This is a genomic window from uncultured Kordia sp., from assembly GCF_947489565.1.
GTDB lineage: Bacteria > Bacteroidota > Bacteroidia > Flavobacteriales > Flavobacteriaceae > Kordia.
Genome location: NZ_CANLEA010000013.1, coordinates 57,672 through 115,342, shown reverse-complemented (window position 1 = coordinate 115,342; position 57,671 = coordinate 57,672). Strand labels below are relative to the sequence as shown.

Sequence of the window (57,671 nt, the reverse complement as noted above, 5' to 3'; positions counted from 1 at the left end):
ATAATCGGTGCTGGCGGAACTACAGGGAATGCACGCGGAAGTCATTTGCATTTAGAAGTATTGTATCAAGGAATTCCAATTCATCCAGAATATGTGTTCGATTTTTCAAATGAAGACAATTTGATACGAAGCAATGAAATTTGGGTAACGCGTCGTTGGACAAGTGCGTATAGACATAATTCGAAACGAAAATCAAAAATTGAATTGTGCACTACCGAAGAAGAAGCCATTGCTAGCAAAGCGGAAGAAACGAAGGTATATACCGTACGTCGCGGCGATACTTTATCGAGAATTTCAAACAAATACAATGTTTCTATTGCCCGATTGTGTAAAGACAATTCTATTCGTAGAACATCTACCTTGCGTGTGGGACAAAAGTTAATTGTAAAGCAATAAAGTTGATCTTCTTACGATAACTTAGTACATTACATCACTAAGCAAACCGTTAACATTAAAATCATGAGAAATTTATTGTATTTAATGCTCTTTTTAGCATTGACATCTTGTGCTGTTGGAGGACCATCTTATGGACAAGGATATCCTGCTCCTGTAAATTATCAGGCAGATTCATCAATTACACAATCATTATTCAACGACAGAGCGTCTACTATTTCAGAAGAGAATATTAAAAAAATTCTTGACGGAAACTATTCGCTACCCAATAACTTAAGGGTTTCGTTGGTAAAATTGGAAAGCACGCAAAGTCAACAAGGATATTACCGAAACAATGAGCAATATTTAAAATCGCAACAAGAATACTTAGATTTATTTACAGCAAAATTCAAAGCTTCAAATCGTGTAACAAAGATTTCTAAGATTCCAGAGTTACTCATTTCTCACAACCCGACGTTTACAAACATACGAGAAGCTGCCGTACGAACACAATCGGATATTGTTGTGATTTATTCTATCAATAGTGATTTGTATGCGCGTTATAAATTGTTTTCTAAATCAGACATCAAAGCCTTTGCAACCACACAATTGATCATTTTGGACGTTCGAACTGGATTAATTCCATTCTCCACAATTGTGACTAAAGAATTTCAATCTAAAAGAGAGAAAAATGAATTGAACGAAGCCGAAGCAGCCAATCGTATTAAAAACAAAGCAATTTTGTTAACGATTGAAGAAATTGGACAGCGCATCAATGCATTTCTTGCTAAAAAATAATACATGAAGAAACTCACTTTTCTTCTCTTCTTTTGTTCACTTATTGCAATTGGACAAAAGAAGAATCAAGCAGTATCTAAATTAGAGTCGCAACTAGTTTGGACACAGCTTACAGATCGCGTCATAGAAGATTCTAAAAGTAAACATTTTGATTTTACGCATATTAGTCATAGAATCACAGAAGGTTCCATGACACTCATCGATTCAATTAATGGAGCGCAAGTTAAAATAGGTTCAGGAGCATTTACAATAGATACGTATAAAGATAAAAACACAAATCAAATCATAAAATCAAGTCACAGTGATGTCGTAGATTATAATGAAAATGCAAAAAGTGATTTTAAAGGAAAAACTAAAAGATCAAAAATTGATATCTATTACAGCGATGAAAAGCCTGTATTTGCTACTTATCTCGAACTCATTAAGAGCAATAAAAAAATAGTGAATCGCGAATTTTATTATGTTCAATTAGATGTAGATGATCCTTCTCAAAAAGATGTCAGAACGTATATTTTAAGACTTGGCGAATATGAAATTGCTCATAAAAAGTAGTCGTAGTTTCTAAATTCCAATTAAATTAGCGCTTCAATTTTTTAAGCTTGATTACACGAATTTCAACATACATTCGCGAACCGTATCCATACATCTACAATAACAAAAAACAGTTGTTGCTTATTTTGGGAATCATAACATTGCTAAGCTTTGTGTTTTCGTATGTGTTTGAACCGTTTGAAATCAATACTACAGAGCATAAAATGGATCAGATTTGGATTAATTGTGTGCATGCATTTTTACCACTTCCAATTGTATTTCTGTATTTCACGATCGTAAATTGGTTTGTAAAAGACGATTCTCATTGGACTATTGGCAAGGAAATGCTGCATTTGAGCATTGTATTAATTTTGATTGGAATTGGAAGTTTTTTAATTCGCGATCTTATTTACAACAATCCCAACAATTGGTCATTTCGTTATTTTTATGAAGAAATTCGGAATTCCTTTTTTGTCGGTGTATTATTGTTGGCCATTGTGTTGCCTTTAAATTTGCAGCGACTCATTCAAAAGCATTCAAAAAGTGTAGAAAAATTAACTTTTTCTCCATCATTAGAAACCGCGAAATCACAAACCATACACATTGCTTTAGGAAATGAAAACATTCAATTTGACATACAGCAATTTTTGTTTGCCAAAGTAGAAAGTAATTATACTGAGATTTACGTTCTTGACAACGATATTGTGCATAAAACCTTGGTTCGAATCACGTTGAAAGAACTTGAAATACGCTTGCAGGAATTTTCAAATATTTATAAAACGCATCGCTCCTACTTGGTTAATTTAGATAAAATAACTTCCTCTACGGGAAATGCACAAGGATACCAATTGTCGTTGCAAAACTATACAGATACGGTTCCTGTTTCACGTTCAAAACTGAAAGCGTTTGACATGTATTTTTCAAATCTTAAAAAAGAGTAAACGTCACTTCGAGCTCTAAGACAAATAAATAATAACAATTTAGTCGTATATCATTACTAACAAATACGCTTTAAAACATTCGTGCATTCGTGGTTAAACATTAAATACTCAAAAGCCTTTTCATTACGCTTCTCTTGTCACGAATTCACAAATAAATAATATGTAATTACTTATTTATAAATATATCCACGAACAATCTTTTGTATACAATTAAATCTTCGTTTTAATCGTCACTTCGGGTTCTAAGACAAAAAAATGATCAAAGTTTAATCCTATAAAACATCCAAACAAATACACTTTAAAATATTCGTGCATTCGTGGTTAAAAATTCAATACTCAAAAGCCTTTTTATTGTGCTTCTTTTGTCACGAATTCACAAATAAATAATATGTAATTACATATTTATAAATATATCCGCGAACAATCTTTTGTATACAATTAAATCTTCGTTTTAATCGTCACTTCGGGTTCTAAGACAAAAAAATGATCAAAGTTTAATCCTATAAAACATCCAAACAAATACACTTTAAAATATTCGTGCATTCGTGGTTAAAAATTCAATACTCAAAAGCCTTTTTATTGTGCTTCTTTTGTCACGAATTCACAAATAAATAATGTTCATACTAAACTGAATCATCTGTTCATTCTGAGCGGAGCCGAAGCGTGTATTTCGTCACAATTGCTTGTAAATAGTCACATTTGAAAGCATTGCATTCTTTTCTACTGTACGTTTGTCATATCAAAAAAACCAATGATTATGACCACAAAAACACGTAGATATGATTTGGATTGGCTTCGCGTAATTGCCATTCTAGCAGTATATTTTCATCATGTTGGAATGCCGTTTAACGGAGATGATTTTCATATTATGAATACAGAATCGAGCAAACTTTTAGACGATATTATGGTCTTTTTTGAACAGTTTCGCTTGCCATTATTATTCTTAATCTCAGGTACAGGAACTGTTTTTGCTTTTTCGAAACGCACATGGATTCAATTTGCAAAAGAACGTTCTATGCGTTTATTAATTCCGCTATTTTTTGGAGTCTTGCTAATTGTGCCACCGCAGACTTTCTTTGATCATCAAACAGCCTATACTTCCTATTGGGAAATTTATACAAATGCTGATTTTGGCGTGAATCATTTATGGTTTATCGACAACCTTTTTTGGATGTCTCTAGGCATCATTCCGTTTATTTTATTCTTAAAATCGTCGAAATCGGATGCTTTTTTAAAACTTTTTGAACGTTTTACTGCAAAACGCTTCGGATTGTTCGCATTGGTACTTCCATTAAGCGTAGGATTCATCATCCTTAAACAATACTATCCGAGTTATGATAAGGACCTATTCAACTTCTCTTCTACCTTTTTTTATAGCTTTTTCTTTGTATTGGGTATGTTGTTTGCTTCCGCAGAAACGACTTGGATGCATTTAAAGCAGTATCGCAAACAAAACGGAATTTTATTCTTATTCAGTTCCCTCATTTTTTATGCATACTATTTTGTTCCTGGAGAATGGATAGCGCCTTATTTAACCAATACACAAGGTTGGATACTGTGGTATTTGGTGTGTTGTTTGGTTGGCTGGAGCTTTGTCATTGCACTATTAGGATACGGACAAATCTGGTTTCAGAAAAAAAGTTCGCTGGTTCAAAAACTCAATGAAGCTATTTATCCGTTTTATATCCTGCATCAAACCGTTATTGTGGTCTTTGCGTATTACATCGTGCAGTTGGACATTGCTATTCCTTGGAAACTACTTTTATTGTTAATTACCACATTTCCTGTGATTGTCTTGATTTACATATATTTAATTTATCCGTTTCGAGCGATGCGTTTTGTGTTTGGGATGAAATTATTACACGTTGCATAGTTATCATACACCTGAGATGTATGATAACTAATCTTCTGAATCCGACTCTGAATCTGAATGTGTTTCAACATGTAATTGATCTTGTATTTCTTGATGTACAGATTTCGTTTTCTTACTATGCCAATGCTTATTTGGTGCTTTTGATTTTTTGCTATGGTCTTTTTTATGCTTTTTACGTTCTTTTTGAATTTCTTTCAAACGTGCACCATGCAATTTCCTAAACTCTTCAGGATCCCATTCTTTGGCACTTTCAGGCACCATTTCATGATTTAGTAATTCCATATAATGTTGTGGCAATCCAAACTGATTTGGTGTTTCTCTATCTACATTAATTGGTCTATTTGGAAATTTCTTTTTATCTCTTTCATGAACAGTATCTCTTAAAATCTTTTCATGTACTTCGCGTGGTACTTGGAATGATTTGATAGAGAATGTATTTCCAAGTGCTCTTTCATTTGGATTGTTACTTTTTTGATTGTAAAATTCAAGTGCTCTTTCAGGTTCTCCGAAATTAATCCAACCCATAGTTCCCGTGGGTTGATCGTCCCTGCCTTTAATGAATTTATCAATGTGTTTTCTCTTATCATGACTTTTTGGAGGCGTCTTTTTTCCTTTCCCTACATATTCAGCTTTACTAGATTTTGGTGTGTAATTGAATCCTGTAGGAGTATTATTTTTTCCTGTTTTATGCACACTCATATGCGTAAATTTTTCATTGAATTTATTTACTTCAACACGGTACGCAGTTACTAAATCACCTGGTGTTTTTTTAATATTTAATTCATTATCATCTCTTTCAACTGGTTTTACTTTTGAAGCTTGCTTTTTTCTGTAAGCTTCTTTGCGTCGTTTTGCTTTTTTTTGATGCCAATCATGTACTTCTTGTTGTGTGTCATGAGTTACATCTTGACTTAAATCTCCAACAAAATCACCACTTTGTTTCATGCGTCCGCGTCTTCTGCGTTCATTTTTAAAATCTTGGCGACGTGGACGTTTTCCAGAACCTTTATTGCCGCCTCTGACCAATTGATGTATTTCTGAATTTGTACTATTTTTAATCGTCTCTTCAAGTGGTGTTTGCGATCTATTGTCTTCTAACTGAAAGGTAGCTCTTTCAGGAATTTGCAGCTGTTGTATCGCATTCGCTGCTGATTGTTTGGTATTGGTCTCTGTTTTCGTAAGATGCGTCTTCATAAGTATGCATTACAGGTTATTATCTTAAATATAAAAGATTACATGTTAGTAAGCATACTAAAAAGGCAACTAAAAGACTGACTGTCTACGAATTGTATACGTTTGCATCATTTTTTGAAGAAAGCCACTTAACCAATTCATTTACAGCAAGAAAAGGCACTTTGAATCAAGTGCCTTCTCGATATAAATTAGGAACTACTTTTCAATTCTTGAATCTCTTTTCCCAGTTTTTTATTCCAAGGATTCAATTCAAACGATTTTTCCATTAATGGTAATATTTCATTTTCTCTTCCCAATTTACGTAGGCTTTCTATATAATAATCATACACACGATGCGTATAATAGCCCTCGGGATAGATTTCTAAGTTTAATTCATAAAATTGAATGGCTTCCTTATGTTTCCCTTTTTCAGCCAATAATGCTCCGTATTCGTTGATTAAACGTTCGGAAATTGCATAATCAGAATCTTTGGTATATTCAGTTTTAATAAACTCAATAATTTCATGCGTCGATTTCTCTTTTGCTAATAATTCAATCGGTTTTCGATGTAGCATCAATTTTCGTAAAATCCACCAATAACGCCATTCGGGAGTTGAAGTTCTATCTGAAAAATTTAAAAGTGTATAAATATCAACGGTTGTTTTATGTACCACAACAACATTTCGTTTTGGAATTACTGTAATGTATTGCCCAAATGCGCCCCATGCAGTATATGCGCCTTCAAAATCTGGATTGTCATAAAAACGATCAAACAACCACCACATATATCCGTACGAAAACTGTGCAGGACTTGACACATCTTTGTTGTAACGCTTGTTTACGGTATCTTTTGGCGTCACTGTTGTTACAATCTTACGAATCCAATCTTTAGAAATTAGCTGTTTTCCATTCCACTTTCCTTCTTGCAACATCAATTGTCCAATTTTGGCCATATCACGTGTAGAAAGATGCATATTATATGCGGAATAACGAGATTTCGCTGTATTGACAGTTTTATCTTGATTTAGAAGGTTCCAATCTTGAAAACCTAACGGAATTGCTAACTGTTCCTCTAATTCTTTATAGACCGTTTTTCCAATTTTATCTTCCAGAATAAATCCTGCTAAGTTAAAATCCCAATTGTTATATAAAAAATACGTTCCAGGTTGTACACTGCCTCTTTTTTTAAGGTTATTTGTATCATATCCATCATTTGAAGGTAGATGAAATACGCCAGATCGTGCTGTTACAATATGATCAATTTTTGCCTGTTTTTCTATTGCTAACAAACCATCATCTTCGTCAATTCCCATATCTCCAATAGTTTGATTCAAGTCAATAGTTCCATTTTCAACATATTTTCCATACAACATGGCTAATATGCTTTTTCGCACCGAAGCATTGTAACTAATTTCAGAAACATCGCCATATTCGTATACGATTTTTCCGTTTTCAAGCACAATCATACTTGTCGTTTCTGATTCTTCTTTGAGATACGTGTCAATTTCCTGTAATTTCTCTTCTGTAAATACTGAATTTGCTAAGGAACTTGTTTTTTCAAACGCTTCACCTTCAAACGCTGCACTTTTGTACAACCAGGTTTGCGGACTCATATAGGAAACCATTACGATAGTTCCCACAATAATAAATAATCCTATCAACACCTTTTTAATTCTATATTTCTCATAGATAGAAACAAGCAATTCTTTTTTATGAATCCACAAGTAGGCAATTCCAATATTTGGCAACCAACTAGCCCAAACCGAGATGCTATATGCAAAGGCAAAATCTCCCGTAATTTGAATTAACGGATATAAGATAAAACGCAGCATTACAGCCGCAAAACTTCCTACATAACTGTAAATCATGTATTCTCTGTGTTTTGCTACGTTTCCGTTTCGTATGGCTTTATATGCCAAATAGGTAATTACAAACCAAATAAAAGCGCCAAAGGTAAATCCGATTTGTGTGACGAGTCCGCCACTAGCAAAGAATCCTATATAAAAACCTACGGGAGCACTAATAAAGACTGAAAACACATAGATTTTTCCGATGATTCGATGGACTTTTCTGAATTTGTCTCGAAACTTTTTAATGAATTGAAACCAACCTACTAACAACGCAATTCCCCCAAAAGTAATATGAATATAAAATACGGTCATATACACCATACTACTCAATACTTCATCGGGTTTGTTTGCTAGTAAATCAATCGGTACATCTGCTAAGAAATATTTGAGTGGACGAAAACTTATGTAGATGCACAAATAGGCCAATACAAGCCAAGCTAATTTTTTCATTTTTTGATATTTTTTTGATTGATGAATTCAAAAATAACATCAAAAACAGCGCTTTGAAATAGGCAAAACCTACGAAGGTATAAAGTCAGGAATTTTGGTTGAAAATGTGGTGTTTAGGTACAAAATATATCGTTTTAGGTATAAAATTACAGCGCTAAAACTTGCTCTTTATAATTTTTTGATACCGGAAGTTCCATTTGCGTCAATAAAATGGTAGAAGAATCTTTCCACGACTTAAAATGTGTCGGATTTAGTAAGTGTGATCGATGCGTTTGTAATAGAAAATCAAAGTCAGCTTGAAGCTTTTTCAACGAACTACGAATCAATTTTGATTTCAATTTTCCTTGTTCCAAATAGAAAATTTCTACATAATTTTGCGAATTGGAAATACAGATTAAATCCGATTGTTTGATTTTTAAAATATCGAGCTTATTCTCTCCTTTAATCGTAATGCTATCATCTTTAACAGGAATCAATTTAATAGCATAAGTTCGCACCAAAATTAAAATTGGCGTTAAAATTAATATCGAATTCAGAATGATTTCTCTCAGAAATGTAGAAAAATCATAAATGCCTTTTACAAGTGAACTCCTGTAAAAAATATACGTCACAATCGTATAGATAATAAAGAAGAGTATTAATGTAAGTATCTCAAATTCAATACTCCATTTTGTTTTTTGTTGGTAGACTACTTTTTGGAAAATGCTGATAATTCCATAGCATATAAAGGCAAGTATACTAAAACCTAAACTAACGGTCATCCAAACCTTAAAATCCATTCTTCCATGCTCAAAAGGACGAATAAAAAAGGCAAACAAAAATATCCAAATACTGAGAAGCGCACCAATGAGTACGTGTAGTTTAATAGATGGATTGAGTTGTTTCATATGACAAAAATAAGAATGTTCTAAAAATAGACATGATTTTTCACATATTGTTACACCACATTTTGGCATTTCTTCAAAAAGAAAGAGATTACACAAAAAAATATTGCATAATCTCTTAAGTAGCGAATCTCTATTTTTTATAAAGCGGCTAAAATCTCTTGCGGATCTGCGCGTAACTTATAATCTTCTTCTAAAAAGTGGTATGAAATGGTTCCATCTTGCTCAACAATATAAGTTGCTGCAATTGGTAATTCCTGATTTTCATTTCCTTGACTCGTATCTAAGTCAATTCCGAATTTCTTATATAATTCTTGTAAATCTGTAGGCAATTTGTACACTAAATTCAGACTGCGCGCTACGTTCATATCAATATCTGACAAAACTTCAAACGTCAATTCATTTTTTTCTTTTGTTGTCAATGAATTATCGGGCGTTTCTGGACCAATCAAAACCAACTTTGCTCCTTTGGCTTCAAACGCTGGAATAGCTTGTTGCAAAGCTCTTAATTGAATATTGCAATAAGGACACCAATTGCCACGATAAAAAGCAATAATTACTTTGTGTTCTTTTAATATATCTTGAATTCTAATTTGTGCTCCTACGGCATTTCCTAAGGTAATTTCTGGAAGTGTGTCGCCCGTTTTATAAGCTTTCTTAATCATGTCTGAAGCGATCAATTCATCAATCGCTTTTTTCATAATCACTTGTGCTTCTCCGGGATGACGTTGCGCACTTGCGTCCGCATATTTCTGTAACTCAATCGTTAAACTCATTTTGATCTTTTTTTAGCTTTAGACAGAAAAATGGAGCAAAAATTACAAGATTCGCAAAATATTTCACAAATAACTAAATATCAACAAAATGTAATTGAAATTTTAAATCAACTTTAATTATTTATTGTTAAAAAGTAGGGTCTTTTATGAATTGGCTGTTTTACTTCAAAAAATTGTTAACCAACGCTAAACTAAACTATTCCCTATGAAAAGGAAACTCTACCTTGCCTTGGCAGGACTCACCATTTTTGGTTTTTCTGCCGAAACTCAGGCTCAAAATTATCGAGCCGCTGTATTAGATGACGACAGCAACTTTTTTGAAATTGTTGAACAAGAAAATCAAGTTTTAGCGCCAATTCGAAGTAACGAAGACAGAAGAAGCAAAAAGCAAATCAAACAATTTGAACGTTGGAAAGCTTTCTGGAAAGATCGTGTATTGCCAAATGGACGTTTTATGTCTGCTGCACATACCGCAAATCTTTGGAATTCAGAACAAGCACGTCATGCAGATGCTATTGCCAATGGAGAAAGCGTTGCTTCTGTAAACTGGAGTTTATTAGGACCTACTACGTTTCCGGTATCTAATATTGGATTTTATCCTGGTATGGGACGATTAAATGCAGTTGCTTTCGCGGGAAATGACACAAATACTATGTATGTTGGTGCGCCTGGCGGTGGTGTTTGGAAAACAACAGATGCAGGAGCTACTTGGACACCACAAGGTGATGCATTTCCTAATATGGGAATTTCTGATATTGTAATCAATCCTACAAATACAAATACTGTATATGCCGCTACAGGTGATGCAGATGGTGTTCAAAACAGATCTGTTGGTGTATTAAAAACTACAGATGGTGGTGCAAACTGGAACACGACTGGATTAACTTTTACATTAGGAGAAAATGATATTATCGCAAAATTATTAATCGATCCAAACAATCCTGATACCGTTTTTGCAACTACACGAAATGATATCAAAAGAACTACTGATGGTGGAATTACTTGGACAGATGTATTTACACAAGCAGGCGCTGGCTTTAATGATATTGAATACAAATCTGGAAGCAATAGTACTTTATTCGCTACTTCAAGAACGGGTCGTTTTTACAGATCAACCGATAATGGCGTAAACTGGGCACAAGTATCAAGTCCTACATTCAACAGACTAGATATCGCAATTACAGATGCAAATCCTGATTTAATTTTAACCTTAGATTCTGGCGGAAGATTGCGTAGATCTATAGATGATGGTGCTACATGGACTCAAATTTCTAGTATTCCAGGATTCAGTTCTCAAGGTGGATACAATATTACCTTGGCTATTTCGCCGCTAAATGAAAACTTAATTTTAGCTGGTGGTGTTGATGGATGGCGTTCTGCAGATGGCGGACAAAACTGGGAAAAATACTTAGATGGGTATTGGACAGCTGGAAATCCGTATTTCTATGTGCATTCTGATCATCATGATATGAAATTTGTTCCAGGAACTAATATGGCAATTTCAGTAAATGATGGTGGAATTTTTATGGGAAATGCACAATTTGACAATCCTTGGGCAGATTTATCTTCTGGAATCGCTATCACACAATACTATAATGTATCTGGAACTCCACAAAATGCAAACTTATTAATTGCTGGTGCACAAGATAACGACATCGGACAATTTGACGGAATGGATTGGATTGGTAGAAATCCAGGAAGTGATGGTGTTGAAGGTTTATGGGATTACTCAAATAGTGATATTGCTTGGACATGCAGTCAGGCTGGAACTATGTTTAGAACTACCAATGGATTTGCGAGTTCTCAATTTGTAAACACACCTTTTGGAGCGCCATTTGTATGGGAATTGGAAATTCATCCAACAACACCAACTACAATTTATGGAGGTTTCAATGATATATATGAATCTACAGATCGTGGAACTACTTGGACAAACTTAAACTCAAATGTTGGAACCATTGAATTTATCTCTATTTCTCCTTCTGATCCTGATGTAATTTATGTTTCAGGTGGCGGAAATATCAGTAGAACAAATAACGGAGGAACTAACTGGACTCCATTAATGCTTCCACAAGCAGGAAATGTAAAAAGTATTGAAGTAAATGCTACAAATCCAGCTGAAGTATATATTGCGTATTCTGGATATCAAGCTGGAAAAGTATATAAATCAACTAATAGCGGTTTTTCTTGGACAAATATTACAGGAAGTTTACCAAATATTCCAACCCATAAAATTTTATACAAAACAGGAACTACAGATGAAGAATTGTTCTTAGCAACCGACTTAGGTGTGTATTATAGAACGGCTTCCAATGGTGACTGGGTTCGATTAGGACAAGGATTGCCAAATGTAATTGTAAATGATATTGAAATCCATTATGCTACTGAAAAACTAAGAGCTGCAACTTACGGTCGTGGTGTTTGGGAAGTTGACATTGATGAAAATTCTTTATCGGTAGAAGACAATCAATTAGCATCTACTGCAGTACAAGTATATCCTAACCCAACTGTTGATAAGAGCTTTACTATAAAACTCAACAACTTATCAGGTGATACCAATGTATTGGTGTATAACTTAATTGGTTCGGTTGTAAAAGAAATAAAAACGATTTCCGCGGAAGAAAAAATCGATTTGGCAGGTTTTGCTGGCGGTTTATATTTCGTAAAAGTCACGAATGAAGGAAAAAGTCTAACAAAGAAAATTGTTGTTAATTAATGAAGCGGTTTTTGATTTTATTGATTCTTTGCACAATTACACTCAATATAATAGCTTGTAATGAAGGTATTAAGCTGATAACTTCTAAAAAGCAAACTATTATACAAGGTATCAAAAAATCGGCACCGTATACTAAGTATCTTTTTGAGATAGCACTTGATAACACTGTCGATATCAACGTCGACAGTGTTATTGTATTTGATTCGAATCGCTGTTTAAAAGTAAATCATTTCATTTCAAAAAGCACTGCTGGTAACAAACTAACACTACACGCTTCAGTAAATGAAGGGAATTTTACGGTATTGAAAAACGTTAATAATACTACTGATAAAGTACTCATTCATTATAAAGTCAACAACAAAAGTGGCAAATTAAAAGTATCCTCTTTTCAAAAGGAAACAGTGACAAGAAGATAATTTTTGACACTCTATTCACTACTAAATATGCAAAATCCTGGCGTTAAGGGCAACGTCAGGATTTTTTTATGCTGTAACCAATTTTGCTAATAGGTATTGAAACATTAAAAACTCTATTGATAGTTTTGATTTTGATTGGGAAAAGAGTAGCTTATCTTATAATTATGAAAAACATTCTACAAATATTTATAATCTTGATTTCATTGACTGCTTGTGAATCAAAAAAAAGTCACTCAGTTGAGAAGAAAGAAGCAAAATCTGAAATAAAAGCACAAAAAGTTGAACTGACAGAAAGAGAAAAAGAAGAGAAATTAAGAACAAAGATTAATTCTGATTATATCGCTGAATTATCCAAATGTTCTCAAAATACAAACGCAGTAACCAATTTTAATGGGAAAACTGAATTTTGGGAGATTTGTGAAACTGACCAAGGAAAGAGGATACTAAAAATTGAATCGCACAAAAAAACAGAACTTTATGAAGAAGTGTATTATGAGCAAAATGGTGAATTAATTTATGCAGAAGAATCCATAAAATACATGCCGATTAATCATCACGTTTTGCAAACTTGGACTTGCCAATTTTACATAGAAAAAGGAAAACTAGTTTCGCTCATGTCTTTAGGACACGGAAAAACAGAAAATGAAAACTGGAATCCTGAAATAATATTTGAAATGTATAAAAAGCGAATCATTGAATTGAATAAAATTGCGAAGGAATAAAAATTACCCAATCTTCATAAATTGATTGCTAATGTGTTTTTTTATGAAAAAATTTGATAATCAAGAAGATAAAACAGTAGCTGCGAATTTAGGATCAAACATTTCTCGATACAATTTTTTACAAAATCACTCGAAAAGACAATACCAAAATACCAAAAGCGACAGTGCGTCTAAGAGCAAAGCGATACTAAAAATCTAAAAGCACAGCCCGTCTAAAAGTAAAACATTTCTAAACCCAAGGTTTCTAAAGTCGAACTTTTTGATTGAGGATTTGAAAGAGATCAATTTATTTGTTAAAGAACATTCTAACTAGTTTATAGCATCTTAAAGATTAAAACAAAGAAAATGTTATTATAAAAGAAACAGATTGCCACGTCGCTATGCTTCTCGCAATGACGTATCTAACATGTCTAAAATCTAGTAGCAAAGCGATCTAGTATCTAACAGCGAAAGCGGTCTAAAACTCTAAAAACAACTGCGAATTCAGGATCAAACATTTCTCGATACAATTTTTCACAAAATCACTCGAAAAGACAATACCAAAATACCAAAAGCGACAGCGCGTCTAAGAGCAAAGCGATACTAAAATCTAAACCCAAGGTTTCTAAAGTCGAACTTTTTTATTGAGGATTTGAAAGAGATCAATTTATTTGTTAAAGAACATTCTAACTAGTTTATAACATCTTAAAAAGCAAAACAAAGAAAATGCTATTATAAAAGAAACAGATTGCCACGTCGCTATGCTTCTCGCAATGACATATCTAACATGTCTAAAATCTAGTAGCGAAGCGATCTAGTATCTAACAGCGAAAGCGGTCTAAGAGATTCCCGCTTACGCGGGAACAAGTCTAAAAGCAAAGCGCGTCTAATACGCTAACAACTCTAACAAAGCTGCTTCAAATTCATTTTTAGGTAAATATTGTTGTTCCAATCCTTGATCGAATGGAATTGGTGTTTCCATACTTGCCAATCGTTTTACAGGCGCATCAAGCTGTTCAAAACAGTTTTCCATAATCATTGCAGAAATATCACTTGAAATACTTCCAAACAAAGAATCTTCTTGTAAAATGATGGCTTTTCCAGTTTTCTTTACAGAATTATAAATTGCTTCTGTATCTAACGGTTGTAACGAACGTAAATCAATCAAATCGGCAGAAATCTCCGGATTTTTCTCTAACGTATCTAATGCCCAATGTACAGCCGAACCATAGGTGATAATCGTAATATCGGTTCCTTCTTTCAAAACAGACGCTTTTCCTAATGGTAAGGTGTAATAATCTGTCGGAACATCTTGATACACGCTTCTATACAATGCTTTATGTTCAAAAAACAATACAGGATTCGGATCATTCACCGCTGAAGCTAACAATCCTTTGGCATCATACGGAAATGCAGGATATACTACTTTTAAACCTGGTGTTTTGGTAAACCAAGCTTCATTCGTTTGCGAATGGAAAGGTCCTGCGCCAACTCCAGCGCCACAAGGCATACGTACTACAACATCTGCATTTTGATTCCAGCGGTAATGTGATTTTGCGAGTAAGTTTACAATCGGATTGAAACCACTCGATACAAAATCTGCAAATTGCATTTCCATCACGGCTTTCATTCCATTTACGGAAAGTCCGTACGAAGCGGAAACAATCGCAGATTCACAAATTGGCGTATTGCGTACACGTTCTTTTCCAAACTGATTGATAAAATCATTTGTAATTTTAAAAACACCGCCATATTCCGCAACATCTTGTCCCATAATGATTAAATCGTCATGTTTTTCCATCGATTGTTGCAATCCTTTAGAAACGGCATCTACAAAACGGATATTTTCTGTTTCTGCATTTGGCAATACTTCTTCATATACGGAATCTCTATAAACATCGTTTAGCTCAGCAGTTTTAGTAGAGGTAATTTTTTCTTCATCAAATGCTCGCTTCAGATTTTCATTGATTTCATTAGATATTTCAGCTCTAAATGCTTCCTCAGCTTCCAATGTCAACACATTTTCCATCAATAAAAAATGTCTGTAATTATCTAATGGATCTTTCGCTGCCCATTCATTCATCAACTCTTTAGGAACGTACTTTGTTCCACTCGCCTCTTCGTGTCCGCGCATACGAAACGTTTTAAACTCCAATAAAATAGGTCTTGGATTTTCTCGAATGCTATCTGCCAATTCAGAAACCTTTGTGTAGACTTCCAAAATATTATTTCCATCAATAATATGCGATTCCATTCCGTATCCTTTGCCTCTATCGGCCAAATGCTCACAATTATATTGTTCTGCTGTCGGCGTTGAAAGTCCGTAACCATTATTCTCTATACAGAATAACACAGGCAAACTCCATACAGAAGCTACATTTAATGCTTCGTGAAAATCACCTTCACTGGTTCCGCCTTCTCCTGTAAATACAGCACAGGCGTGTTTATTATCTTTCAATTTATTTGCCAAAGCAATTCCACTTGCCACACCTAATTGCGGTCCTAAATGTGAAATCATTCCTACAATATTATAGTCTTGTGTTCCGAAGTGAAAACTACGATCGCGTCCTTTTGTAAAACCATTTGCTTTTCCTTGCCATTGTGAAAACAAGCGATACAACGGAATTTCACGCGTTGTAAATACACCTAAATTTCGGTGCATCGGTAAAATATATTCTTCTTTCGTAAGTGCAGAAGTAACACCAACTGCAATGGCTTCTTGTCCAATACCGCCAAACCATTTTGAGATTTTCCCTTGACGTAGAAGAATCAACATCTTCTCCTCTATCATTCTCGGTTTCAGCATTTTCTTATATAAATTGAGCAACGCTTCGTTGGTCAAATTTCCTTTTTCGTATACCATTGGTTCTTTTGTGGTTGGCATGAGTTGTAGCTCTTTAAATAGATATTCAAAAATCAAGAAAAAAAACGGTTCATCAAAACACAAAGTGATAATTTTTGCAATTGTTAATAACTCTCTTTTTTCAACCGTATATTTTTAGCTACATTTGTAAAAACAAGCCTTTAACGGCTATAAAGTTATTAACAATTGGTTTTTACGAACAACACCTAATTTTACGTAAGACCATATGTTTCATTAAAAATAAAACTTGAATTACATGAACTGAGCATGCAGAAAAGTAAATCATTTCACCATGATGATGATTCGCGAACTGCGTGTGACTGTTAAAACAATAAATATAAACACATGAAAAATATTCCAAGCGTAGATCTTACGGATTTCTTGTCTGATGATCCAACTAGAAAACAAAAGTTTATTGATGAAATAGGGAAAGCCTATGAAGATATTGGTTTTGTGGCTCTAAGAGGACATTTTTTAAGCAATACGTTGGTCGATAATCTATATGAAGAAATTAAGCAGTTCTTTTCAATGCCTGTAGAAACGAAGAGTAAATATGAGATTGAAGGTATTGGTGGACAACGTGGATATGTTTCTTTTGGAAAAGAAAGTGCTAAAGGCCGAAAAGTTGGTGACTTGAAAGAATTTTGGCATTTTGGTCAATATGTAGAAGATAATGATCAACTAAAAGCTGAATATCCAGATAATGTTACCGTTACTGAATTGCCTGAATTTAATGCCGTAGGTAAAGAAACGTATAAAATGCTTGAAAAAACAGGTGTGTATGTATTGAGAGCTTTGGCTTTATATTTAGATTTGGATGAAAATTATTTTGATAATTTCATTAAGAATGGAAATAGTATTTTACGTCCTATTCATTATCCACCAATTACAAGCGAACCAAAAGATGCCGTTCGTGCTGCGGCGCATGGAGACATTAATTTGATTACCTTATTAATGGGCGCACACGGAAAAGGATTGCAAGTTCAGCGTCATGATGGCGAATGGTTAGATGCCATTGCAGAGCCAGATGAATTGGTAATCAATGTTGGTGATATGTTATCGCGACACAGTAATAATAGACTGAAATCAACAATACACCGAGTAGTAAATCCGCCAAGAGAACTTTGGGGAACTTCTCGTTATTCCATTCCTTTCTTCATGCATCCAATTAGTGAAATGCCTTTGGATTGCTTGGAAAACTGTATTGACGAAAACAATCCAAAACAATATGATGATATTACGGCTGGCGAATTTTTAAATCAGCGTTTAATTGAACTAGGATTGATCAAAAAATAATAAAATCCAATATTCTCAAAAATATACGTAACACTGATAGCCTGCGCTATTGGTGTTATTTTTTGATGAGAAAGTGGTGATTTTTTATAGAATCATTATATAAAGTATAAGTATGGCAAAGAAAAAACTCAATAGTTTGGAAGATTTAGGAGGATTTGTATTCTCTACCAATGATGATTTTGAATTGGAAAACGAAACTGTTGAAGATACCCTAACTCCCAAAGAACAGCATTTAGAAGCACACTTTAGTAATAAAGGACGTGGCGGAAAAGTAGTAACAGTCATCAAAGGTTTTGTAGGTACAGAAGACGATCTAAAAGCCTTAGGGAAATTACTCAAAGTAAAATGTGGTGTTGGCGGAAGTGTTAAGGATGGAGAAATTATTATTCAAGGAAATTACAGAGATAAGATTGTACAAATTCTTGAAAAAGAAGGATACAATGTAAAACGTGTTGGCGGATAAATGCAGCAACAAATTCTACATATTTTAAATGGCGATAGTTTAACGCCAAGATTGGCAGCAATCAACATCAAAGATGAACAACTGGTTTGGCGTGAAATGCTCTGCGAAGGAAAAACAAGTTACGACTTGAAGTCAGAAACATTCAAGCAAGAACGCATTGCACACTTAACACCTTTTGGCGCTGACGAAAAAACCTATACGGAATCGTTTATAGAGCCTTTACTCGCTACAAACTTTGCAAAATACACTGCTATCGTATTATGGTTTGAATATGATTTATTCTGTCATATTAATATGATAGCCGCTTTGAGTTTCTTAAAACAGTTAAAAGTTTCTGGGGAAATCTATTTGGTGTGTAGTGGTTGGATTGAAAACGATCCTAATTTAAAAGGATTAGGAGAATTATCAGACGAACAGCTCAAATCTCATTACAAAGAAAAGATTGAGCTAACTCATTCTGACATAGAATTGGCGGATACTTTATGGAAACTTTATTGTACCGACAATCATACTAAATTTAAAAACTATGTCACGCTCTCATCTTCGTTTCCTTACCTTTCCAACTGTATCAATGCACATTTAAAAAGATTTCCTTCCGTTACTAACGGATTGAACGTGTTGGAAACACATATTTTAAAAATCATTCACAAAGAAGAAATAAAAAGTACACGACAACTTACGGGATATATATTACAGTATCAAGGATATTATGGTTTTGGCGATTTACAAATTGTGCAAATTATTAAAAGACTAGCACCTTTTTTTGAGTCAAAATCTGAACGATTAGTTCTTAATAGAAAAGGATTGTTAGCCATTGACGGATTGCAAAGTTTCTACGATCAACTCTCGGATGATACTGTTTTTGGCAATTGCGACAAATATGAATATTGCTATCATCCTGAACAAAAAATACTCACAAAACATGAATAGAATAGCTGAATCTGAATTAATTATAAACCCAGATGGAAGTATTTATCACTTAAACATACTTCCAGAAGATATTGCAACCACTATTATTACGGTAGGTGATCCTGATCGTGTAGGTTCTGTAAGTAAATATTTTGATACTATTGAACTCAAAAAAGCAAAACGAGAATTTGTAACACATACAGGAACTCTTCGCGGAAAACGTATTTCTGTCATTTCTACAGGAATCGGAACCGATAATATTGATATTGTCTTTAATGAATTAGACGCACTAGTCAATGTTGATTTTGCTACGCGAACTATAAAGGAAGATTTTACTTCATTAGATATTATCAGAATTGGAACTTCTGGTTCTATTCAAGCGAATATTCCGGTAGATAGTTTTTTAATTAGCGAATATGCTATCGGTTTCGATAGTTTATTACACTTTTACGAGAGCGATCATGTATTGCAAAAGGAGTTTTCAGATGCTTTCTTACAACAATGCAATTGGTCTCCTAAAAAATCAGAACCGTATGTGGTGAAAGGTGATCAAAAGTTAATCGACCAATTAACGTCTGAACGAACTGTATTAGGATTTACAGCAACAAATGTTGGCTTTTACGGTCCGCAAAGTCGAAAAATACGATTGAATGTACAAGATGAACAATTAAATGATAAGCTTGCAACCTTTAATCATAACACTAAAAAAATAACAAATTTAGAAATGGAAACTGCAGGTATTTATGGATTGGCAAATCTATTAGGTCATCGCTCAGCTTCCATGAATGCTATTATTGCCAATAGACCTCTTGGTGAATTTAGCAATACACCGAAAGAAACTGTGGATCAATTGATTCAATATACTTTAGGTAAATTAGTATAAAAAAGTCCCAAATGAAGAAAATTAACATTGGAGGTGTTCCTGAACATTTCAACCTATCATGGTATTTAACACTTAAAGAACGTTCATACGAAAAAGAAGGTATCAGTTTGCGCTGGAAAGATTATCCTGGTGGAACTGGTGCAATGTGTAAAGCACTTCGAAATAAAAAAATTGACATTGCAGTCATCCTCACGGAAGGAATCATTAAAGATATCATTGCTGGAAATCCTGCTAAAATTGTACAAACTTTTGTGCAATCACCTTTAATTTGGGGAATTCATGTTGCTGCGGAAGCGAACTACAATACTATAGAAGATTTAGAAGGTACCAAAGCTGCTATTAGCCGTTATGGATCTGGTTCGCACTTAATGGCGTATATAAACGCAGAAAATAATGGTTGGAACACAGATGATTTAGGTTTTGAAGTGATCAATAACTTAGAAGGTGCTATTGACGGATTGAACAAAGGAAAAGGTGATTATTTCATGTGGGAACATTTTACAACGAAACCTTTGGTCGATCAGGGAATATTTAAACGTGTAGCCGATTGTCCTACACCTTGGCCATGTTTTGTCATTGCCGTTCGTACTGAATTGTTAGAAGAAGATGAAGAAACCGTTAAAACTGTTTTAAACATTATCAATGAGATGACGGCAAAATTTAAGGATATTCCAAATATCGACGAAACGATTGCTGCACGTTACGAACAACAATTAGAAGATGTACAAAAATGGTTGTCATTAACTGAATGGAGTCAAGAATTGATAGATGAAGAAACCATTCATAAAGTCCAAGACAAGCTTCATAGTTTGGACATCATTCCTGAAAAATGGGATTATAACGATTTGACATACAAACTCCTATAAAATAAGTGCAACTTTGTAAGTTGCACTTCCTCTTTACGACCTATTTAGGGTATTATTCATAATTCTACAAATTATAGTACACGTATAAATACTTGTTTCTTTAGGGGATTTTTCCCCTTTTCAACAGGGGCTTTTTATCGGTGAATGGTATTTTTCACCCTATGAATCGACAAAAAAGAACGATTTTGTGTCATTTAACGAAAATTTAAACAGGTAATCGAGAAAATGTTTCGGTTAACACTCCGCACACTACATTTGATATCAGAAAGTAATAAGGGCAAAATGTTACTTTCATTAAAACCAAATTTATCAGATTATTAACATTACAACTACTATTATTATGAAAAAATCAATCTTATTATTAGCTGCAGCAGGTTTATTATTAGCGTCATGTGGATCAAATTGTATGGGTAAAGGAGTAAACTTTGCTGATACTGACGACGCAAAGGAAAACTACATTATGACTGCAAACGCGGAAGAAGCAAACTGCGTAGAAGTATACTAGTAAAAACTTTCCAATTATATATAAAAGGTTACAATATCATATTGTAGCCTTTTTTTATTTCTTCACGTTACAATTTTACATTCTTTAACTTACAACATACACTTAGTAACAAGAAGAAACAAAACCTTACAGATTAGTATCTATTAATTTGTCATTTCTAGGCAACACTTCTAAAATACCAAAAGCAAAGCGTGTCTAACAGCACAGCGAATCTAAAAAAGTTTACCAACGAATACCTTCAATACGTTGACTTACCAAGTAATCATTGCAACGACTAAAAGATCATTCTGCAACGAAACTATTCTTTGTTTAAAATAAGTTTTCGATGTTCTTTAGCCCAATTATGAATTGCTACAATCACAGGTTCAATACTTTCTCCATGTTCAGTTAGTCCATAAACTACAGAATTACCTGCAATTGTACTTTTTTCCGAATACACCATCTTATTCATCTCTAAATATCTTAATTCCTTGATCAAAATTCTTGGAGTAATACTTCCAAGTGTATCCTTTAATTCAGAAAAGCGCCTAGGAGATTCACATAAATAAGATAAAATTGGTCCACGCCATCTATTTCCAATCAATTCTAGCACATCAGTTACATCTCTAATTCTTATTTTTCGTTCTTCTTCAGTCATAATTATATTTTAGAATACTATGAGGATTTGAGGATATTTATTACCATTTTGAATACTAAAGTAGCTAATACACAAGAAAGATCAAATCAGAAGATCAAAAGAATTGGTACCTAAAAAGGTACTGAAATAATTTGATGAAAATTAGTAGCTTTTTGAATATCAAAGTAATTTGCTACAAAGAAATGTAAAAGATGTTTAAAAACGACCTAACAAAAAAATTCAGCAGTGGAACAATAATAACTCATTGGCTTACTGCATTCCTTATTTTATTATTGTTTCCGATGGGAAAGTACATGGCAGGTTTAGAAACCTCTGAAAAGATGGGATTCATAAAAATTCATGCTGTACTTGGAATAATCGTATTTATAATGACGATCATTAGAAGTTGGTTGTTTTTCAAGTCTCCAAGACCTGAAGATTTAAAAACTGGCTCCAATTTTAATGATAAATTAGTGATTTGGATACATAATGCTTTTTACATACTACTTTTTGGAATATCTATTTCTGGAATTGGAACTATGATTTTAGGAGGTTATGGAGATGCGCTTATGAATGATAATGCTAATTTAATTTTGAATAAAGACGAAATAATGCCATTAAAAGGACACGAAATAATGTCAGTAATTATGATGGTGCTTTTAGTTATGCATATTCTCGGAGTGATTAAACATTATATCCTAACAAAGGAAAACACACTTCGAAGGATTTTTTGGTAGAAAGATGATCACTACATATAATTAATACCGAATACATTGACATGAATAATATGTTTAGAACCATTATTGATATTCTGAGACTGTTTTTTGTCATTCGTTTTGGAAACTACCAACGAATGCCTTCAATACGTTGACTCACCAAATAATCATTACAACGACTAAAATGCTTATTATCAAACCAATATCCGCGATTTGCACTTAAAGGCGATGGATGTCCTGAGGTCAATACATAATGTTTACTCTTATCTACCTTTGCTCCTTTTTTCTTTGCAAAACCGCCCCAAAGTAAGAACACTACATTTTCTTTTTTCTCCGAAATCACTTTAATTACAGCATCCGTAAACGTTTCCCAACCTTTTCCTTGATGACTTCCTGCTTGGTGCGCGCGAACTGTCAACGTAGCATTGAGTAATAAAACACCTTGTTTTGCCCAACGTTCTAAATTTCCGCTAGTTGGCGTATCTACTCCAATATCACGTTTAATCTCTTTAAAAATATTGATTAATGATGGCGGATGCGAAACTCCATCATTTACGGAAAAACACAAGCCATTCGCCTGCCCTACACCATGATATGGATCTTGACCTATAATAACTACTTTCAAGCGATGAAATGGACAATGATCAAAAGCCGCAAAAATATCTTTTCCTTTCGGGAAACATTGATGTTCTGTATATTCTGATTTCACAAAACTGATCAATTCCTTAAAATAAGGTTGTTCAAATTCATTTTCAAGATGAAACTTCCAGCTTTCTTCAATTTTTACGTTCATGTGATCAATTTTTTGTCAGGTTGAAATTCATTTCAGAATCAACATATAAATAAGTACCTTTGCCTTCGGCTAAAAATCCGCGGTAATGTGCAGATTAAAATTTGCCCAAATTTACAATGATTAAAATACATTCCAAAACATTAGATGATTTAGAGTTTGAAACTGTTTTACAACAGGTTTCAGAGCATGCTGTAACGACTTACGGAAAGCAAAAAATTAGTGATACAAAACCCTTTCAAGACAAAGATGTATTGCTGACAAACTTAGCGTATGTAAATGAATACCTAGCATCTTTTGAAAATGAAAATGTAATCCCAAATCATGGTTTTGAAGGAATTTCATTGGAAATTAAATTATTAGCCATTGAAAACAGCTTCTTGGAAATTCAAGGATTTCGTAAAATTTCAGCAATTTCAAGCGCTACTAACTTATTGATTAAGTTTTTTAAAAAATTTCAAGAATACTATCCTACATTACAATCACGTGCAGAACGCATTGAATTCACCAAAGTTCTTATCACAGAGATTGACAATGTGATCAACCGTTTTGGAGAAGTAAAAGACACTGCTTCTTCAGAACTAGCACGAATTCGTCGTGGAATTTTAAGCATTCGTGGTAAAATCAATCAAAGTTTTTCTTCTGCTTTGAGCAGATATAATCAAGCAGATTATTTGGATGAAATTCGTGAAACTGTGGTTGATAATCGTAGAGTTTTAGCTGTAAAAGCGATGCACAGACGAAAAGTCAAAGGTGCCATCATGGGAAATTCTAAAACAGGAAGCATTGTATATATTGAACCAGAAGCAACATTGCAATATTCACGAGAATTGTCCAATTTAGAATATGAAGAAAAAGAAGAAGTAACACGTATTTTAAAGGAATTAACAGACTTTACACGTCCATTTGCACCACTTTTAGAAGAATATCAAGACTTTTTAAGTGATTTAGATGTGAGTTATTCCAAAGCAAAATATGCAGCTTCCATGAATGCAATTTTACCTGAAATCTCAGAAAAATGCGAACTGTTTTTGAAAGATGCGTATCATCCTCTACTCTATTTGACGAATAAAGAACGAAATGAAAAAACGTATCCGCAAACCATTGAGTTAAGTCAGGATAATAGGATTATTGTAATTTCTGGACCAAATGCTGGAGGAAAAAGTATCACGCTAAAAACCATTGGTTTATTACAATTAATGTTGCAAAGCGGATTGTTAGTTCCTGTGCATGAACGCAGTAAAATGTGTCTGTTTGAACGAATTCTAACCGATATTGGCGATGGACAATCGATTGAAAACCATCTAAGTACGTATAGCTATCGTCTAAAGCAGATGAATTACTTCTTGAAAAAGTGTAATAACCAAACTCTGTTTTTAATTGACGAATTCGGTACCGGAAGTGATCCAGAATTAGGTGGCGCCTTGGCAGAAACCTTTTTGGAAGTTTTTTACGAACGTGAGGCTTTTGGAATCATCACAACTCATTATTCCAACTTAAAATTATTGGCAAACGAATTACCGCATGCGACCAATGCAAATATGATGTTTGATCGTAAAACCTTGCTCCCAATCTATCAATTGGCATTAGGACAAGCAGGAAGTTCCTTTACGTTTGAAGTGGCGCAAAAAAATGGCATTCCATACAGTTTGATCAACAAAGCAAAAAAGAAAATTGAACGTGGAAAAGTTCGTTTTGATGCTACCATTGCAAAATTACAGAAAGAACGTAGCGCTATGGAAAAGACATCAAAATTGCTTAGAGAAGAAGAAATCAGAGCACGCGAAGAAAACGAACGTTTGGAAGCTTTGAATGTCAAAACGAAGTCAAAATTAGAAAGCTATCAACAATTATATGATCATGATAAACGCATGATTCATTTGGGTAATAAAATCAACGAAATTGCCGAACGTTATTTTGATAATAAAAAGAAACGTCCACTAATTTCTGAGTTTTTACGTATTGTGGAAACGGAAAATTCTAAACGGAAAAAGCAATCTACTCAAGAAAAGAAAATACAGAAAGCCAAACAAAAAGAAGCTAAAAAAGAAGTCATTCAAAAAGTAGCGGTTATTCGTGAAGAAAAGAAAATCGAAAAGAAAAAAGCTGCAAAAAAGGAAGCTGAAAAGCCAAAACCAATCTTAAAAATTGGTGATCGCGTACGTATGCATGATGGAAAAGCTGTGGGAACTATTGATAGTCTCGAAAAAGGAAAAGCTACTGTAAATTATGGACTTTTCACTACTACTATTTCTGTAGATCAACTGGAATTGGTACAAGCTAAGAAGTAAGCAATAATTACTTTTTATTCTTTAACAGTACTAGATTCAATAGAAATGTTTTATATTTAAAATATGAGATATTTTAAACTATTTCTACTCTTATTTTTAGTGAATTTCTCCGTTTTAGGACAAAATTCAGAACGCACATTATTTCCTTTTAATTTTTATGATTCTTGGGGATTTATCAATGTGAAAGGAGAAATTGTTGTTTCTCCAATTTATGAAGAAGCTTTTAACTTTCATGATGGTTTGGCAAAAGTCCGCTTGGATGGCTATTTTGGTTTTATAGATACTTCTGGAGAATTAGTCATCCCTAATCAATTTGACTCTGCAAGTGACTTTCACTATGGAATTGCCATCGCATATAAAGGCAATCATTCTTTTTATATAAACAAAAAAGGTAAAGAGCTTTTTGGAGGTTATCTTATGCTGTATGATTTTAAAGAAGATGGATACGCTACTATTTTTACTAGAGGTGGAGAATTTCTCCTAGTCAATAAAAAGGGAGAAATTATTAAAAAAGGAATCAATTTCGTAAATGAAGACTTTTTCGACAAAAAAACATACGTTTATCTCGATGAATATGGTAATGTAAAAGAAAAATACGAATCTAACTTTAAAGGCATTGAATACGATCAAATACAGGAGTTCGGAGATTATTTAGTGTATTCTTACAGAGATCGCTATGAAAAATCTTATCAAACCAAATATGGTGTTGCCAATTTCAAAAAAGGATTTGTCACTGATACTTGGTTTGATGGAATTAATCCAAAAACACTAACAGACAACTTGATTCAGTTAAAGAATAATGGAAAAATCTGTTATATCAACCAGCAAGGAAAAATAGCAACTATTGATACTAAAACATTAGAGTTGAATCGATTTCTAGCTTCTGGAAAAACTTCTACAGACGCAATTTTACAAAAGTTCAATATTTCACATATTAGAGAAGCTAGTTATGAAGTAGGTTCTATAGGAAATATACCTGTATCGAGAAGTCATGGTGGTTGGTTGCCTTCTAAAAATGTATTTAAAAAAATTACTTCTATGTACAATTTCAAACCAAATACATTAGACATTGTTGTTGATACAGAACGCAATGAAATATTTGAAGAAGTATATGAAGGGTATAAGTTTTACATCACAAACAATACAAAAGATTCTATATTTTTTGAAGCCTATCAAAGTAAGCTAGATTTGGTGGTTCAAGCAAAGTATTGCAAGGATGATTGTGATGGCAGCAATTGTGACGGAGATTTAGAAAGTGATTGGGAGGGCGATTGGGAAGGACACTGGGAAGCTATTGAATATCTGCAAAAAGATTTGGAGAGTGATATAAAAGCAGGAACAATTCACCTTATAGACAATCATGCTTTACATCAATTGTATTTAATCCCGAAAACGTATTGGGAATTAAGTATTCCAAAATATCATGGCATAATTAAAACAAAACTACGTTTAAAACTTATCTATAAAACACAGCGTACTGGAAAAGAAACAATAATGTACAGTAATGAATTTGAAGGCAATGTAAACCCTGCTCAATATTGGTATTACAAATTATATGATCATACAATGAAGCCTGATCTTGGTGATTAATTACGAAATCTTCAATCCGTTAGGAATTTTGGCTGAAGGTTGCATTAAAATGACATCATCGCCATCAACTGCGCCCATGACAAGACATTCTGAAAAGAAATTCGCAATCTGTTTTTTAGGAAAATTGACAACTGCCATAATTTGTTTGCCTATCAATTCTTCTTTCGTGTAACGTTTCGTTATTTGTGCTGATGATTTTCGGATTCCAATTTCTGCTCCAAAATCAATTGTAAGCTGATAGGCTGGTTTTCTGGCTTTTGGAAAATCGTTTGCTTCTATGATGGTTCCTATACGCATATCTACTTTTTCAAAATCGTTCCAAGTTAAGTCTCCCATTGTATTTTTTTAAGTAAATTTATGCTTTTAAAAACGATATATCAAATGGCACTTACTCCATCAAACATGCTTTCTTTAGGCACAAAAGCTCCTGATTTCTCACTAATTGACACAATATCAGACAAAACTATTTCTTTAAATGAAGCAAAAGGTACGCACGGAACTGTCATTATGTTTATTTGCAATCATTGTCCTTTTGTAAAACACGTTAATGAAGGAATTGTACAATTGGCGAATGATTATATATCTAATGGAATTGGTTTTATTGCGATTTCAAGCAATGATGTTGAAAATTATCCTGCAGATGCGCCACATTTAATGAAAGAAAACGCGCAGCAAGAAGGTTTTTCGTTTCCATATCTATATGATAAAACTCAAGAAGTTGCCAAAGCCTATGATGCAGCCTGTACGCCAGATTTCTATATTTTTGATAAAGATTTGGCATTAGTCTATCGTGGACAATTAGACGATTCGCGTCCAAATAATGGAATTCCAGTAACAGGCAATGATATGCGTACTGCTTTAGATGCTTTATTGAATGAAGAAGCTATCTCAGCGCATCAAAAACCTAGTATTGGTTGCAATATAAAGTGGTTTTAATTTTTTAGACTTTCTTATACAATTAGCAAAACATCCTTCTAGAAAAGTATAATAAACATGAGTAACTATATTGATACTACTCCTGAAAAAGGAAAAGACTTTTATCTAAATTTCCATGACAAAGGAAAGATTGTGATGCTAAATTTATTGAAGTTTCGACAAAAAGCAGATTATTCAAACTCAGAACATATAAAACCTGAGGAAGAAATTACAGGTGAAGAAGCATACCAATTATATATAAAAAATACTTTACCCGAATTGGAAAAATCAGGTGGTCGAATTATCTACTACGGAAAAAGTAAAAGCTTTTTAATTGGACCCGAATCTGAAAAATGGGATGCTATTTTAGTGGTTGAACACGTATCTGTTGAAAAATTCATGGCATTTGCTCAAAACAAAGAATATTTAAAAACGGTAGGACATAGAACTGCAGCACTTGAAGATTCTCGTCTATTGCCTTCAACTGAAATACAAAATTATACCTACTAATTTATATGACTATTAAGGTAAGTTCTGAAAAGTCAAAATAATAATTCAAAATAATGTGACTGAGCGAAGTCGAAATCACTTCCAATTTTTGCGAATCATTAATTGATTGATATGTTCATAATGATGATTGCAGTGCCAAGCATAAATACCAATATTTTCATTAAGACTCACTTTTTCTTGTCCTTCCGGATGAATAAAAACTTGTGTTAAATCTTCATTAGAAAGTGCTTTCAAAAAATACACCCATTTTGCATGCAAGGCTTCTATGGTATTTAGAGAAAGTTCTATCGGTGCAGCTTTACTATCAAATAATTCAGCCCAACGATCTTCGTAATACGCTTTAATTAACGGTTGTTCTTCTGTCAATGTCCATTTGAAACGTGTGTAACTATTATGATGACTATCGGAAACATGATGAATCACTTGTCTAATAGTCCAACCTCCACGACGATAACAAGTATCCAATTGTTCTTGCGAAAGATGTGCTACTAAATTTTTCAAGCGTATTGGAAAAGTTTCTAAAACTGCAATCCAATCTGAAATATGAGTTTCTGTAATAATCTCAGGAATTTGTGGTTTCCCGATAGGATATTTTAATTTTTCTAAATCCATACTATATATAGGTAAACAACTTTAAAATAAAATTTTGAGAGTCATCAAAAATTCAAGGAAAAAATGAAGACACACTACAAAATAATTTAAATCTCGATTATCGAGTATAAAAAAACGCTCTGAGACTTTCAGAGCGTTTTTTCTAATTTATTTTACATCCATTAATTCAACATCGAACATTAAGGTTGCATTTGGTGGAATAACACCGCCAGCGCCTCGTGCTCCATATCCTAAATGTGGTGGAATTACAAATCGTGCCTTGTCTCCTACTTTCAACAATGCGATTCCTTCATCCCAACCAGGAATTACATTTCCTTGTCCTAATGGGAAATCTATTGGTTCATTTCTTTTATAAGAAGAATCAAAAACACCACCATCAGGAAACATTCCTTTATAATGTACAAAAACTGTTTTTCCAGCTTCTGCTTGTACACCATCACCTTTTTGAATGATCTTATAACGCAATCCGCTTTCCGTTTTATCAAATCCGGTTGCGATTTCTTCCAATTCTTTTTCTGCTTTTTCTTTAGCTGCTTTTTCTCTTGCTACTTTTGCTCCAGTAAATTTTCTAAATTCTTCTACAGCATTAAAAGCTTCTGCTTCTGCTCCAACACGGATAATTTCAACTTTTTCAATAGAATCACCTTGTGCAACTACATCTACAATTTCTTGTCCATGTGCTACATGTCCAAAAACAGTGTGTTTTCCATCTAACCAAGGAGTTGGTACATGTGTAATAAAAAATTGACTTCCGTTAGTTCCTGGTCCAGCGTTTGCCATAGAAAGCACTCCTGGCTCACTATGCGTTAACTCTGGATGAATTTCATCATCAAAATTATATCCAGGACTTCCTGTTCCGGTTCCTAAAGGACAACCACCTTGAATCATAAAATCTGGAATCACTCTATGAAACTTAAGTCCATTATAATAAGGAGTTCCTTGTGGTTTTGCTTTGTTTTCTAAATTACCTTCAGACAGTGCAACAAAGTTACCAACTGTTCCCGGTGTTTTTTGATAAGTCAAGCTTACAAGAATCTCTCCTTTGCTCGTATGAAATTTTGCGTATAATCCGTCTTCCATGTGTTTATTTTTAATTTACGATGCAAAGATACACATCATAAAACAATTAATAAATAGACAAAACTAAATATTCCGTATATTAATAGTATTGTATTCCCATAGATATATTACTGAAAAACCATACCGCAAAGTTCAGCGAACATACTAACTTGATTTTTGAAATCAAGTTACAAAACTGTCTAATTTAAATCTATGATTTTCAGGCATTTAAGCTGATTTTAAGTTCTTAAATTATCAAAAAAAGATAAAGTAATACAAACAAACTAGAATCTTAAGAAAAGTTCCTAGTATAATTTAGAAGTATACTTAGTTTTTTGATAACAGGATGATTATAAACAGGAAAAGTATTACGGTAATAACCTACAAATCATCTCAATAGAACTTCATATTTGAAATAGGAAAAAATGATTAACCAAATAGAACTAGTAACTTAATTAAAATTTAAAGAGATGAGAAAAGTATTCGGATTATTCGCATTATTATTAGTAGTAAACTTAGGATTTATAGCTTGTGAACCAAACAGCACAGCTGATGCAGGCGACGATAATGTTTTTGAAAATGTAACTGGAACAGAAGATGAAGACTCAGAAGTAACTGAAGGTGGTAGCGGCACTGAAGGTTAAAAAGTCAAAATCTAGATATAAATAAAGCTTAATTACTTCGTTTGATTAAGCTTTTTTTTTTCGCTAAAATAAAATAGCTTTGTGAAAAGACAATATTCAATTTTGTTAGGAAGAAAAATCATACATATCATTATATTATTATTTTTTATTAAAACTTATTCCCAAAAGGATGTAGAAGATGACTCTATTTATAAGGTTTCTATGGAATATATTAATAAAGGAAAAGATATAACAGTTAGAAAAAATAATTTATTAAAGGCAAAGAACCTTATTTTTAGTATTGAAAATGATTCCATAAAAAATAAAGCGATTTATAAATTATCTACTACGTATTTAAACATAAAGGATTCTTTAAATTTTAGACAAATAAATAAATTAGGAATCTCTTTAGCTAAAAAAAGTAACGATTCTGCAATACTAGCTAACCATTATTGGGATTTAGGTTGGCATTATCAAAGGCTTAAACAGAAAGATAGTGCATATCTTTTTTATGATTCATCTCAAAAAATATTAAAAAAGACAGGACGTGTTTTAGCTGCTGGTAATTTACTTTTAAGAATGGCAATAATTCAAAAGGAAGTAAAAGATTATACAGGAAGTGAAGTAACAACAACAGATGCTATAGAGATATTTGAAAACCTTAATGATAGTAGAGGTCTTTATAATTGTTATAATAATTTAGGTGTTATTTTTAAAAACCTAGAAGAATATGAAAAGTCTTTGAAATATCACAATAAAGCTTTGGTTTATCTAAAGAAGATAAAAGAAAAAGGTTTAATGCTAAAAACAAAAACATTAAATAATATAGGATTGGTTTACAGGTATCAAGGAAAATATAATGATGCTATTAGTAATTTTGAACAAGCACTAAATTATGACAGTCTTTATACTAAAAACCCTGAACGATATGCTACCCTAATAGATAATTTAGCATATTCAAAATTTTTATCTAATAACACTTCTGAACTTCCAGAATTATTCTTTCAAGCCTTAAAAATTAGAGATAGTTTAAAAAATAAATCTGGTATTGCTGTCAGCAAATTGCATTTAGCCGAATATTACCTCGAAAAAAAAGACACTATACAAAGTCTGAAGTATGTATCTGAAGCTAGAATTGCTGCTTTAGAATCAAAAAACACAAAACAATTATTGAACTCTTTATTGTTATCATCAAAAATTGACAATGAAAATGGTACCGCTTATTTAAACACCTATATTCACATGAATGATAGTTTAATAAAACGAGAACGTACCATAAGAAATAAATTTGCTCGTATCCGTTACGAAACTGATCAATATATAACTCAAAATGAAAGATTAAGCCTCCAAAACACTTGGATTGTTGCCATTTCTACCGCAATCATCTTTTTTGGATTTTTGATTTATGTGATCACCCAACAGCGAACACGTAACAAAGAGTTAGAAATGGAACAGCAGCAGCAACGTGCCAATGAAGAGATTTATAACTTGATGATTGATCAACAAGATAAAATCGAAGAAGGTAGAAAACGTGAAAAAGAACGAATCTCTCTGGAATTACATGACGGAATTTTAGGTAGATTATTTGGTACACGTCTGAGTTTAGGGAGTTTAAATGCAAAAGATGATGACAATTCTAAAAAGGTTCGAGAACAGTATATTAATGAACTTCAAAGCATTGAGGAAGAAGTGCGTAATATATCACACGAGCTTGGCTTGGATAATTTTGATAAAACCACAAGCTATAGCACAATGATCACAAATCTTTTGGAAGAACAATCCAAAATAACTAACTTTAAATATCAAATTGAAGAAGACGATAGAATCGTTTGGACTGACATTCCGGGGCACATAAAAATTAATATTTACCGTATTATTCAGGAGTCAATCCAAAACATAAATAAATATGCGCAAGCAGAGAACGTGATACTAGATTTTAAGAAAAATGATGATCATATTATACTTACCATAAAAGACGATGGCGTTGGTTTTGACCAAGACAAACGAAGTAGTGGTATTGGATTAAAGAATATGAAATCGAGAGTAACTTTACTACATGGACAATTTACCATCAACTCCATTCCAGGTAAAGGAACTTCTATCAGTGTTGACGTTCCTATGACGTAGAACTTAACCTTACCACATGAATAAAGATATAAAAGTACTCATAGTAGATGATCATCCAATGATTATTGAAGGCTATAAAAATGCTCTTTTAGGTATTAATTCTGAAGAAATGACCTTACGAATTGATACTTCCGACAATTGCGACGGAGCTTATGCTAAAATTAAAAACGCTTCCACAGGAACTGCTTATGATGTCGTTTTTTTAGACATCAAATTACCTCCGTCAGCAGATGGAAAAATTATTTCAGGAGAAGATTTAGGAATCAAAGTAAAAGAATTATTACCCGACACAAAAGTGGTGATTCTTACCATGTTTAATAATAATTTTAGGATTCATAACATCTTAAAGAATATCAATCCTGATGGCTTCTTAGTGAAAAGTGACGTGACTTCAGACGAGTTGATGCGTGCTTTTCAAGTTGTCTTGACAGATCCGCCATATTACAGTCATACTGTGACGAAATTGCTTCGTACACGAATTATTAACGAAGTAGTTTTAGATGATATTGATCGAAATATTCTTTTCCATCTTTCTAAAGGTATTAAAACTAAAAACTTAACCGAATACATTCCGTTGTCATTAGCTGCGATAGAAAAACGTAAGCGACATTTGAAAGAAGTATTTGATGTAGAAAAGAAAGGTGACGAATCTTTACTTGAACAGGCCAGAAATACAGGATTCTTATAGAAAAGAATCTATATAAAAACAAAAAGCGGTTTGAAAAATTTTCAAACCGCTTTTTATATATCTATAATTTGTCTAATTAGCTACATCACTAATAAATTTGATGCGATACAAACGTAATTCTTCATCGTCATAATCACCATCAAACTCTTCCATAGCTTCAGCAATCTTATCTGTTTCTGATTCTAAAAAGTATTCATGAATTTCCTCTTGTTGATCTTCATCCAAAATTTCATCAATCCAATACGTAATGTTCAATTTTGTTCCACTGTAAACGATTTGCTCCATTTCTTTAATAAAGTTGGCCATTTCCAGTCCTTTTGCAGCAGCAATATCATCTAACGGAAGTTTTCTATCAACACTTTGAATGATGTAAAGCTTTAAAGCGGAATTCATCCCCGTACTTTTTACCACTAAATCATCTGGACGAACGATATCATTTTCATCTACATACTTTTTGATGAAATCAATAAAGTCTTTACCATATTTCTTAGCTTTTCCATCGCCAACTCCATGAATGTTTTTCATTTCTTCAATAGAAATCGGATATTTTAACGCCATATCTTCCAAAGAAGGATCTTGAAAAACAACAAATGGCGGAACATTTAAACGTTTCGACACTTTTTTACGTAAGTCTTTCAACATGGTCATTAATTTTTGATCCGCAACAGCGCCACCACCTTTGGCAGCAGTAATAATACTCGCGTCACTTGCGTGATCAAAATTATGGTCTTCCGTCATCATAAATGATTCAGGAGTTTCTATAAATGCCAAACCTTCTGGTGTCAATTTAATTACACCATACGATTCAATATCTTTTCGCAACAATCCTGCAACCAATACTTGACGAATTAACGCCATCCAATATTTATCATCATGTGATTTTCCATTTCCAAAAAATGGTTGCAAATGTGTTTTATGAGATTTAATCAACGCATTTTCATTTCCAGTCAACACATTGACCACATTGCGTGATTTATAGGTTTGCTTTGTAAGTTGTATCGTTTTCAATAGTTCTACAACTTGACTTTTGGCTTCTACTTTACTTTTCGGATTGCGAACATTATCATCCATGTCGGCACCTTCTCCATCATCAGGAAATTCTTCTCCGAAATAGTGCAATATAAATTTTCGTCTAGAAATAGAAGTTTCTGCATACGCAACTACTTCTTGCAGCAGTGCATGACCAATTTCTTGTTCCGCAACTGGTTTTCCAGCCATAAATTTTTCTAGCTTCTCTATATCTTTATATGCATAGAATGCTAAACAATGTCCTTCTCCTCCATCACGACCTGCTCTACCTGTTTCTTGATAGTAACTTTCAATACTTTTTGGAATATCGTGATGAATTACAAAACGTACGTCTGGTTTATCAATTCCCATCCCAAAAGCAATCGTTGCAACTACAACATCGCAATCTTCCATCAAAAACATATCTTGATGTTTTGCTCTCTTTTTAGGATCTAAACCTGCGTGATATGGAACTGCATTGACTCCGTTGACTTGAAGTACTTGCGCCAACTCTTCTACACGTTTACGACTCAAACAATAAACGATTCCGCTTTTTCCTTGATTTTGTTTCACAAAACGAATAATGTCAGCATCAACATCTTTTCTCTTTGGTCGTACTTCGTAGTATAAATTTGGCCTATTAAAAGACGCTTTAAACGTATTTGCATCCGACATTCCTAAGTTTTTCAAGATGTCTTCTTGAACTTTAGGAGTTGCGGTTGCGGTTAGACCGATAATAGGAATATCATCTCCTATCTTTTTAATAATGCTTTTTAAGTTTCTGTATTCAGGACGGAAATCGTGTCCCCATTCAGAAATACAGTGGGCTTCATCAACGGCCATAAAAGAAATTTGAACAGTCCGCAAAAACTCAACATTCTCTTCTTTCGTCAATGATTCTGGCGCTACATATAATAATTTTGTAACTCCATTTGTAATGTCTTCTTTAACTTGTCGAATCTCCGCTTTTGTAAGCGAAGAATTTAACACATGCGCAATACCATCTTGAGAAGATATTCCTCGCAAGGCATCTACTTGGTTCTTCATTAAGGCAATTAGGGGAGAAACAACAATGGCTGTACCGTCTTTCATTAGCGCTGGCAATTGGTAACATAATGATTTACCGCCACCAGTTGGCATAATAACGAAGGTATTTTGATTGCTGATAATGCTTTTAATAACTTCTTCCTGTAGTCCTTTGAATTGACCGAACCCGAAGTGCTTCTTTAGTTCCTTGTATAAGTCAATTTCTACTAAACTCATTCTATCTTTTTACTATTTTACATACATTTGCATACACTAAAGATACTATTTTCTTTAGTAATCACAATTATTAAAATTAAACATTTTGAAATATAAAGATAGTATTATTAGCGTTGCCAAGCAAACCATTGAAACAGAATATACTGCAATAAAAAATTTAATTCCTTTAATCGATGGTGAGTTTGCCGAAGCTGTATCCTATATCTATAACTCAAACGGTAGAGTTGTTGTTACAGGAATTGGAAAAAGTGCCAATATTGCTACGAAAATTGTAGCTACATTGAATTCTACAGGAACTCCTGCAATTTTTATGCATGCTGCAGATGCTATTCATGGTGATTTGGGAATTATTCAAGAACACGATACCGTAATTTGTATTTCAAAAAGTGGAAACACACCAGAAATCAAGGTGTTAGTCCCATTAATTAAGAATGCTGGAAATAAATTGATTGCTATTACTTCCAACAGAGAATCATTTTTAGGAACACAAGCAAATTATGTGCTGCATGCATATGTTGAAAAAGAAGCCTGTCCAAATGGTTTGGCGCCAACAACTAGCACAACCGCACAATTGGTATTGGGTGATGCATTGGCCGTTTGTCTGCTTGAATTAAGAGGGTTTTCTAGTAAAGATTTTGCAAAATACCATCCTGGAGGCGCTTTAGGGAAAAAATTATACTTACGTGTAAATGATTTGTCATCTGTAAATCAGAAACCTAAAGTATTCGCTAATAGCTCTGTAAAAGATGTTATTATTGAAATTTCTAAAGGAATGTTAGGTGCCACAGCAGTTGTAAATGATGCAGATGAAATTATTGGTGTAATTACTGATGGAGATATTCGACGTATGTTATCTAACAATGATTTTATTGGAAATTTGACGGCGGAAGATATTATGTCATCAAATCCAAGGCGAATTGAGAATGAAGCAATGGCCGTAGAAGCCTTAGAAGCTATGGAAGAAAAAGGAATTTCACAAATATTGGTAGAATCGGAAGGAAAATATGCAGGAATCGTACATTTGCATGATTTAGTAAAAGAAGGAATACTATAATGGGGAAAAATAAAAACGAAATGTCATTCTTAGATCACTTAGAAGAACTAAGATGGCATTTGATCCGAAGCTTTGCTGCAATATTTATCATTGCAACTGTAATTTTCATTTTCATCACACCAATTTATAATCACTTTTTAATTGTCCATTTGGATGGAGAATTTGTGACGTATAAATTTTTCTGTAATGCTTTTCAATTATTTGGCATTGATAGTGATTTTTGCTCATTGACTTTTGATGATAAACTGGTCAATTTAAAAGTTACAGGACAGTTTACCATGGCAATTTGGACTTCTTTAATCTTAGGACTCATCTTAGCGTTTCCGTATGTTTTATATGAAGCATGGAAATTTATTGCGCCAGGATTAAACCCTAAAGAACGAGGAAAATCAAGATGGTTTATCTTTTTGGCTTCTCTCCTATTTTTAGTTGGTTTGGCATTTAGTTATTATGTAATTATGCCAATGTCATCGTATTTTTTCTATAATTTCTCTGTGACAGATTCCATCAAAAACACCATTACGGTTCAATCGCATATTAGCTTACTAACAAACACATTACTAGGAGTTTCACTAGTTTTCGAATTACCTTTAATCATATATTTCTTATCAAAACTAGGATTAATCACGCCTGCATTCTTACGCAAGTATAGAAAACACGCTTTAGTGGTTGTATTAATTCTAGCAGCAATTATTACGCCGCCAGATGTTGCAAGTCAGATTGTAGTGGCGATTCCAATATTGATCTTATATGAAATTGGTATTGTAATCTCAAAAAGAGTAGAAAAAAATTATAAAAAGAAATTTAAACATGGCTAATCCCGTAGAAGAATTTAATGACTACAGAGCTAAAATGAATGATAAAATTTTGGCTGATAACAATAAAATAATCAAACGTATCTTTAATTTAGATACCAACGCGTTTAGTGCTGGTGCATTAGATGTACAAACAAAGGAATTACTTGGTTTGGTAGCTTCTACTGTATTGCGTTGTGACGATTGTATAAAATACCATTTGGAAGCTTGTCACAAAGCTGGTTTGGAGAAAGAAAAAGTAGTGGAAACCTTGAGTATTGCGACTTTAATAGGTGGAACAATTGTCATACCACATTTACGTAGAGCTTACGAATATTGGGAAGCATTAGAAACACAAAATTAGGTGTTAGACCGCTTCGCTATTAGAATTTAGACCTGATTTAAAGTACTGTTCTTTATTTCAAACAGCAACCAACAACGAGTAATCAAATAAATAACGAAGTTAATTTCGTATTAAAAAGTATCCGCGTTGTACCTAAATTATTATTTTTACGCTTTATATAACCAAATTATATGATTTTAAGAGCCGATAGTATCATGAAGTCCTACAAAGGACGAAAAGTTGTAAAAGGAATTTCTTTGGAAGTAAATCAAGGAGAAATTGTGGGATTGTTAGGTCCAAATGGAGCTGGAAAAACAACTTCTTTCTACATGATCGTAGGATTGATAAAGCCTAACGGCGGAAAAATCTATTTGGATGATATGGAAATTACAAAGTTTCCAATGTATAAACGTGCGCAGAATGGAATTGGGTATTTGGCACAAGAAGCCTCTGTTTTCCGTAAATTAAGTATTGAAGAAAATATTTTAAGCGTTTTGCAATTGACGAAACTTTCAAAGAAAGAACAACTTCACAGAATGGAATCATTGATTGAAGAGTTTGGTTTAGGTCATATTCGCAAAAACCGTGGAGACTTACTTTCTGGTGGAGAACGAAGAAGAACAGAAATTGCACGTGCTTTGGCAACCGATCCTAAATTTGTACTGTTGGATGAACCTTTTGCAGGTGTCGATCCTGTTGCGGTAGAAGATATTCAACGTATCATAGCACATTTAAAAAATAAAAACATCGGAATCCTGATCACAGATCACAACGTACAGGAAACCTTAGCCATTACCGATAGAACCTATTTAATGTTTGAAGGAAATATTCTGAAAGCAGGAAAACCAAAAGAACTTGCTGAAGATGAAATGGTTCGAAAAGTATACTTAGGTCAGAACTTCGAGTTGCGTGAAAAGAAACTCGATTTTGAAAGTGCAAAAGAATAACAAAAGAGGCGATACATTCGCCTCTTTTTTGTTTTATAAAATTTCCGTATCGCTTACTTCATTAAAAATAGATCCATGTATTTGATCTGAACTCATATTATTGGCAACTTTTACAGCGCTAGGATAGAGTTTTACGCCTTTTTTATTGGTATGCTTGATCACAATTCCGTATTGCTGCGTCAATTTTGCTTGCGATGCTAAATGATAGAATTCATTGTTTTCCAACGTAATATTATGACTTGCATACTCTATTCTGATGCCTCCATACGGATGATTTCGATAAATGCCATCTCTGGTTTGTTCATTACTTCCACACCTGTTGTGCATTAACGTTAAATATGAAGATCCCCAAACTGCTATGCCGCATGAATTATTTTCTTCTGCTGTATTGTGACTTATTTCGCCTTCATGACAACGCTCGAAAGCAAAACCTAAATCACCTGAACCATTGGATATATTGTGTCTACATTGAAAATGCTTTACATCTTTTATAGCTATTAAATCTGCTGAACCGCCATTAAAAAAGCCTAATCTTGGTCCTTCTACATGATTATGCGCTATGGTTACATTGGTATGAAAATTTGATTTTCCGGTGTAATCTTTATCGCCACACGTCAAATAAATACCACTAGAACTATTCGGTCGTCCTTTTGGTTTTCCATCCGTTCCTATGACTGATTTTTTTGCTTGTACAGTAACTACGTTTCTTTCTATACGTACATCATTACTAAATTCTTCGTTAGAAGTATCTGTACTTCCTGTGATTCGAATGGCAGTGTTCGTCAAAGTATCTAAAAATGTATTGTCGTGTAATATAACGGCTGAATTTCGTTTCCAAATTCCAATGCCAATATAACTATCATCAAAAAGACAGTTTTTTATAGTCAATCCACTGGTTTTCTGTATTCGTACCGCGCAAGCACCTTTTTTATTCATGCCTTTAAATTCACAATTTTCTATTGCAATTTGTGAATTCTCCACAGCTTCTTTGCCATATCCTGTAACCAAAATAGCGGCAACAGACGGACTTTGGTGTTGTGTATCAAACACGATATTGGAAATACTTATATTAGAAACACTACTTCCTAAAAAAAGGTGTTTTGTCTCTGTATTTTGAGCATTGTAATATTTAATTCTAGCTTTTCCACTCGTCGTCGTAATTGTAACATTACTTGGAAGTTGTAACGCTCTGGAAATACACACAAAAGCTTCTTCTGGAAAAGCAATCGTTCCTCCTCCACTTTTACGAATTGTTTCAAAAGCTGCTTCTAAAGCTTTTGTATCGTCATGCGATCCATCTGCGGAAGCATTAAATGGAGCACTTGTAATATCAATAAGCATGTAATTATTTTTTAATTAAAGAAATTAACACGTATAAGATAATAATAATTGGAATGGCAACAAATTGCAAGAAGACCAACAATAATGCACTAACAATGATGAAAATATACTTCATCATATTATTTTTAAAACTCCAATCCTTAAATTTTAAGGCAAATAATGGAATTTTAGCATTCAGTAAATAACTACTCAATAATGTCATTGCTATTAAAAACCATTTGTTTAAAATAATAGCATGCACATCAATAACAGTAATATCTTGATACGCTAGTATTAATGGAAATGATACAATTAATAAAGTATTGGCTGGCGTTGGCAATCCAATAAAAGAAGAAGTCTGATTTTCATCAATATTAAACTTTGCCAAACGATATGCTGAAGCTAGTGTAATTAATAGTCCTAAAAGCGGTAGTATATGTACTTCATTTTGAAACCAATGCCAGGTATCTGACCAAGAATGTCCATCATTTACTTTTTCATGAATATTTAAAGCTCTATTAAATAGTTGATACATTACAATTCCGGGAACGACACCACTGGTAATCATATCTGCGAGCGAATCTAACTGTAAACCCAATTCGCTTTGCACGTTAAGCAATCTGGCTGCTAAGCCATCAAAAAAGTCGAAAAATATGCCCAAAAACACAAAAAAGGCGGCAATTTCTAATTGGTTTTTTACTGCAAAAATTACTGCCAAACAACCGCAAAATACGTTCAATAATGTGATGAAATTTGGAATGTGTTTTTTGATATTCATGTACTTGATTTTTTGTAAAAATAAATAAACTTTACAAACTCTATAGTACAGAAGTAGAAATGTTGAAGAATTCCATACAATATCTAAGTATTTTTTGAGTTTATTAGGGTAGAAAATCGCATCTTTGTATAAAAATTACACTCTTGAGAAAGTTATTTGTATTCCTCTTTATTATAGTTGCCCATGTGGTAAATGGTCAATCTGTTGCTAAATATTCCAATGAATTTATGAATATTGGCGTAGATGCTGGCGCGTTTGGTATGGGAAATGCCGTTGTAGCAAATATTGGCGATGTGAATTCCGGATATTGGAATCCTGCTGGTTTAGTTCAATTAGAAGACAAACAAATTGCATTAATGCACTCTAGCTATTTTGCAAATATTGCTTTGTATGATTATGCTGCTTTTGCAATGCCAATTGACGACCGAAGTGCTTGGGGAATTTCTTTAATCCGTTTTGGTGTTGATGATATCTTGAATACAACACAGTTAATAGACAGCCAAGGAAATATTGATTTTAATCGTATTAGCTTATTCTCTGCTGCCGATTATGGAATTACCTTCTCATACGCACGAAGAATGCCTGTACAAGGTTTAAATTACGGTATTAATGCCAAAGTAATTCGTAGAGTTATTGGTGATTTTGCTTCTTCTTGGGGATTTGGTTTTGACTTCGGATTACAGTTTAGACATAAAGACTGGAAATTTGGTTTGATGGCACGTGATATCACCACAACATTTAATACTTGGAGTATTGACGAAGATTTATTCAATAATGTAAGTGATCAAATTCCAACACAAGATTTACCGGAAACTACTGAAATTACCATTCCGAAGTTACAATTTGGAGTTGCGCGTAGTTTTACGTTTAATTATGATTATACGCTGACCGCAGAAGTAGATGTAAACATGCGTTTTGCAGAAACAAATGATGTCATTTCAACTTCTTTTGCAAGTGTAACACCATCTGTTGGATTACAATTTGCCTACACCGACTTGGTTTTCTTAAGAGCTGGAGTTGGAAACTTTCAAAATGAAAACAATTTTGGTTCTGAATCATTGACGTTTCAACCAAATTTAGGAATTGGATTTAAATACAAAGGAATTCAAATAGATTATGCTTTGACAGATATTGGAGATCAAAGTGCTGCTGTGTATTCAAATGTATTTTCTTTAAAAATTGATTGGAGTTTATTTCGATAAATAACTGTTCATCACACAAAAGCTACTTTAACATAAAAATAACGAACCTGTTGTTTCATCTCACAAATAAAAAGTGATATTTTTAGCAGATGAAAAAACTCGTATTACTCCTGTTTATTTTCACTGGAATAAGTTTTGCGCAAGAAAAAACGCAAATTAAACTTTCGCCAGAAGCCACTTTCTCTGTCATTACTTGCGGTCCTGGAGCCGAATTGTATTCTACCTTCGGGCACAATGCTTTTCGACTAAAAGATCCTGTATACGGCTATGATATGGTGTACAACTACGGAACTTTTGATTTTAATACGCCTTTTTTCTATATAAAATTTGCACAAGGAAAGCTTCCATATCAATTAGGAAGATCGAGTTTTAAAAATTTTGTGTATGCTTACAAGTATGAAAAACGTTGGGTAAAAGAACAAGTTCTCAACTTAAATTATGATCAAACACGCTCACTTCTCGCCTTTTTAGAAGATAATTACAAAGAAGAAAACAGAGCGTACAAATACGATTTTTTCTTTAATAACTGCGCTACAAAAATTAGAGAAATTGTAACTAAAAATTTTGGTGATGGTATTGTTTTTAAGGAAGATCATATCGTTGCTGAGAAAACATTTCGCGATCTTATTCATGATTATGTTGACCATAATTCTTGGTCCAGTTTTGGAATTGACATTGCATTAGGAGCCGTTATTGATAGAAAAGCCACCGTTTTGGAACATGAATATCTTCCAGATTACGTGTTTAACGCTTTTGAAAATGCAACACTTCAAAATGGTTTGCCGTTGGTTAAAGAAGTGAATGTTATTTTAAAAGAACCTGAAAACAAAAAAGATACAAGTTCTCTTTTACTAAGTCCGTATGTGTTATTTTCTATTTTATTATTGATTACACTCATAGTGACTTTTCTCGATTTTAAAAACAAGAAACGCACACGTTGGCTAGATGCTTTTATAATGCTTGCTAGCGGATTGGGTGGAATTATGATTGTACTGCTTTGGTTTGCCACCGATCATTCTATGACAGTTACCAATTGGAATGTTTTATGGTTAGTGCCTATCAATATATTTTTCGTTCGAAAGTTCTTCGTAAAACGCAAAGAATGCAAAGCTTTATGGAAACATTCTGCAACTTTAATAGGCTTGATTGTAATTATGTTGTTTTTATGGCTGATTAACTTTCAGCAATTCGCATTGGCTGCTATTCCACTTCTAATTATGTTTTTGGTGCGTTATGCATATATAACCTATTATTTTTTAAACATCACAAAAGATAAACCATAACATATAGCTTATCTTTTGTCATATTTAATTCATTCCTTCACTAAAAGTTATCGTTGTTGGATATCACATTGAGGATCCATTCCTGGAATTGTTGGACATCCTGGACACAAAGGAAGTGCTGATTTAGTTCTTTTAACGCTCGCATCTTGTCTTGCTCCTTTTATTTCAAACATTAACTTAGCGATTGACTTCTTGTTTAAACTTAATTGTTTTAAATTTCTTTTTTTCATGGTGTAGTATTTTATTACACTAAATATAAGTTAAAACAATTAGTATTGCTAAAATAAAACCCTAAGCACAGGAGATTTAAGATAAGTGATCTATGTATTTTTAAAATTATGGCAAAAAAAAGCGAACTACACTTCGATTTCACTCTGTGTAAAAGTTCGCTTGTAAATAATTTGATCTAAGAAGATAATTATGAATTATTCTTCAGATATAATGTCGTTGCCTGAAAACCTGAATTGTACAAATCAGTTTCCTGCTTATCCGTAATATCAAAATCAATGGCAGAAATTCCTAAGTCGTCAATTCTTACCGTCACCTTATTTTCCATAGAATCCTTATCGAAATCAATGTTTTGTGCATTCATCAGTGTTTCAAATAAGTCTTTTACATAATGGATAATACTGTCATACCCTAAATCTGATGCCTTTTCATGTTTGCTGTGTAAAAAGAAACCTAAAGTGTTTTCTATAGGCTTAAACGCCGTAATTGGATAGTTATACACGGTTCCTCCATCTACATATAAATGATCGTCCGGATTGTTGTTTGTAAATTTCCACGCTTCAAAGAAAAACGGAATCGACATGGAAGCTCGTACTGCTTCTGCTACCACAACATTTGGTGTGTGTGCTTTTGAAAACTCGCGAATATTCTTTGTATTCAAATCTGTAGAAAATACATGTAAATCTCTATATCCAGCCGCCGCCAATTCTGCAAAGGTGATATTTTCATTTCCTGTTTTATCTTTGATGATTCCTTTTAACCAATTTAAAAAATAATCACCTTCGTACAATCCGTATTTCGTTACAATTCGTAGCGGATTAAAATGATCTTCAAACTTCTTAAAGTTCGTAGCTGCCACAATTTCTTTGATTTTTGGAGCTGAATATTTTAAACTGACTAAGGTTGCTACAATTGAACCTGCGGAAGTTCCTGCAACACCTTTAATGCCATCTAATAAATTGTGATTTTCCAATACTTGTAGCGCGCCAGCATAGGCAATTCCTAAAACGCCTCCACCTTTAAAGACAAGGTTTTCAATGTTTCTCATGATTAATTTTTAAAATGGTTGGTATGTAGTTTTTAATTTGTTCAACCAAGTTAGTTGTTTTCTGCTAAATGTGAGAAAAATAAAAAAGAAGATTTTAAAAAAACTTATGAAATTTAAGACATATTAGCATAAAAAATGGTACTTCGAGTGATTTTGAAGTTTATAGTAGATCTCGATACAAAAAATGTTCTCACATTTTCCACTCGATCTGACATTCAGTATACTTATACAAGTTCAAGTTCTGTTTCAACTTCAAACAAAACTATCGTCCACGATAAAACAATACAGTACTCAAGGTTTTTACAACGATGTTTAAATCCAAAAAGAAGCTTCGGTGTTTTATATAATACAAGTCGTATTGCAACTTACGCAAGCTGTCTTCTACAGAAGCTCCGTAATCTGTTTTTACCTGCGCCCAACCTGTAACACCTGGTTTCACCACATGACGAATTTCATAAAAGGTTAGATCTTCCGAGAGTTGTTTTACAAACGCAGGGCGTTCTGGTCGTGGACCAATCATGCTCATTTCACCTTTCAAGACATTGATAAACTGCGGCACTTCATCCAAACGTGATTTCCTCAAAAAACTTCCAAACTTGGTAATACGTGAGTCATTTTGAGTTGCCCAAACAGCGCCATTTTTTTCTGCATCTACCACCATACTTCGCAGTTTGTAGATTTTAAATGGCACACCATTTTTTCCAACACGTTCTTGTGTATATAACAACGGACCGCGATTTCCTATCAGATTTCCAATCAAAACAAACGGAATAAATACCAAACTCGCTACTAATCCTAAAATGGAAAAAATAATATCAAAAAAACGATGAAAGAATAAATATAACTTGTTTTGATTGCTTCGACTGAATGGAAAATATTTATAAAAATCCTTTCCAATATATTGCACGGGCACACGAAAAGTCAATTCTTCATATACTTGAATGTATTCTTTGATAGGCAATCCCGTTTCCAACAATCCAATTAAACTCTCAAACAAAGGCTTGCTTAATTCTTCACGTTGATTACTTGCTATAATAATCTCAGAAACTGCCTTCTTTTCTGCAACTTCCATCAGTTCAGAACTTGTAATTTCTTCCAAATCTTCTAAAGAAGCATCGTTCGTATCTTGTGTTGGATTTGAGTTGATGTATCCTACAATCTTATAGTATTTTGTATTGCGTTTAATTGCATCGGACATGATTTTAATTTCTTCCGTATTCCCGATAATCAGGATGTTTTTAAAGAAACGCGGAGATGAAATAAAGAAGATATACGCACATCGCCACAAAAAGATCGTAACTGCAATCGCTAAGAAAAAATAGAGAATTTGCAAACGATTTTCAGGCAATTCTGGCGTTAAAATGGGCGTTAATAAATAACACAATACTGTAATTGATACTGAAAGTATAATTCCTTGAAAAGTAGAATCATAACGACTTGATTTTTGCAAATCATACAACTCTAAAATTGTAGAAAACAATACATAATATACAATCAGTACAACGCTCCATAGCCAGCGTTCTTCTGTAAATTTAAAATAATCGAAATTAAAAACATTCGAAACAACGTACAGCCCAAAAAGTAGCGCCACTACGTCGACAACACGTAAAAGGAGTTTACGTTCCGATATTTCGAAATGCATATTTGAAGTTGAGGCCATAACTTGGTATTAAAGATAAGAGATAAAACTTTTGGTTTTTTGCTTGCCAGCTTTCTTTGTTACATTTGGGCAAATGGTGTAGGTAATGTCGTTGGCAAAATAACTATGAATCTCTTGTCTTAACTTTTTTTCATTTGTATTTGTTAAGTGTTCTTCGAGGTTAAATATAAGAATTCCTTTTTCTTTTTGTATAATTTGATACGTAAGTTTTATGTTATGTTTGGTTGCAAGGTTTTTAAAGATGTAATAGAAGTATAAACTTGGGTAAATTTCCTTCTTCCCGTACACGTTCTCTCCTATTCTTCCTGTGACTTCCTCTAAAATATAGTGAGCTTTCCCACAAGTACATTTTTTTTGTTTGGAAGCCAAGTCAATATAATCACCTAGTTGATAACGAATGATTGGAAATGTCTTCATCTGTAAATTGGTCACTACTATTTGATGATCAATTTCTTCTACAATGACACCTTCCATATTGATGTGCATAGCGCCTTCTGTACATTCAAAAGCAATAATTCCCGTTTCTGCCGCACCGTATTCACTGATAATTGGCACTCCAAACGCTTTTTCTATTTCTTCCTTATAACTATCGTAAATCTTCTCAGACGTTCCTTTCACCATTTTTATATGCTTTGGTTTCGGAAGATTTTTATCATTAATTAATTTCGCTGATTGATAAATCATGGAAGAATATCCGTGAATATAACGCGCACGTTGCAACTTTTTTACGAACTTTTTAAATGCTTTTTCCTTATAATCAAACACACGGAAACGATTCTGCAAGGCATCTAGCAATTTGATTTTAAATCGTTTGACTGTTGAAAAATCAAATCCCCAAAAATAACCATTGCGTTCCCACGGTTGAACCTTATGCCAAGAATATCCTCTAAAAATAGAAGCTCTGTTAAATGAATCGGCACTTTCTTCACGTTGATATACTAACGGATCGCCCGAAGAACCTGAAGTGGTTGCGGTAAATACTTTTTCAAAATTATGTTTGGTATGAATTGTTTCAGTATGTTGCAATACATCTTGCTTAGACAAAAGCGGCAATTGTTCGATATCTGTCAAAGAAGAAAAAGATGCGACATCAATAGCTGCAAATTTTTCTTTATAATAGTCTGAATGTTCTTTTGCAAAAGCAACTAATTCTTTTAATTGCTGCAATTGATAGGCTTCTAATTCGTTAATTGACCAATTTTCTGACTGTTTTAAAAACGTCAACCACTTGCGTATCGAAGGATTTCGTAAGCGTTCGCCAAGTTGAAAAATAAGTTTATGCAACATAAAGTTTAAAAGCTAATCAAGACTGAAATATACGGTAAAACAAATGAATCGTATTGCTCATTCATTTTGCGACAAAAATAATTTAATAAAAGAAAACAGTTCAAAATAATCATTTTTTATTTGTTATTTTGCAATCGAATCTATCATTTTCATGAATCACAAAACCAAATCTTTTATTTTTAAGTCCTTAGATATTTTGCCGAATTCGCTAGGATACGGAATTTATCACCAATTGCAGAAGTTTCTCAACAGAAACAGTGTCAATTTTAAGATCAAAACCAATGGCAGATCTTTTAAAGAAGCGTTGCAAATTCTAGAAAAAGAAGGCATTGACTTAAAAGGTAAAACCATTTTAGAATTAGGTTCAGGTTGGGCACCAATTATCCCGTATTCCTTTACACATTTTGCCAATGCAGCACAAGTAGTTACGTATGATATTAATGAACATTACGATTCAAAAACCATCAATAAGTTAAATACGTATTACAAAACAAATTATCAAATAGAGATTGCGGCAGAAAATGGTAAATATGCATTGCCAAACAATGTAACGTATTACCCAAAGACGAATTTAGCAGACGAAAAGACACATTTTAATGAACATATTGATTTAGTATTTTCGCGATTTGTTTTGGAACATATTCCTCCAGAAGATTTATTGAAAATTCATCAAAGTTTTGCTAAAAAACTTCCCAAATCGGCATACATTTTACACATGATTTCACCAAGTGATCACAGAGCGTATGATGATAAGTCACTTTCGTATTATGATTTCTTAAAGTACAGTCCAGAAGAATGGAAACAGAAACATACAAAATTCGATTATCACAATCGTTTGCGTTTACCTAACTATTTGGAAATCTTTGAGAAAGCAGGTTACGAAGTTGTTTCTTTAGGCTATGACACTTGCGATACAAACTCTGAAAAATACCGTAAATTCAAAGAACTCACACTTCACAAAGACTTTCAGGAGTATACGGAAGAAGAACTTTTGGCAGGAAGTATTAATGTATTGTTGAAGCTTAAGTAACTTAAAATTTTAAATGTAAAGGAATACTTCGATTCACCTTTACGAGAAAGCAAAATGAAATAATTAGTTACTAAAGAAATAAATTGTTACTAGCTTTGTAAAATTTCCGCATTCCCGTATAACTTTGGTAGGAATATTGTAGTTTTAAACATCAACAGTTATTTTTCCAAAATGAACATCAAATTAATCATACTCTCCTTCTTTCTGCTATCAATAACTGATGTTTTTGGGCAAGATTTCTATTCTGTCATTGCCGAAAACGGTTTGGTGATAAGAGACAAACCAAACTTGAATGCGGAACGTATTGGGAAATTTTATTGTGGTGAAGCTGTGAAACTCATTGAGAAAACAGACATTCGTTTACAAGTAAATGATCACAATACATCAATTTCTGGAGCGTGGTTTTTAGTAACATCGAAATCTGGATTAAAAGGCTATGTTTTTAGTGGATATTTACTAAAAAAAGAGCATCAATGGAATATAGGAGTTACCTGTGATTCCAATTTATTGGTCTGTAGCACTACATTTTCAACGAAAAAGAATGACTTTGAAATATTTAATTTTCAAATAGAAGGTCAAGAGACTAAAAAAGATACGCTTTTATTATATGAAGCAGTTTTTAATGAAATTGGAGACAAACTCTTAAAAATAAAGCCAAAAAAGGATTTGAAAAAAATTGAGGTTTATTATACTCGAATGGAAACCTTAAACGAGTGGGGATCAACAAAGAATTCAGATAGTATCATTCCAAAATGGAAAGGAAATAAACCATTTATCAAACTAGAAGCAACAAATAATATTTTTTATCGAATTCCGATTACAGATTATGAAAATATTAGAGAATCAACCGCAAAACAAATGAATTTAGAACGTTCTCCCGATTGGGATCATGTTGGCGAAGGTTGGTGGATTCCTAGATATCAATACAAAGGAATCATTGCGCCTTACGAAATAAAGTCTATTCTCCTAAAAATTATAACTACTGACCTTAATCATAAAACAGAAACCAAATACATAGAAATTGGACTTTCGTATGGTTGTTAAAAACTACAAATAAGCTTTTATTAAACAGGTATCTTTTCAAAGATATTCTCTTCTAAGTATTGTATCGATTAATTGTAAATTTTAACCAAATTTTATTAAAATTTCTATTTATTAATCTTAACTTTTTTGCGGGTTTATGATGAATAAATTCTTTACTTGAAGAATTAAATCTGTTTACAAAGACTTTAAATATGAAAGAAAAGTTTTTTTTAATTTTTATAACGCTGAGTGTATTTCAATTTTCTCTTTGTGCACAAACACAACAAACAGTTATTGTTGATACGACAAAAGTGACCGATTTAAAATTTTACGCTATTGAAAACTATAATTTTCCTTTCAAAATAACGAATACACAAGCATCGGTTTTCAATTTTAATAGTAATGATATCAAACAGTCGTATTTTCAAAAATACAACAGCATATCTATGTTAACCGATTTTTATGAACAAAGCAATAACAGCACATATACGTATGTGAACTCTAGCAGAAGTCTAGAAAATATGTACAGAGGCGTAAAAATTGATTCATACAATCCAAGAGGAATGTCTCCAAATGCTACGAGTGTACTTTTTGGTGTATTTGGTGTAATTTTTGAGAAAATACAAAACAACTAATTGATTTGTAAGCAAACCACTATGAAAAACTATGTACTGATTATTTTTACTTTTATTATTACGGAAAGTTTTTCGCAAGCAAAAATTGACATCACTCAAATTGATTTTGTTCGATACGAATGGAGTATATATCCAAAAGAAAAAGACACTACACTTTATTCAACACTTACCAAATATAAAAGCGGATTCTATCTTGAAGAATTTGAGTCAAAAAAAGATTCTATTGATAAATATGGCAGTTTCCTTATTTATAAAACGCAAAAACACAATCTAGAGTTAAGACCAAGGCAACTCGATGAAGTACATCTTAGTGCTTTTGGAAACACAATAGTAACCAACTATTATGATGCATATCAAAATCGTGACAGTATGGTTGCGTTGATTCAGAAATCTAAACTTGAGTCTAAAAAAATCGTTATTCCATTCGAAAAAAAATACAAGAGAAAAGGGAAATTAGCGTCTATGACTGACGAAGATGGTATAAATTATTATAAATACAACATATTTGGAAGGCTGAAACGTGTTGAGCATTTTCGTGATACAACACTTTATAGAATACGCACATATCGAAAAAATCATTTAATAAGTGAAACATTTCCGACAAGAAAAAAGTACAAAAAGAAGTTTACGTATGAATATGATAAAAAAGGTCGTATTATAAAATCAGATAACAATGATTATCACTTATATCGTTACGAATACAATGAATTTGGCTTGAGTCGACAGGAAAAAATCTACAAGAAAAGAAATATTGTTACTGAATATACTTTATTTACATACGATGAAAACGGAAGGCTCATAAGTAAAAAAGAATACGAGAGAGAAGACAGACTAATACGTGAGTTTTTTTATGAATATAAATAAGGGATACGAATTTAGTTCAGTACAACTAAAATGTTGTTAGAAATCGTCTTGCAACAAGCTTTTCCACTGATTACGAACGACTTCCCAATCAAAAGTTGTAGCTTTTGCTCGTCCATTTTTTGATAGATTTTCAACCATTTCTGGAGAATTGACAAGGTTTTCAATTGCTTGAATCATGTCTTCTTTAGAATTTGGTTTCACCAACAAACCATCTTCTCCGTCATTAATTAAATATGGAATTCCACCAACATTGGTAGAAACAATCGGCATTCCGAGCGCCATGGCTTCAATGAGACTGACTGGTGTATTGTCAAAATTTGTGGTGTTGATAAAGATGTCATAATCTACTGAAAGTGAAAGCCAGTCTTGTTTGGAAAGTCTTCCTGTAAACGTAACTTCTACATTCAATTCTTTGGCGAGTTCTTGTGTTTTTTCGAAAGAAGCATCTTTTCGTGGTCCAACCATGCACAAAGAAGCTGCTATTCCGTGTTGTTTCAAACCATGCAAGACTTCTACTGCCAATTGCGGATTGTATATTTCGGCAAACGAACGTACCCATAACAACTTAGCTCCTACTTTTGAACGCTCTTTAAAAACATATTCCTGCAATTCTACATTATTTGGAATGTGAATCAAGTTCGCATAACCATATTGTTCAAAAACTGTTTTTAAAAACATGGATGGCGAAACATTGGCATGTGCGTTTTTAAAAATCACATCACTTTTTGCTTTGCTATGTTTCAAACGCTCTTCCAAATTTCCACCATGAAGAATTGGTATATATTTTAATTTCAACCAAATACACAGTTTACTCACGTAATATGCATACAAAAAGTTTGTTGTACTATACGTATCAATCAACACATAATCAAGCTTTTTACGGTGTTTAAAAACCGTCCAAAGCATGTCCAATAAACGTAAAATTTTGTTTTGCTTGTTGGAAGTCAGCGTTAGCTTAAAACCTTCTTTTTGGAGTAATTCCCCCAAGGTTTCAATGGTTGTTGCTGTTTTCCCGTGACCGGAAATGATATTTCCAACATAAAGAATCATCCTTTTTTATGTGCTACAAAAACGTCAAATAATGGTAGAATTGGTAAGATTTTCGCCAAACTCTTTACTTCATAAGTTTCACTTACAATCTTACGAATCGATTGAATTTCAGAATCGTGATAATCACCTGTAAAGTCTTGTCCAGCCAATTTTCTTCCTATTTTATACAAGAAATTTTCTGTCGGACCAGAAATGATTACTTCGCCTCCATCTTTCAACAGACTTCTGAATTTTCCCATATACTTTCGCAACTGATCGTCGTTCATATGTTCCAACACATCCAAAGCAATGACTACATCAAAGCTGTTTTCTTCTAGGTTTTTATCAAATAAATCACCTTCCATAAACGTAATCGAATCTGGATAATTGATGTTTTCTTTCAGAAGATTTACAGGTCGTAAGTCTAAATCTAAACCAACCACTTCATGCGAATTTGTTGCCAATTCATAAGACATTACGCCAGTTCCACAACCAAAATCGATGACTTTGAGTGACTTTTTGTTTTTCTTATGAACATAATTTGCTACGACTTTCAATCGTTTCCAAAAAATGTGATCAATTACTGGGTTTTTATGTGCGTACGCTGGCAAAGCTGCTTCCGATAATACTTCGTCTGTTCCTTGCGCTTTGAGTCGTTTTACGATTTCTGTTTTAAAAAGCTTCTTTGTTGCTTTCATTTCTTATTAGGTTAAAAGTTGTTTGTTAGGCTAAACGTAATTTTTTCAGTTCCATATCCATAACCGTCAAATATAGCTTTAAAAGTTCCATCTGGCAATTGATGAATATCAATATGATGCATTCCGTTTTTTGCCCAAGTTTCTCCTTGGTTTTTAAGAATTGGGTTATTTTCTACTTGTGTTTCTTTGTAATATGTCTTTGAGATGGAATCAATTGAAAAACCGTACACAGCGCGACCGTAACCGCCAAAATGATCTTGTGCAAAGCGAATCAATTGTCCATTATGTTTTAAAATTCTTCCTGCAGAACGCGTATAGTTTCCGCTTAACAATGGTGATTTTGGATGTTCTGTCCAATCGCCATGCAAACTATCGGCAACATACAAACGTAAATGCTTATCTTCCGTAGCCAGTAAATAGGAAACATTGTCTTTTTCAAAGTATGTGGCATCTACCAAACGCTTGTCTTTGATCAACACTTTATCTACTTTCCAATCGAAAGGAAAATTGGTGGTTTTATACAATCGTACTTGGCTATGTCGTTTGGTTTCGGGAATCATATACGTCACACTATCTTTCTGAAAGACGAGCGGATACGATAAATGAACCGTTTCATCTAAGGCAATTCCAAGATACTTCCAAGCTCCATCTTCTTCGACTGCAACACCAATATCAGCATGTTTCTCGCTCATAATTTCAAAAAAAGCATACCATTTTCCATCTTTTTGATGTAAAAACGGATCTGCCATCAACAATTTTTCTGGAATATCATTGCTTTCTCTATTGAAAACTTTTGCTTCGGAAACCTTCCACTCTAGTGGATTTGTCGTTGTTCCAGTTGCGATAGAATAATATGCTCCTGTAATTTTTCTACCAAAAAACGGCACAGGTTTTTTCATAAAATAACAATATCCGATATAACTCGAAAAGAGAAATCCGATGATAAAAACTATGATTGCTATTTTTTTTAAAATCTTCAAGTTGTTCTTTTTTTGGGTCTTTGGTTTTGGGTCTTTGATCTTAGGTGAATTCCAACACCTAACACCCAAAACCTAATTACCTATCTTATATAGTCGCCATCTTCCTTTTTGATGGATCAATTCAAATTCCGGTAAATCTATATAAATTAATACATATTCCACACCATAATCGCGTAAAAATTGATTCGATTCTAGTCGTGATAGTTTATTGTAATTTTGATAGTCTTGATACCATTGTACATAGCGTTTTGGATTTCCTTCTATCAACATATTCGCACCTTTACTATCTAATACAACCGAACGTTGTCCGCCTGAACGACCAATATCTGGTGCAAACAAAATAGCATCTTTTGGCGTGTTTTCTCGAATATAGATTAAAACATCATTCAAATCTTCACTTTCTTGACCGTTTACAATGTTTCCAACCGATAACGAATTTGGCAACACACGACGAACCATATCATTCGAAACAAACGGAATTTTATCAAATTCTTCATTTTTAGCAAACACTAAAAGCAATCCGTAGAATCCAAAAATATACGGAAAGACCTTTTGAAACGTTTGTTCTCTGCATAAAATATCCAATCCGAATAAAATGGCAAAGTAAAACGCTAAAATCAATAGCTTTTGCATGCGTACCAACTGAAACGACATTCTAATATTGAGATCAAACATAGCGTTTACAGCTAATTCAACATAGGTTGCTAAATTTGGAAGCAGCAATAATAATGCACTTAAAATGAGCAAATACTTGCCGCGAAGTCTATCTTTTGCAGTTCCTTTAAGGTTCGCAAATATGAAAAATGCAAACACTACCGAAAAGTAACTTATATATTTAACGGTCAACCATTCTTTCCAAAACGTCGTTGGTTCGGTTATAAAACTTGGATATTTTAATGCCAATGCATCTTTATAAAGTCCTAAATCATAATCCGCTTTTACAGAAACATTCGTCATGTAATTCATAAAAAACGGAAGCATTCCCACAAAAATAATTGCTAAAATGATCATGTTTTGTAGACTGAAAATTGCTTTGAGTTGTTTCTTTCCCAAATAGGAATGCACAGCGATGTATCCAACAAAAATTAAAATACCGCTCAAACCAGTAATCGGATGAAAATTAAACAACAATCCTATTAAAAATGCTGCGAGATACAGTTTTCTTTTGTTCGTAAAACTAATGAGCAAAAACGGCAATGGCATGATGGCGTAATACACAACACGCGGCAATAACGACCACATATCTGAGATTCCCCAATATTCAAAACCTGGCACCCAAATAATACCGCGCATAAAGACAGACACAAAAAGGGCAATCCAAAAGTTATTCGTAATTCGAAACAGTAAAAAATACCATAACATTCCAAAGAGAATGTGACAAATAAACGTTAGAATGTTTAATGCCTGTACATAATTCCCATCGGTAAAGTTTGCGAAGAAACGCAGCGTTTCTATATAAAAAGGCGTATAATATTTTACATTATCTAAATCATTAGCAAATGTATCATGCGGAAACATTGAAGGATCGTCCATTTTAAGACAAATCGGGATAATGTTGTGCAAATCAGAGCTTAAATGTGTTTCATTCGAAGACAAATTCCCCAAATAATACCCAAAAGCAATGCAAACATTCAATAGTATTACAAAGATGTGTTTGCGATTCATGATACTGATTTAGGCGCTTTTAAGATATCATATTGTATGGCTTGTAACAGCAATTGAAAACCGAGAATCAGCGAAACTGTAATCAACATAATAGTTCCTGTTGGTGTAAATTCTCCAATATTATAGTAGTGAATCCAATTGTAAATTCCGAAAACGACACCAAAAAGAAACATTGGCAAACCGAATAATAAATAAATGGACGCAATATTAAAATCGTAGATAAAATAGCTTTTAAAGATGCGTTTCCAGAAAGTTTTCGTCAATTTTGGAATAAAGATGAATGGAATCTTCCAGACTTTCATACTCGATTTTTCATCACCATAATTTGCAGGCATTGGTACATCTTTGATGCGTGCATCGTGAAAATACAATTCTGCAATGAGCGAAGATTCAAAATAATAATCGCGGTGAATGTTTTTGAAATCTAGTTTTTCTAATAATTCTACCTTCACAGCAAAGAAACCGTTGGTTGGATCAAAATTATTCCAATAACCAGAAGCTGCTTTTACTAAGAACGATAAACCAAGATTTCCAACTTTGCGTACAAACGGCATTTGTCGTAGTGCTTTAAAATCCTTGAAACGATTTCCTTTGGCGTATTCTGCCTTTTTCTCAATCAATGGTTGCAGTAAATCTGGAATGTATTTACTGTCCATTTGATCGTCTGCATCTACTTTGATGACATAATCCAGCTTCAATTCAATCGCTTTTTTAAAACCATTTTTCGTAGCGCCACCAACTCCAGAATTCTTTTCGTTTCTAACAATCACAATCCGATCGCTCGTTTCTGATTGTTGCACCAAACTATCGGGAATCGGTTCTTTTCCACAATCATCTACAATGATGATTTTCGTTATATATTCTGGCAACTTGCGCACTACATTTTCTATATGTTTTGCGGCGTTGTAATACGGAATGACGACTCCAATTGTATGTTCAGCAAAGTTTGTCATGTTTTTTTGTAATATCGAGGGCTTAGTAAAACTGCTGTTGCAAATAAAAATATGCCCAATATAGCAAAAACAGGTCGGTAAACATACAATTGTTCACCAAATAATAATGTTACCATTGTTGCTAATACAAGGCCTTTTAATACGATTCCTAATTGTTTGAAATGAGTAAATTGTAAACTAAAGTAACTTGTCAACCATTTTACATAGAAAAACAAGCCTAATAAACCGACTTCATTGATCAATGTTAGGTAGATATTGTGTGCCGAATTTCCGACCAAAATAAAGTTATTAAAGCCTGATCCAAAAGGAACTACATAAACATGTGTGAGTAAATAATCGACATACATGAGCGATAAATTTTTTCGTCCAGAACCTAAATCTTCATACAATTGATCTACATTTCCTTGCGCAATCAACGACGGATCTGAAATTTTACTGAATACACGACCGTTAATTACATTTTCAATCATAGTGAAAATTTCTGAATTGTACATAGAGACAATCATAAATCCTGCACCTAAAATGACCGACATATAAATAAATTTTCCTGTAGAACGGAAAAAGAAATACACTAAAAAGACCAATAATCCTACATAACTTGTTCTGGAACCACTCAATCCCAAAGCAATCATGGCAAAGAGAATTCCTGCCAAAAGCATGATTTTACTAATCCGTAATTCTTTCTGTAAAAAAAGTCCAATAAACGTGACTAACGAAATATACATCACCATTCCCAAAACGATCTTATTTGGTCCTAAAATACCCGAAAGAAATCC

54 protein-coding genes (2 of these 54 cut by a window edge) are annotated in these 57,671 nt (G+C 33.3%); 31 read left to right on the top strand and 23 right to left on the bottom strand.

All coding sequences use genetic code 11. The features are described 5' to 3' along the window. From Q0845_RS17895 to Q0845_RS17875, 5 genes are all read left to right on the top strand, one after another. Nucleotides 1-396 carry the 3' end of a M23 family metallopeptidase gene (locus tag Q0845_RS17895; RefSeq protein ID WP_298516144.1) on the top strand. It extends 543 nt beyond the left edge of the window, so only the last 396 of its 939 coding nucleotides appear in the window; the start codon falls outside the window, past its left edge; the stop codon is at nucleotides 394-396. Nucleotides 397-459: 63 nt separating this feature from the next. Beyond that, entirely contained in the window at nucleotides 460-1,170 is a 711-nt protein-coding gene (locus Q0845_RS17890) for a hypothetical protein (RefSeq protein ID WP_298516142.1), read from the top strand. A 3-nt stretch (nucleotides 1,171-1,173) separates the two neighbouring features. After that, complete coding sequence (locus tag Q0845_RS17885) at nucleotides 1,174-1,722, top strand: hypothetical protein (protein ID WP_298516140.1); 549 nt, start codon at nucleotides 1,174-1,176, stop codon at nucleotides 1,720-1,722. A gap of 47 nt (nucleotides 1,723-1,769) precedes the next feature. Then, nucleotides 1,770-2,642: a LytTR family transcriptional regulator DNA-binding domain-containing protein gene (locus tag Q0845_RS17880; RefSeq protein ID WP_298516138.1), complete on the top strand. Its 873-nt coding sequence runs from the start codon at nucleotides 1,770-1,772 to the stop codon at nucleotides 2,640-2,642. A 757-nt stretch (nucleotides 2,643-3,399) separates the two neighbouring features. Then, nucleotides 3,400-4,515, top strand: a complete 1,116-nt coding sequence (locus Q0845_RS17875; RefSeq protein ID WP_298516136.1) for an acyltransferase — start codon at nucleotides 3,400-3,402, stop codon at nucleotides 4,513-4,515. Between the two features lie 27 nt (nucleotides 4,516-4,542). On the opposite strand, the gene Q0845_RS17870 is transcribed toward Q0845_RS17875, so the two are convergent. From Q0845_RS17870 to Q0845_RS17855, 4 genes are all read right to left on the bottom strand, one after another. Further along, nucleotides 4,543-5,709, bottom strand: coding sequence for a hypothetical protein (locus Q0845_RS17870; RefSeq protein ID WP_298516134.1), 1,167 nt, complete (start codon nucleotides 5,707-5,709; stop codon nucleotides 4,543-4,545). Between the two features lie 188 nt (nucleotides 5,710-5,897). Then, the gene (locus Q0845_RS17865) at nucleotides 5,898-7,988 is read right to left on the bottom strand and encodes a DUF2306 domain-containing protein (protein WP_298516132.1); all 2,091 of its coding nucleotides are present in this window, start codon (nucleotides 7,986-7,988) and stop codon (nucleotides 5,898-5,900) included. A gap of 146 nt (nucleotides 7,989-8,134) precedes the next feature. Next, nucleotides 8,135-8,875, bottom strand: coding sequence for a LytTR family DNA-binding domain-containing protein (locus Q0845_RS17860; protein WP_298516130.1), 741 nt, complete (start codon nucleotides 8,873-8,875; stop codon nucleotides 8,135-8,137). Between the two features lie 137 nt (nucleotides 8,876-9,012). Next, nucleotides 9,013-9,648: a peroxiredoxin-like family protein gene (locus Q0845_RS17855; protein WP_298516128.1), complete on the bottom strand. Its 636-nt coding sequence runs from the start codon at nucleotides 9,646-9,648 to the stop codon at nucleotides 9,013-9,015. A 205-nt stretch (nucleotides 9,649-9,853) separates the two neighbouring features. Between Q0845_RS17855 and Q0845_RS17850 the strand changes: the two genes are divergently transcribed. Together Q0845_RS17850 and Q0845_RS17845 are read left to right on the top strand one after the other, a co-directional pair. Next, entirely contained in the window at nucleotides 9,854-12,364 is a 2,511-nt protein-coding gene (locus Q0845_RS17850) for a T9SS type A sorting domain-containing protein (protein WP_298516126.1), read from the top strand. A 580-nt stretch (nucleotides 12,365-12,944) separates the two neighbouring features. Beyond that, nucleotides 12,945-13,502: a hypothetical protein gene (locus tag Q0845_RS17845; protein ID WP_298516124.1), complete on the top strand. Its 558-nt coding sequence runs from the start codon at nucleotides 12,945-12,947 to the stop codon at nucleotides 13,500-13,502. Nucleotides 13,503-14,367: 865 nt separating this feature from the next. Here the strand turns inward: Q0845_RS17845 and Q0845_RS17840 are convergent. Continuing rightward, nucleotides 14,368-16,365, bottom strand: coding sequence for a dehydrogenase E1 component subunit alpha/beta (locus Q0845_RS17840; RefSeq protein ID WP_298516123.1), 1,998 nt, complete (start codon nucleotides 16,363-16,365; stop codon nucleotides 14,368-14,370). A gap of 324 nt (nucleotides 16,366-16,689) precedes the next feature. On the opposite strand from Q0845_RS17840, the gene Q0845_RS17835 reads away from it, so the two are divergent. The 6 genes from Q0845_RS17835 (at nucleotide 16,690) to Q0845_RS17810 (ending at nucleotide 21,266) form a co-directional block, all read left to right on the top strand. After that, nucleotides 16,690-17,640 (top strand): 2-oxoglutarate and iron-dependent oxygenase domain-containing protein, encoded by a 951-nt coding sequence (locus tag Q0845_RS17835; RefSeq protein WP_298516121.1) that lies wholly within the window; start codon nucleotides 16,690-16,692, stop codon nucleotides 17,638-17,640. 112 nt (nucleotides 17,641-17,752) lie between these two features. Next, nucleotides 17,753-18,103, top strand: a complete 351-nt coding sequence (locus tag Q0845_RS17830; protein ID WP_298516119.1) for a translation initiation factor — start codon at nucleotides 17,753-17,755, stop codon at nucleotides 18,101-18,103. Further along, nucleotides 18,104-19,033 (top strand): DUF1835 domain-containing protein, encoded by a 930-nt coding sequence (locus Q0845_RS17825; protein ID WP_298516117.1) that lies wholly within the window; start codon nucleotides 18,104-18,106, stop codon nucleotides 19,031-19,033. Continuing rightward, nucleotides 19,026-19,895, top strand: a complete 870-nt coding sequence (locus Q0845_RS17820) for a nucleoside phosphorylase (protein WP_298516114.1) — start codon at nucleotides 19,026-19,028, stop codon at nucleotides 19,893-19,895. Before Q0845_RS17825 ends, Q0845_RS17820 begins: the two co-directional genes overlap by 8 nt. Nucleotides 19,896-19,906: 11 nt before the next feature. Continuing rightward, a complete protein-coding gene (locus Q0845_RS17815; protein ID WP_298516112.1) occupies nucleotides 19,907-20,761 on the top strand; it encodes a substrate-binding domain-containing protein in 855 nt (284 codons plus the stop codon). A gap of 340 nt (nucleotides 20,762-21,101) precedes the next feature. After that, nucleotides 21,102-21,266 carry a hypothetical protein gene (locus Q0845_RS17810; RefSeq protein ID WP_298516110.1) on the top strand — a complete coding sequence of 55 codons (165 nt, stop codon included), beginning with the start codon at nucleotides 21,102-21,104 and terminating at the stop codon, nucleotides 21,264-21,266. Nucleotides 21,267-21,564: 298 nt separating this feature from the next. On the opposite strand, the gene Q0845_RS17805 is transcribed toward Q0845_RS17810, so the two are convergent. Then, a complete protein-coding gene (locus Q0845_RS17805) occupies nucleotides 21,565-21,903 on the bottom strand; it encodes a helix-turn-helix domain-containing protein (protein WP_298516108.1) in 339 nt (112 codons plus the stop codon). A gap of 191 nt (nucleotides 21,904-22,094) precedes the next feature. Between Q0845_RS17805 and Q0845_RS17800 the strand changes: the two genes are divergently transcribed. Further along, nucleotides 22,095-22,619 (top strand): cytochrome b/b6 domain-containing protein, encoded by a 525-nt coding sequence (locus tag Q0845_RS17800; protein WP_298516106.1) that lies wholly within the window; start codon nucleotides 22,095-22,097, stop codon nucleotides 22,617-22,619. 106 nt (nucleotides 22,620-22,725) lie between these two features. On the opposite strand, the gene Q0845_RS17795 is transcribed toward Q0845_RS17800, so the two are convergent. Beyond that, nucleotides 22,726-23,391, bottom strand: a complete 666-nt coding sequence (locus tag Q0845_RS17795) for a uracil-DNA glycosylase (protein ID WP_298516104.1) — start codon at nucleotides 23,389-23,391, stop codon at nucleotides 22,726-22,728. Between the two features lie 116 nt (nucleotides 23,392-23,507). Here Q0845_RS17795 and Q0845_RS17790 point away from each other — a divergent pair, with 116 nt between their 5' ends. Beyond that, a complete protein-coding gene (locus tag Q0845_RS17790) occupies nucleotides 23,508-25,679 on the top strand; it encodes a DNA mismatch repair protein MutS (protein WP_298516102.1) in 2,172 nt (723 codons plus the stop codon). Nucleotides 25,680-25,742: 63 nt separating this feature from the next. Next, on the top strand, nucleotides 25,743-27,269 hold the full coding sequence (locus Q0845_RS17785; RefSeq protein ID WP_298516100.1) for a WG repeat-containing protein: 1,527 nt from the start codon (nucleotides 25,743-25,745) through the stop codon (nucleotides 27,267-27,269). Here the strand turns inward: Q0845_RS17785 and Q0845_RS17780 are convergent, their stop codons facing one another. Next, nucleotides 27,270-27,605 (bottom strand): tRNA-binding protein, encoded by a 336-nt coding sequence (locus Q0845_RS17780; RefSeq protein WP_298516098.1) that lies wholly within the window; start codon nucleotides 27,603-27,605, stop codon nucleotides 27,270-27,272. It lies immediately after the preceding gene. Between the two features lie 45 nt (nucleotides 27,606-27,650). Here Q0845_RS17780 and Q0845_RS17775 point away from each other — a divergent pair, with 45 nt between their 5' ends. Both Q0845_RS17775 and Q0845_RS17770 read left to right on the top strand, forming a co-directional pair. Next, nucleotides 27,651-28,205: a thioredoxin family protein gene (locus Q0845_RS17775; RefSeq protein ID WP_298516096.1), complete on the top strand. Its 555-nt coding sequence runs from the start codon at nucleotides 27,651-27,653 to the stop codon at nucleotides 28,203-28,205. Between the two features lie 57 nt (nucleotides 28,206-28,262). Next, nucleotides 28,263-28,694, top strand: a complete 432-nt coding sequence (locus Q0845_RS17770; RefSeq protein WP_298516093.1) for a DUF1330 domain-containing protein — start codon at nucleotides 28,263-28,265, stop codon at nucleotides 28,692-28,694. 75 nt (nucleotides 28,695-28,769) lie between these two features. Here the strand turns inward: Q0845_RS17770 and Q0845_RS17765 are convergent, their stop codons facing one another. Both Q0845_RS17765 and Q0845_RS17760 read right to left on the bottom strand, forming a co-directional pair. Continuing rightward, on the bottom strand, nucleotides 28,770-29,306 hold the full coding sequence (locus Q0845_RS17765; protein WP_298516091.1) for a YfiT family bacillithiol transferase: 537 nt from the start codon (nucleotides 29,304-29,306) through the stop codon (nucleotides 28,770-28,772). Nucleotides 29,307-29,453: 147 nt separating this feature from the next. After that, entirely contained in the window at nucleotides 29,454-30,386 is a 933-nt protein-coding gene (locus Q0845_RS17760) for a peptidylprolyl isomerase (protein WP_298516089.1), read from the bottom strand. Nucleotides 30,387-30,835: 449 nt separating this feature from the next. On the opposite strand from Q0845_RS17760, the gene Q0845_RS17755 reads away from it, so the two are divergent. The 3 genes from Q0845_RS17755 to Q0845_RS17745 all read left to right on the top strand — a co-directional run bounded on the left by Q0845_RS17755 (nucleotide 30,836) and on the right by Q0845_RS17745 (nucleotide 33,803). Continuing rightward, nucleotides 30,836-31,009, top strand: coding sequence for a hypothetical protein (locus Q0845_RS17755; RefSeq protein WP_298516087.1), 174 nt, complete (start codon nucleotides 30,836-30,838; stop codon nucleotides 31,007-31,009). An 81-nt stretch (nucleotides 31,010-31,090) separates the two neighbouring features. Further along, entirely contained in the window at nucleotides 31,091-33,115 is a 2,025-nt protein-coding gene (locus tag Q0845_RS17750; protein ID WP_298516085.1) for a sensor histidine kinase, read from the top strand. A gap of 16 nt (nucleotides 33,116-33,131) precedes the next feature. Next, the gene (locus Q0845_RS17745; protein ID WP_298516083.1) at nucleotides 33,132-33,803 is read left to right on the top strand and encodes a response regulator; all 672 of its coding nucleotides are present in this window, start codon (nucleotides 33,132-33,134) and stop codon (nucleotides 33,801-33,803) included. 72 nt (nucleotides 33,804-33,875) lie between these two features. Here Q0845_RS17745 and Q0845_RS17740 read toward each other — a convergent pair whose 3' ends face one another. Beyond that, nucleotides 33,876-36,074 (bottom strand): ATP-dependent DNA helicase RecQ, encoded by a 2,199-nt coding sequence (locus Q0845_RS17740; protein ID WP_298516081.1) that lies wholly within the window; start codon nucleotides 36,072-36,074, stop codon nucleotides 33,876-33,878. An 85-nt stretch (nucleotides 36,075-36,159) separates the two neighbouring features. Here Q0845_RS17740 and Q0845_RS17735 point away from each other — a divergent pair, with 85 nt between their 5' ends. The 4 genes from Q0845_RS17735 (at nucleotide 36,160) to lptB (ending at nucleotide 39,212) form a co-directional block, all read left to right on the top strand. Further along, a complete protein-coding gene (locus tag Q0845_RS17735) occupies nucleotides 36,160-37,128 on the top strand; it encodes a KpsF/GutQ family sugar-phosphate isomerase (protein ID WP_298516079.1) in 969 nt (322 codons plus the stop codon). Beyond that, on the top strand, nucleotides 37,128-37,946 hold the full coding sequence (gene tatC / locus Q0845_RS17730) for a twin-arginine translocase subunit TatC (protein WP_298516077.1): 819 nt from the start codon (nucleotides 37,128-37,130) through the stop codon (nucleotides 37,944-37,946). Before Q0845_RS17735 ends, tatC begins: the two co-directional genes overlap by 1 nt. Next, the gene (locus tag Q0845_RS17725; RefSeq protein ID WP_298516075.1) at nucleotides 37,939-38,286 is read left to right on the top strand and encodes a carboxymuconolactone decarboxylase family protein; all 348 of its coding nucleotides are present in this window, start codon (nucleotides 37,939-37,941) and stop codon (nucleotides 38,284-38,286) included. The genes tatC and Q0845_RS17725 overlap by 8 nt, the downstream gene beginning before the upstream one ends. A 170-nt stretch (nucleotides 38,287-38,456) precedes the next feature. Beyond that, nucleotides 38,457-39,212, top strand: coding sequence for an LPS export ABC transporter ATP-binding protein (lptB, locus tag Q0845_RS17720; RefSeq protein ID WP_298516073.1), 756 nt, complete (start codon nucleotides 38,457-38,459; stop codon nucleotides 39,210-39,212). A 33-nt stretch (nucleotides 39,213-39,245) separates the two neighbouring features. Here the strand turns inward: lptB and Q0845_RS17715 are convergent, their stop codons facing one another. Together Q0845_RS17715 and Q0845_RS17710 are read right to left on the bottom strand one after the other, a co-directional pair. Then, entirely contained in the window at nucleotides 39,246-40,553 is a 1,308-nt protein-coding gene (locus Q0845_RS17715; protein ID WP_298516071.1) for a right-handed parallel beta-helix repeat-containing protein, read from the bottom strand. A 4-nt stretch (nucleotides 40,554-40,557) separates the two neighbouring features. Further along, the gene (locus Q0845_RS17710; RefSeq protein ID WP_298516069.1) at nucleotides 40,558-41,310 is read right to left on the bottom strand and encodes a CDP-alcohol phosphatidyltransferase family protein; all 753 of its coding nucleotides are present in this window, start codon (nucleotides 41,308-41,310) and stop codon (nucleotides 40,558-40,560) included. Between the two features lie 185 nt (nucleotides 41,311-41,495). Between Q0845_RS17710 and Q0845_RS17705 the strand changes: the two genes are divergently transcribed. Both Q0845_RS17705 and Q0845_RS17700 read left to right on the top strand, forming a co-directional pair. After that, entirely contained in the window at nucleotides 41,496-42,512 is a 1,017-nt protein-coding gene (locus Q0845_RS17705) for a PorV/PorQ family protein (protein WP_298516312.1), read from the top strand. Nucleotides 42,513-42,601: 89 nt separating this feature from the next. After that, entirely contained in the window at nucleotides 42,602-43,795 is a 1,194-nt protein-coding gene (locus Q0845_RS17700) for a DUF4105 domain-containing protein (protein ID WP_298516067.1), read from the top strand. Between the two features lie 47 nt (nucleotides 43,796-43,842). Here Q0845_RS17700 and Q0845_RS17695 read toward each other — a convergent pair whose 3' ends face one another. The 4 genes from Q0845_RS17695 to Q0845_RS17680 all read right to left on the bottom strand — a co-directional run bounded on the left by Q0845_RS17695 (nucleotide 43,843) and on the right by Q0845_RS17680 (nucleotide 48,018). Next, entirely contained in the window at nucleotides 43,843-44,025 is a 183-nt protein-coding gene (locus tag Q0845_RS17695) for a hypothetical protein (protein ID WP_298516065.1), read from the bottom strand. Nucleotides 44,026-44,213: 188 nt separating this feature from the next. Then, a complete protein-coding gene (locus tag Q0845_RS17690) occupies nucleotides 44,214-45,071 on the bottom strand; it encodes a patatin-like phospholipase family protein (protein WP_298516063.1) in 858 nt (285 codons plus the stop codon). Between the two features lie 262 nt (nucleotides 45,072-45,333). Next, nucleotides 45,334-46,713, bottom strand: a complete 1,380-nt coding sequence (locus Q0845_RS17685) for a sugar transferase (protein ID WP_298516061.1) — start codon at nucleotides 46,711-46,713, stop codon at nucleotides 45,334-45,336. A 27-nt stretch (nucleotides 46,714-46,740) separates the two neighbouring features. Beyond that, on the bottom strand, nucleotides 46,741-48,018 hold the full coding sequence (locus Q0845_RS17680; RefSeq protein WP_298516059.1) for a phenylacetate--CoA ligase family protein: 1,278 nt from the start codon (nucleotides 48,016-48,018) through the stop codon (nucleotides 46,741-46,743). A 151-nt stretch (nucleotides 48,019-48,169) separates the two neighbouring features. Here Q0845_RS17680 and Q0845_RS17675 point away from each other — a divergent pair, with 151 nt between their 5' ends. The 4 genes from Q0845_RS17675 to Q0845_RS17660 all read left to right on the top strand — a co-directional run bounded on the left by Q0845_RS17675 (nucleotide 48,170) and on the right by Q0845_RS17660 (nucleotide 51,570). Then, nucleotides 48,170-49,048 (top strand): methyltransferase domain-containing protein, encoded by an 879-nt coding sequence (locus Q0845_RS17675; RefSeq protein ID WP_298516056.1) that lies wholly within the window; start codon nucleotides 48,170-48,172, stop codon nucleotides 49,046-49,048. Nucleotides 49,049-49,219: 171 nt separating this feature from the next. After that, nucleotides 49,220-50,092, top strand: coding sequence for an SH3 domain-containing protein (locus Q0845_RS17670; RefSeq protein ID WP_298516054.1), 873 nt, complete (start codon nucleotides 49,220-49,222; stop codon nucleotides 50,090-50,092). A gap of 191 nt (nucleotides 50,093-50,283) precedes the next feature. Continuing rightward, nucleotides 50,284-50,706, top strand: coding sequence for a hypothetical protein (locus tag Q0845_RS17665; RefSeq protein ID WP_298516052.1), 423 nt, complete (start codon nucleotides 50,284-50,286; stop codon nucleotides 50,704-50,706). A 21-nt stretch (nucleotides 50,707-50,727) separates the two neighbouring features. Further along, the gene (locus tag Q0845_RS17660; RefSeq protein ID WP_298516050.1) at nucleotides 50,728-51,570 is read left to right on the top strand and encodes a hypothetical protein; all 843 of its coding nucleotides are present in this window, start codon (nucleotides 50,728-50,730) and stop codon (nucleotides 51,568-51,570) included. 36 nt (nucleotides 51,571-51,606) lie between these two features. Here Q0845_RS17660 and Q0845_RS17655 read toward each other — a convergent pair whose 3' ends face one another. The 6 genes from Q0845_RS17655 to Q0845_RS17630 all read right to left on the bottom strand — a co-directional run. After that, nucleotides 51,607-52,620: a glycosyltransferase family 4 protein gene (locus Q0845_RS17655; protein ID WP_298516048.1), complete on the bottom strand. Its 1,014-nt coding sequence runs from the start codon at nucleotides 52,618-52,620 to the stop codon at nucleotides 51,607-51,609. Further along, complete coding sequence (locus Q0845_RS17650) at nucleotides 52,617-53,297, bottom strand: bifunctional 2-polyprenyl-6-hydroxyphenol methylase/3-demethylubiquinol 3-O-methyltransferase UbiG (RefSeq protein ID WP_298516046.1); 681 nt, start codon at nucleotides 53,295-53,297, stop codon at nucleotides 52,617-52,619. Before Q0845_RS17650 ends, Q0845_RS17655 begins: the two co-directional genes overlap by 4 nt. An 11-nt stretch (nucleotides 53,298-53,308) precedes the next feature. Further along, entirely contained in the window at nucleotides 53,309-54,277 is a 969-nt protein-coding gene (locus Q0845_RS17645) for a hypothetical protein (protein WP_298516043.1), read from the bottom strand. A 72-nt stretch (nucleotides 54,278-54,349) separates the two neighbouring features. Then, nucleotides 54,350-55,942 (bottom strand): hypothetical protein, encoded by a 1,593-nt coding sequence (locus Q0845_RS17640; protein ID WP_298516041.1) that lies wholly within the window; start codon nucleotides 55,940-55,942, stop codon nucleotides 54,350-54,352. Next, complete coding sequence (locus Q0845_RS17635) at nucleotides 55,939-56,895, bottom strand: glycosyltransferase family 2 protein (RefSeq protein WP_298516039.1); 957 nt, start codon at nucleotides 56,893-56,895, stop codon at nucleotides 55,939-55,941. Before Q0845_RS17635 ends, Q0845_RS17640 begins: the two co-directional genes overlap by 4 nt. Continuing rightward, nucleotides 56,892-57,671, bottom strand: partial view of a hypothetical protein gene (locus Q0845_RS17630; RefSeq protein ID WP_298516037.1) — the 3' portion only. It continues 537 nt past the right edge of the window; the window shows 780 of its 1,317 coding nt (coding positions 538-1,317); its start codon lies off the right edge, out of view — the gene reads right to left on this strand; the stop codon is at nucleotides 56,892-56,894. Before Q0845_RS17630 ends, Q0845_RS17635 begins: the two co-directional genes overlap by 4 nt.

Coding starts and splice junctions, on each gene's coding strand:
- Q0845_RS17890 (WP_298516142.1), top strand. CDS start 460: ATGAGAAATTTATTGTATTTAATGCTCTTTTTAGCATTGACATCTTGT.
- Q0845_RS17885 (WP_298516140.1), top strand. CDS start 1,174: ATGAAGAAACTCACTTTTCTTCTCTTCTTTTGTTCACTTATTGCAATT.
- Q0845_RS17875 (WP_298516136.1), top strand. CDS start 3,400: ATGACCACAAAAACACGTAGATATGATTTGGATTGGCTTCGCGTAATT.
- Q0845_RS17870 (WP_298516134.1), bottom strand. CDS start 5,709: ATGAAGACGCATCTTACGAAAACAGAGACCAATACCAAACAATCAGCA.
- Q0845_RS17865 (WP_298516132.1), bottom strand. CDS start 7,988: ATGAAAAAATTAGCTTGGCTTGTATTGGCCTATTTGTGCATCTACATA.
- Q0845_RS17860 (WP_298516130.1), bottom strand. CDS start 8,875: ATGAAACAACTCAATCCATCTATTAAACTACACGTACTCATTGGTGCG.
- Q0845_RS17855 (WP_298516128.1), bottom strand. CDS start 9,648: ATGAGTTTAACGATTGAGTTACAGAAATATGCGGACGCAAGTGCGCAA.
- Q0845_RS17850 (WP_298516126.1), top strand. CDS start 9,854: ATGAAAAGGAAACTCTACCTTGCCTTGGCAGGACTCACCATTTTTGGT.
- Q0845_RS17845 (WP_298516124.1), top strand. CDS start 12,945: ATGAAAAACATTCTACAAATATTTATAATCTTGATTTCATTGACTGCT.
- Q0845_RS17840 (WP_298516123.1), bottom strand. CDS start 16,365: ATGCCAACCACAAAAGAACCAATGGTATACGAAAAAGGAAATTTGACC.
- Q0845_RS17835 (WP_298516121.1), top strand. CDS start 16,690: ATGAAAAATATTCCAAGCGTAGATCTTACGGATTTCTTGTCTGATGAT.
- Q0845_RS17830 (WP_298516119.1), top strand. CDS start 17,753: ATGGCAAAGAAAAAACTCAATAGTTTGGAAGATTTAGGAGGATTTGTA.
- Q0845_RS17825 (WP_298516117.1), top strand. CDS start 18,104: ATGCAGCAACAAATTCTACATATTTTAAATGGCGATAGTTTAACGCCA.
- Q0845_RS17820 (WP_298516114.1), top strand. CDS start 19,026: ATGAATAGAATAGCTGAATCTGAATTAATTATAAACCCAGATGGAAGT.
- Q0845_RS17815 (WP_298516112.1), top strand. CDS start 19,907: ATGAAGAAAATTAACATTGGAGGTGTTCCTGAACATTTCAACCTATCA.
- Q0845_RS17810 (WP_298516110.1), top strand. CDS start 21,102: ATGAAAAAATCAATCTTATTATTAGCTGCAGCAGGTTTATTATTAGCG.
- Q0845_RS17805 (WP_298516108.1), bottom strand. CDS start 21,903: ATGACTGAAGAAGAACGAAAAATAAGAATTAGAGATGTAACTGATGTG.
- Q0845_RS17800 (WP_298516106.1), top strand. CDS start 22,095: ATGTTTAAAAACGACCTAACAAAAAAATTCAGCAGTGGAACAATAATA.
- Q0845_RS17795 (WP_298516104.1), bottom strand. CDS start 23,391: ATGAACGTAAAAATTGAAGAAAGCTGGAAGTTTCATCTTGAAAATGAA.
- Q0845_RS17790 (WP_298516102.1), top strand. CDS start 23,508: ATGATTAAAATACATTCCAAAACATTAGATGATTTAGAGTTTGAAACT.
- Q0845_RS17785 (WP_298516100.1), top strand. CDS start 25,743: ATGAGATATTTTAAACTATTTCTACTCTTATTTTTAGTGAATTTCTCC.
- Q0845_RS17780 (WP_298516098.1), bottom strand. CDS start 27,605: ATGGGAGACTTAACTTGGAACGATTTTGAAAAAGTAGATATGCGTATA.
- Q0845_RS17775 (WP_298516096.1), top strand. CDS start 27,651: ATGGCACTTACTCCATCAAACATGCTTTCTTTAGGCACAAAAGCTCCT.
- Q0845_RS17770 (WP_298516093.1), top strand. CDS start 28,263: ATGAGTAACTATATTGATACTACTCCTGAAAAAGGAAAAGACTTTTAT.
- Q0845_RS17765 (WP_298516091.1), bottom strand. CDS start 29,306: ATGGATTTAGAAAAATTAAAATATCCTATCGGGAAACCACAAATTCCT.
- Q0845_RS17760 (WP_298516089.1), bottom strand. CDS start 30,386: ATGGAAGACGGATTATACGCAAAATTTCATACGAGCAAAGGAGAGATT.
- Q0845_RS17755 (WP_298516087.1), top strand. CDS start 30,836: ATGAGAAAAGTATTCGGATTATTCGCATTATTATTAGTAGTAAACTTA.
- Q0845_RS17745 (WP_298516083.1), top strand. CDS start 33,132: ATGAATAAAGATATAAAAGTACTCATAGTAGATGATCATCCAATGATT.
- Q0845_RS17740 (WP_298516081.1), bottom strand. CDS start 36,074: ATGAGTTTAGTAGAAATTGACTTATACAAGGAACTAAAGAAGCACTTC.
- tatC (WP_298516077.1), top strand. CDS start 37,128: ATGGGGAAAAATAAAAACGAAATGTCATTCTTAGATCACTTAGAAGAA.
- Q0845_RS17725 (WP_298516075.1), top strand. CDS start 37,939: ATGGCTAATCCCGTAGAAGAATTTAATGACTACAGAGCTAAAATGAAT.
- lptB (WP_298516073.1), top strand. CDS start 38,457: ATGATTTTAAGAGCCGATAGTATCATGAAGTCCTACAAAGGACGAAAA.
- Q0845_RS17715 (WP_298516071.1), bottom strand. CDS start 40,553: ATGCTTATTGATATTACAAGTGCTCCATTTAATGCTTCCGCAGATGGA.
- Q0845_RS17710 (WP_298516069.1), bottom strand. CDS start 41,310: ATGAATATCAAAAAACACATTCCAAATTTCATCACATTATTGAACGTA.
- Q0845_RS17700 (WP_298516067.1), top strand. CDS start 42,602: ATGAAAAAACTCGTATTACTCCTGTTTATTTTCACTGGAATAAGTTTT.
- Q0845_RS17695 (WP_298516065.1), bottom strand. CDS start 44,025: ATGAAAAAAAGAAATTTAAAACAATTAAGTTTAAACAAGAAGTCAATC.
- Q0845_RS17690 (WP_298516063.1), bottom strand. CDS start 45,071: ATGAGAAACATTGAAAACCTTGTCTTTAAAGGTGGAGGCGTTTTAGGA.
- Q0845_RS17685 (WP_298516061.1), bottom strand. CDS start 46,713: ATGCATTTCGAAATATCGGAACGTAAACTCCTTTTACGTGTTGTCGAC.
- Q0845_RS17680 (WP_298516059.1), bottom strand. CDS start 48,018: ATGTTGCATAAACTTATTTTTCAACTTGGCGAACGCTTACGAAATCCT.
- Q0845_RS17675 (WP_298516056.1), top strand. CDS start 48,170: ATGAATCACAAAACCAAATCTTTTATTTTTAAGTCCTTAGATATTTTG.
- Q0845_RS17670 (WP_298516054.1), top strand. CDS start 49,220: ATGAACATCAAATTAATCATACTCTCCTTCTTTCTGCTATCAATAACT.
- Q0845_RS17665 (WP_298516052.1), top strand. CDS start 50,284: ATGAAAGAAAAGTTTTTTTTAATTTTTATAACGCTGAGTGTATTTCAA.
- Q0845_RS17660 (WP_298516050.1), top strand. CDS start 50,728: ATGAAAAACTATGTACTGATTATTTTTACTTTTATTATTACGGAAAGT.
- Q0845_RS17655 (WP_298516048.1), bottom strand. CDS start 52,620: ATGATTCTTTATGTTGGAAATATCATTTCCGGTCACGGGAAAACAGCA.
- Q0845_RS17650 (WP_298516046.1), bottom strand. CDS start 53,297: ATGAAAGCAACAAAGAAGCTTTTTAAAACAGAAATCGTAAAACGACTC.
- Q0845_RS17640 (WP_298516041.1), bottom strand. CDS start 55,942: ATGAATCGCAAACACATCTTTGTAATACTATTGAATGTTTGCATTGCT.
- Q0845_RS17635 (WP_298516039.1), bottom strand. CDS start 56,895: ATGACAAACTTTGCTGAACATACAATTGGAGTCGTCATTCCGTATTAC.